This is a genomic window from Desulforhopalus singaporensis (genome assembly GCF_900104445.1).
GTDB classification, from domain to species: Bacteria; Desulfobacterota; Desulfobulbia; order Desulfobulbales; family Desulfocapsaceae; genus Desulforhopalus_A; species Desulforhopalus_A singaporensis.
The window spans coordinates 115,343-173,013 of record NZ_FNJI01000003.1; the positions used below are offsets into that span (position 1 = coordinate 115,343).

Genomic DNA, 57,671 nt, shown 5'->3' on the forward strand with positions numbered 1-57,671 from the left:
GGCGTCAAGGGTTATTTCCATTCCGGATTTCAGTACCTTCGTCGCACGTTGGGTGTTGATTATCATCGGCACCCGGAACTCTCTGGCAATTGTCGAAAGATGGCCGATCTGCGAGCCGATATCGGTAATCACGCCGTTAACCCGCTTTAAAACCCGGGCAAAATTCGGTGATGAAAAATGAGTTACAAGAATCGCCCCCTGGGGAGTCAGGTTCAGTTCTTCTTCTGAGCGGACATTGTGCACTACACCCATGCCGACTCCTTCCTGCACAATATCGCCGACCCCGTCAAACAGGATCGGATAGTTGTCGTCAACCCTTGAAAAATCACAAATAAGCTTTGGCACGTTCTGGCCGATATTGAGTGACCTGCTTTGAAGAATTACCGGATTTTTCCTCTCGTCGAGCGCGAACTCGATATCCTGGGGATGGCGGAAATATTTTTCAAGGCGCATTGCTATGTTCACCACCTCCCGGAGTTCTTCGACCCCAAGACTCGGCCGGTCGCGCAGGCGCGGGTTGAGCCTGCTGTTTATCACCCCGTCGCCCTCCTGTTTCTTCTTTACTATTTTTTTCTTGTGCACAATATCCATGCCAAGAATCTCATAGGGCGGCTTTCTGGAAACATGAAACTGATCCGCCCTCTGCTTTCCGCCGACAAGACCGGCCCCGAGTCCGAACGTCGAAGCGACCAGGAGCTGATCTTTGTCCGGCTCGAATGCATTGAGGGAATAGACGACCCCGCTGACCCTGGCATGTACCATTTCCTGCACGCCGACGGCCATGACAGCCTCCGATTCCAGGATATTTTTCTGTCGCCGGTATTCCATCGCCTGGGGCGCATAAAGACTTGAGAGAACGCGCAGGTATGCATCCGGCACGTCTTCCGGCAAGACATTGAGAATACTTTCATACTGACCGGCGAAGGAATGTTCACTGTCTTCACCTATCGCGCTTGAACGGACAACAAAGCGCATGTCTTTTTTTCTTAAGGAACGCGAAACGACAGAGGCGACCGCCTTGGTAATGCTCTTATGGATCGGCTTGGGCAGACTCAGACCGCGCACCAGCCGGACCAGTTCCCGGGACACCTCCGCGGTTTCCCGTCCCTCCTCCCACTGGTGCAGGAGGGATCTGATCTTTATCCCGCACTCCCCTTTACGCAGCAGCTGATCAAAGCAGTGGCTGGTAACGGCAAAACCGTCGGGAATCCTGACGCCCAGAAGACCGCCAAGCACCCCAAGGTTGGCGTTTTTCCCTCCGACCAGGGTCGCCAGGGTATCGTCGATATGTTCATAGCCGATGACGTATTCCCCTTCGGGAATAACCAGGTTCCCCTCCAGCTCGCTGTCAAGTTCGGCCCTTATACGGTTATACACCGAGAACAGTGAGTGAAACTTTCCAGGGACCATACAATCGAGATGATATATCATCCGGTAGACGCTTTCGGCGACCTCTGCGGTGCTTGATGAGATATAGTTTCTGTCAAACACAAACTCGCCGCTCATTTTCGCGCCCATATCGGCAATGATCTCAAGCGCTTGATTATTCTCGTTAATCAGTTTTCGAAAATGGTCAAATATAAAAGGAAAGGACAGTGCGGATTCTTTCTCCTTCAACAAAAATCTCCGAAAAAACCCGCTCAGTCCTTCTGTCGTTATCTTTCTCACGACTTTTTCACCGGAAGTCTGGTGCAGCGTTTCCAAGAAAAGCTGCGAACAATTGTTGCCGGGCGGCCTCTCAGTGGGCACTACCCCTGTCCCTGAAGAGTATTCCCATAAAAAGTCCTGCCAGAATAGCTATACCAACGGAGAGCACTCCGTACAGCAGACTGTTTTTAAATGCCATTTTGCGGATAAATTCCGGAAATCCGGTCTCCTCAAGCTCCAGTTTTCCCTTCTCGATTGCCGCTACCTGGCCGTCTTTTTTGATTCTCAGAACCCTGACCTCATAAGCGGCCACCGGTATCTTTGCCGGAATATGGATTCTGGCCTTAAACTCTTTGTTTCCTCCCGAATCACTGGTATAGCGTACCGCATCGCCGACGAGCTGATAAAGGGAATCTCTGGTTTTCAGTTTTATGAAATCATTGAAAAGAGCCTCTTTGTTTTGTGGCTCAGGTTCAATCCTCGCCTTTGCCAGCAGCGTGGAAAAGTCAAGATTCAGGCTGTTCCAGCGAGGGTCGCTGTGCAGACGCCAGTCGTCTAAGGTTTTCGGCAGGTAGAGCAGGTATACGTTCGGCGCGTTGCCAATGCGAATGTGCTCAACAGTCATCCATAACACCCCTCCGACCTTGCCTTTACGCGCAAACTCAGCCGCGGTGGAGTGGCCGACGATCTGGACAACCGCTTCCTCATCCCCTTGCACCTCCCCCGTCACAAAAACATCCTGGCCGTCGTAGGTCGCTGATATCTTAACCTGCTCCGGTGAAACATGAACAGCCATCGCCTGCCATGGCAGCAGCACCAGAGCGAGCACCAACACTCCCTTTGCCGACAACATTTTCATAACCTTGCTCATTTTCAATGACCTCCCGCGTAGGAAAGGACGACCGACGGCTCCACCAGCAGACCGAATAACATTTTTGCCATCACCACCAGTACAAGAGTCGCGAGAATGATCTTCAGCTGGTCACCCTTGAGTTTCCTGCTTATCCTCGTGCCGAACTGCGCGCCAACGGTCGACCCCAGCAGCAGCAGCAGGGCCAGGACAAAATCGACCGTATGGTTGGTGTATGCCTGCATGACAGTGACATTGATACAGGTAAAGAGTATCTGGAAAAGGCTGGTGCCGACCACAACATGCATCGGCATACGAAGCAGATAGACCATGACGGGAACCATGATAAATCCTCCGCCCACCCCCATGACGGCCGCCAAAACTCCTACAAAAATTCCCATAACAAGAGGTGTCAACGCGGACATGGTCACCCCGGACTTTACAAACTCCGTCTGAAACGGCAAATTTCCAAGCATCCTGCCGATTGGAGAAGTTCTTTTGGGAGGAGAAGATTTTGTTGGCAGCGCCGCCGTATCTTCCCGATCTTTTTTTAACGACTGAAGACTCTCGACAAACATATAGCCGCCGACTCCCCCGAGCATGACGACATACGTCACGCTGATGAGAAAATCGGCATTCCCCATTGCCCTTAAGACCTTGATAAGCTGGACGCCCAATGCCCCGCCGGCAATCCCCCCTATCAGCAGTAGGATACCCATCTTCATGTCAACATTACCGAGCCGGTAATGCGCGAGGGTGCCTGACGTTGAAGCCCCCACTATCTGGTTGGAATCAGAGGCGGCGGCCACCGTCGGCGGGATACCGAACATGATAAGCAGCGGGGTCATCAAAAAACCGCCGCCGACTCCGAATATTCCCGACAGCAGCCCCACCAGACCGCCCAATCCGAGAATTAAGGCGATGCTGACACTGTTGCCTGCAATAGGAAGATACATATGAAACATAAGATTCCCTCTTTCCCTTTTTTTCAACAACCTGAAAACCCATCCCAAAAGTCAATTTCCCTATCCGGACCGTCGCGCCACTGTTCTTTATGCGGCACCATTACAATCCGTTTCTACTTGCTTATTAGCACAAATCGTGCCAGAACCATATCATACTGTATTTACACCACATTTGATGTCGCCGTCAGACGACCAGCCGAATCAGGGCAAAGATTTGTTTCAATTTGAAACGATACCCCGTAATGGTGATGAATAAAAACGAAAGAATCCGGCCACTCTGCAGGGTGCCACGGCGGACAAAAGAGTTCCTGCTGTAGCTGAGAAGTGCGCGGGAGGCGGGAGCGAAAATTATCAGCGGGGGAAGACGGCGCCCCTCGCACCACAGGGATGAGCAGGGGCAATCTGTTCAATTTGAAACATGCAAAAACAGAACGGCCCCATTCCCGGGCAACAAAACAGCACCGTTTTCATCATTTTTCTTGATTTTCCAGCGGCAACCGGTGGTGGCCGCCGTCTTATGCACACCCCTAAGCCGCCGTATCCGGGCGCAATATGGGTGCTGCTTACAGCTTGCACCAAGGCATGTGGAGCATGCCCAGAGGACACAGACGAAAAACAGCCACCGAAATGTTTCAAAATGAAACCTTGGCTATTGAAGGCCGTCTTCGAGATTATACTGCTTGATCCTTCGCCACAACGTCGTACGCGGCAGGCCAAGAATTGTCGCGGCCATTTTTTTGTCCCCCCTGGTAAACTGCAACACCTTGGCGATATGATCTTTCTCGACTTCGGCCAGAGATTTAAGTACCTCGGGGTCAACCGGCTCAGGAGTGGACTGTTGAATATCGCGGGGCAGGTGACCGGGCTGCACGACTTCTCCGGTACAGAGCGCCATGGCCCTCTGGATGGTATTTTCAAGCTCGCGGACATTGCCGGGATAATCGTAGTCAACGAGCAGGTTCATCGCCTCCGGTGAAATGGATTTGATCGATTTGCTGAATTTTCTGTTGTACTTGGCGAGGAAATGGCTGATCAGAAGCGGCAGGTCCTGTTTTCTCCTGGTCAGCGGCGGCAACTCAAAAGAGACGACATTCAACCTGAAATAGAGGTCTTCCCGGAAGGTGCCCATACCTGCCATTTTCTTCAGGTCACGGTTGGTGGCGGCAATAATCCTGATATCAAGATCAAGAGGTACCGTCGCGCCGATCCGCAGAATCTGCTTTTCCTCCAGTACGTGGAGCAACTTCACCTGCATTGCAGGATCCATCTCCCCTATCTCATCGAGAAATACCGTTCCGCGGTTCCCCGCCTCCAGCAGCCCAATCTTGCGCGATGTGGCACCGGTATAGGCCCCTTTTTCATGACCGAACAGCTCGTTTGCCACAAGCTCTTCGGTAAAAGCTCCGCAGTTAAATACGATAAACGGCCCATTGCTGCGATTGCTCAACTGGTGAACCGCCCTGGCGGCGAGTTTTTTCCCGGTGCCGGTCTCACCCTGAATCAGGACGTTACAATCCAGGGGGGCTATTGTCCTGATGGTTCCAATCAGCTTCTCCATGGCGGGGGACTGCCCGACAATACCGCAATCTCCCTCCTGGACCTCCAGCCTCTCACGGAGCCAGTCGTTTTCACGCTTGAGTAGGACCTTGTCGCGAATTGCCTGAACCGTCAGCAGCAGGTCATGACGTTTAACAGGCTTGCGGAGGTAATTGCTGGCACCTGTCTGTATCGCATCCACCGCGGTATCGATACTGGAATGGCCGGTAATAATAACCACGTCAATTTCAGGATTCGTCCTTTTCAGGGCATCAAGAATCTTCAATCCGTCCATGTCGGGCAGCTGCAGGTCTAAAAGAACGAAATCGATGGCCCGGCGCGCCACTGTTTCAAACACCTCTTGTCCCGTATGGCATATTACGATACCGTCGACTTCTTCCTGCACGATCCGCTCAACCCGTTTGCAGAACAGGTGATCATCGTCCGCCAGAACCATGGTGAATCGACGCTCCATCCTAGGATGCACCATTTTCCACGTCCTTTTCGTTATCCGGTTCCGGCTCACGCAGAAAGGGGAAGCTCACGGCAAAGACAGTTCCATTATCCACATTTGAATTCACCTCAATAAACCCGTTATGCTTTTTAATGATGCCGTAAACCACCGACAGCCCCAGTCCGGTTCCCTGCCCGGTGCTTTTGGTTGTATAAAAAGGCACGAAGATCTTTTCGATCACTTCCGGTGACATTCCGTACCCGGTATCCTTGACCAGGATCGTCACCATATTCTCGTGGTGGAAGACGATCGACAGGGACAGCAGGCCGCCGTCGGGCATTGCCTGGATGGCGTTGAGACACAGGTTAATGAAGATCTGCTTGAGACTGTCAAGATCTCCGTTGATCCAGCACTCACCCTGGGGAAAGTCAGTCTTCAGCGTCACCCTGGCGAGCATGATCTGGTTCCTGATCAATTTCAGGGTGGTTTTCAGCATTTGAATAACATCAACCGGTTCAAACACCATCTTGCCGTGGGACCGTGAAAAATCGAGAAGATTGTTAACGACCTTGCTTGCTCTGGTTACTTCACTGAGTATGTCCAGGAGCATCTCCTCCTCATCGGCCGGGTCCATCTGCCCTCTTTCCTCGATAAGCGCTTCAGCCGTAAGAGAAATATTATTCAGCGGGTTGTTCACTTCATGGGCGATACCTGACGCGAGAATACCCACCGCAGCAAGTTTACGGGACTGGACAATTTGTTCGTGCCGGTAATCAAGTTCCTTGATCATGCGGTTGAACGCCTTGATAATCATCGGATAGGTGTGATACCCGGTTTCCGACGGACTGACCGGGCGAAAATCCCCCTGGGCGATTCGACGGGTGGTGCTTGTCACGAACTTGATCTGCTTGATTGTGGCAATTGTCAGAAACATCAAGGCGACAATCAGCCCGCCGCTGAAAAGAAACATTACTGTTGCCGGGACAATCATTATCTTGTGCAGGCCGGCACTGATGTAAATCTGGTTCTGGTCCAGCACCTTCTGGGAAAAAAGCAGCAGTTTATGGCCGCACTCACGCATGGCCCGCAAATCGGCCTCCTGCCCGTTCTGGGCAATAAGGGTGTATTGCCTGTACTCCGCCAAATCCTTTTGGAACTGGTTTATGTCGTCTTCATACTTCATTACCACCGGTGACTTACGAACACTTTCAAGCCCCGATTCAATCTTGTCGATGTAGACCAGCATTTCCTCCAGATCCGCCCGGTCGATCCGATAGACGAAATTTTTCTCATAACGCCGCAGATCGAGCACATTTTCCATGAAATTGTGTATGTTCTGGAGATTCTTGAAATCATCCTGAAACTCATTACTCTGGTAAATGTAGGCCACAAGCTGGATAACCAGCGAAATTGCGGCCAAACCACAGACCAGGACTAACTTTTTTCGTAATCCTTCCATCACCATGCCAACGTATTGTTCAACTACAGTAGAGATAACCGGGGGGTAACACATCCCAGCATACCACGACCCCCCGGCATTATCCTCAGAAAATCAGGGCAGAGGCAAAATTCCCCTATGTTTCTTAGGTGTTTTGCCTTAGTGTTGTAATCAAGCAGAGCCTTGGGCATAGTTTATTTGCTGCCCTCCTGATTTCAACCGCAACAAGCTTTATGACAGAACGGGCCAATAATCTCGTCTTCGTCACAAAACAGCAACCAGCAGGAAATAGAAATCCATGTGGTGGCCGAAAATCAGACAGAAGAAGCGCAAGACAATGGCAAGTCAGGCCAAGACCGATATCTGGCGGATCAAAGCCATTTTTAATAATTTCCGGAAAATCCTCCAGGTCAACACCGTCGTTTTCGAATCCATGGCGGACCTGGACAGGACCCTCGGCGGCGAATATATCTTCGACCGCAATTATCTTGAAGAAACGGTACGGACCATCTCATCTCACGTCCATCACGTCACCTACAGCCTCAACGCCCTTACCGGCAACGCGCACATCGCAATCTACGACAAATACCAGGAACTCAGGACCATCCTTGATGACATCCTGGTTGGCAATTACCAGGCACTGTACTGCCCCCCTGTTCTTCCCCTGCACGCTCTGAGCTGGGAGCTGGAACCGCTGGTCGGCATCAATATCATCTGTCTGGCCGAACTGCAGCACCACCATGGAATCAAGGCCGCTGGCGGCGTAGTCTTGACCAGCGGTGCTGCCAGAGCCCTCGCATCACCGGCCGAACCCAGCACCGCTGGGCCGAAAATAACCAGGGAAGCGGTGGAACAGAACCTTATCGAATTCCTGAAAAAGAATTTCGCCAAATATCCCCAGCGTAATATTATCGTCAGCTCCAGCCAGATTGACGAGGATATGGGAGAAACCAGAAACCTCGGCGAATTCGAGCTGTCGGTGTGCCCGGAGGCGAACCGGGTCGTTTTGCAGGACAAGCCTTCGGAGATCTTCACCGGCCATGAGACCCGGGAGCAGACCGTCACAACCGGCCCCCGTCCGGTGCAGGAAACAAAGATCGATGGTTCGACCATCCCGGAACAGTTTCTCAACGGGATCCGCTTCATCTCGAAAACGGCGAACGCAAGGCTTCACCGGACCGAAGACTCCCCCGATCCCGCTTTTGCCCTGTTCATAAGAACCGCGACCCCCACCACCGCATGCGGCACCGTCACCACCCGGACACCCTCGGTGGGCGTCGTACCAATCCTCAAGATAACCGCCCACCCACCAGAACAGCCTGATATAGTTGACAAATACAGGCTCAAGCGCCTCTTTCCTTTCAATATTATTTCATCGGATATAGCGCCCAAACCCGCATCGTGTCAACTTCCCGATGACCAGCATGCCGACACCAGGCTGGACAACGGCAGGTTCATGCGCGGCTCATCGCTGATCAAACCTGAAGCACTCAAATCACTGGCAGAAACGGCCATGACCCTGGAGCGGATAATGAGTGTTCCGGTCACGATTCAATGGGAACTTGGACCGGACGGTGAATTTGTCATTACGCGCCTGTTCCCTTTTCTGGAAAAAACCGAAGAACCGACCGCCGCAGAACTTTCCGAAGAGATGGACAGCGCGGTTATCCTGGCCGAAGGAGGTCAAGTGGTCCAGTCCGGCGTCGCTGCGGCTCCGGTGGTGCACGTGACGGAATTGACGAAACCCGAGGACTTTCCGGTCGGGGCAATTGCCGTTGCCCCGGTTGCAACCCCACAGCTGACGCCGATCCTGTACAGGGCGTCAGCAATTCTGACCGAGCAGGGCAACCCGGTTGGCCATCTGGCAACGGTTGCCAGGGAACTCAACCTGCCGGCGCTGTTCGGTATACCAGGAATCGTAAACGACCTCGCCCCGGGACAGGAAATCACCGTTGACAGCGGTATGCGCTGTGTTTTCCAGGGTATCGTCAAGACCCTGGTGCAACTTGGCAACAGCGAGACGGCGTTTTCCCCCGTAGACCCCGAATATCGGATTCTACGCCGACTGCTCAGGTTTATCACCCCCCTCAACCTGGTCGACCCGGAGTCCCCAGGCTTCACCCCCCGCCATTGCCGGACGTATCATGATATCATCCACTACTGTCATGAAGCGGCCGTTGACGAACTTGCCCATTTCCAGGAACGGCGACCGGAACTGCGCGGCCTGCAGACCTCCAGACTGCGACTGCCCAACACCATGGACATCAACCTGCTCGATATCGGCGGAGGTCTTCATTCTGCGGCCGAGGATACGACGATAATTGGCGATATACACTCCAAACCGTTCGCCATCTTCATCGACGGCCTGCTTCACCCCCGGGCTGGCACCGATTCACCTGGCATACTTGGGGTACGCGACATTTTCACCTCTCTTCCCAAGACCTTTACCCAGATAAACAGCCGCGCAGAGCTTCTGACAGGCAACCTGGCGATCATCGGCCACCATTACATGAACCTCAGCCTGCGGCTTGGTTACCATTTCAGCGTTATCGACGCCCATCTCTCAACCGACAGACATAGAAATTACATCTATTTCCGTTTTATCGGCGGCATGGCCGCCGAATCCAAACGGGCTCGGCGGGCGCAACTGATAGAACGTGTTCTGGCGACAATGGATTTCAAGGTAGAGCGCACCGGAGACCTGGTTGTCGGCAGAATGAAATTCGAGCAGGAAGACGCCCTGCGCTCCTCCCTGTTCGTGCTCGGGGCATTGACGACTTTCACCCGCCAGCGGGACACAATCCTGGACAACGATAACCAATCGGAACGGCTATTCGCCAATTTTGCCGACACCTTTCTGCTGTCGTATGGCGAAAAGTCTAAGTTATCAGCGCCGTTCACCCCGGTTTCCACTTCAGAAAAACCGAAAAATCAAGCTCAGCCTGTCGACAGTCCCTCAACAGTTCCAGGTCAAAGGTCATGAAACTTCCCCTTATCACCCCGTTGCTGGAAAAAGTCCAGACCCACCGGAGAAAAAAGGAAACCATCGCTCTTGAGGACCTCAAGGCCAGGTACCATGCATTTCGCATTTTTCTTGAAAACAACGGCAGCGCCCTTGAACTTCTCGCCCGCCTGGACTCCCTCCTGATCAGGGGAGAAAGCGACGAGATCCGTAAACTGGTGGAAGAACTGATCGGTTTCACCACCGAACTGGTCGACGGCCTCAACATCCTGTCGAACTACGGCCATACCCAGCTTTACGGTTTTCATGGCCGTATGACCGAGAACATTCTGGCCAGCTGTGGTTCCATCAAAGACGAAAATACCGGTGAATTCTGCGTATCCTTGAGAGATCTGCCCCGAAACGGCGAGAGGCTGGCGGGGAGAAAAGCGGCAAATCTTGCCCGGCTCAAGCGGTTGGCCCTGCCAGTCCCCGATGGTTTTATCTGTACGGTTTCCGCAACCAAGAGATTCATGAAGATGGGCAAGCTGACGGCGGACATCCAGCGCATCCTGCGAGATATTTCCCAGGGGCAGGTGGATCTCAACAGGGGGGCAAACAGGATCAAGACCAAGGTCATGGACACACCTCTGCCAAACGAACTGGCCACATCACTTGAGACCCAATACCGGCTCCTGGCCCAACAGCAGCTTGGCAACCCCGACGCCGCCATTGCAATTTCCGTGCGCAGCAGCGGCGTTGCCGAAGACAGCATAGAACACTCATTCGCCGGCCAGTTCACCTCGGTGCTCAACGTCATAGGAGTTCCAGCCCTGTTTGTCGCTTTCAAGGAAGTTCTCGCCAGCGGGTTCAGCGCCAGGGCCATTTCCTACAGGCTAAACGCCGGCCTGTCCCCTCTTGATTTTGATCTGGCGGTCCTCTGTCAGACTATGGTCGATGTGGATTGTGCCGGGGTGCTCTTCACGGTAGATCCCGCAGAGCCTGAAAACGAGAGGATGCTGATCAGTGCGGTGCCCGGTCTTGGCACTCTTGCGGTGGGTGGGGTCTCTCCCGCCGACCTGTACCGCCCTCCCCGCTCGGCAATGGAAGGGGCCCTGCCCGGCCTGGAAAATGAACTTTTCTGCCAGATAACCCCGACAACGGATGAGAATTACGCCATGCTCATGGACGATGCCCAGATAAGTCCCAGAACAGTTCGGGAAGTCCCCATGGTTAACGGCGGGACGTCCATCGAGCAGATAGCCTGCCAGGAGGGGCAGAACCCTCTTCTTGCCCCCTGGGTCATCGCCAGGCTCATGTATTTCGGCATGTTATTGGAACACCTTTGGGGAATGCCCCAGGATATCGAGTGGGGGTACTCGGAAAAACAGGGGCTGTTCCTGCTTCAGGCCCGGCCCCTCAGACTGGCCTCACAACCGGGCCGGACACCGTCTTATGAGACTGCAGAACGACTCCTGCAGGGCTCCTGCGCCTCTTCCGGCAAAGTGGTCGGCTGTATCCGCAAAGCACATTCGCTGGCCGATCTGCTCGATCTGGCGTCAGGACAGTCCGAGCTTTGCAGACAACCAACCATCCTCCTGCTTCCACAGAGTATCGTCGATGCCTCCAACCTGCTGCCGCTCTGCCGCGGCGCCATCATCGATATCGGCAACCCCACCGATCATCTTTCCTGTATCGCCCGGGAAATAGGCATGCCGATGATCACCGGTGCGCAGGAAGCCTCGACCATTCTCGAAAATGGACAGTGGATTATCCTCGACGCAGACAACGGCTCTGTTTTCGAGGCATCCGAGGTTGTTAAATCCGCCGCCATAAAAGCTTTTGACGATCAACGGCAGAACCAGGGCAGACAGCCAGCAGGACCGGACCCGCTCACCCGGTTCCGGTCGGGCACCATTGCCCCGGAACGGGAAGCTTTGCGCAGGCAGCTCCTCCCCCTCAACCTCACAGATGCTTACGGTTCGACATTTTCCATACTCGAATGCCGGTCAATCCATGACGTGATCCGGTATTCCCACGAGATGGCCGTCCTGTCCATGTTCTCAACCGGAGATTCGATAATGGATTTCGCCGGCGGTCTGCTCAGGCCCCTGGATATCGGCGTTCCCATTTCTTTTCTGCTCATAGACCTTGGCGGAGGAATCCGGCGCTCTCCGGAAAGCTTTTTAAGAAAACAGCTGGCCCTGCACAAGCCGCTGAGCCCCGACGACATTCTCTGCATCCCGCTGCAGGCCCTCTGCGAGGGGTTACTGACCCCGGGGCTCAGCTACCACTCGGCTCCCCACGCCGGAGCGCTCAGGGAAATATTTTCCCATAATTTACTGGACCGGCGCGGCAAACGCCCCGCCGGCTCCTTCAACTATGCCCTGGTTGCCCGTGACTACATCAACCTCAACCTGAGGGTCGAATATCACTTCGCCATGCTTGACGCGATTTGCGGTAGAAATAACCGGGCGAACTATATCCGCTTTCGTTTCAAAGGCGGCGGAGCCGGGCTGGAGCGCGGCCACAGGCGGGCAATCTTCCTGCAGAAAGTGCTTGAACAGAACGGATTTTTTTCAACCGTGGTCGGCGACCTGGTGACCGCTTCCCTCACGGGGGCCTCAAGACACAAGGTGCACGCCCAGCTGATCATGCTGGGCCGGCTGTTCGGCTACAGCCGGTTTCTCGACGGGATAATGAACGACGACGAATCCCCGGAACGATTCGCCAGGGCATTTCTGGAGGGGCGCTATGACGCGAGGGAGTTCGAGCAGGATTGAAACTTGTCAAGCTCCAGATCAACCATGGTAGAATCGTTTGCCGGGAAGCTCCATCGCCGTTAACATATTGCCGTAAACGGCCCCGGTATCGATACAGATCTGGTGGGGAAGGACCAGCGGCGTAAGAAATGGGGTGTGACCGAAAACGACGGTCACGTCATTGATGAAGGAACCGCGTTCCCAGAACCGCCTGCCGCACAGCAGCTGCGCCTCCTCCAGAACGTTGTGTTGTGCCAATGTGTCCCCGCCCGCATACTTTCCGATCAATTCGTCGGTGATATCGGCATGGGTAAAAATATAACCGTTCCAGTGCCACGCAAACCGCAGTGAGTGGAAAAAACGTTGGTGCCTTTCGGGAAAGCATGAGAGTTTCTGCAGCGACTGTACACGCGCCCCGTAACTTGCCGCGGTAGCCTCGATTCCCATCATCCGCAGGCTTGGCACCAGCTCCACGTCTGAGGTCTCAGCGTATTCAAGAAGCATCTGTTCGTGATTACCCTTGAGAAAGATTACCCGGTGATGGGTTTCTTCAATCTCAAGCAGCTTTTCCACCACTTTTGCCGAGTCCGGCCCCCTGTTGATGTAATCCCCGAGAAAAACAAGGGTATCCCTTGTCCTGTCCACCGGCAACAGATCAATCAATGCTGTCAATCGATCAAAGCAGCCGTGAATATCACCAATGCAAAATACTTTTTCGTCACTCTCAGCCATATCGGAAGGGTAATTGTCAACCAGGTTGCGGTTTTTTCTTTCACCTCACCACTAAACCGGTACCGCGTCAAGTCAATAGTGCAAAATGAGAGCCGTCCAGTAATTTTCATAAAAACAATCTTGAACTTCCCTCCGGATTCTCCTTCACCACAGTGGTAGGGAAACGATCTCGACACGCAGACATGACAGCCCCGCTCCTTGCGCAAACCGCATACTACATCGTAGGTATATGTTAATAAAGAAAAAACTTGACTTTGGTTTGACGATGCTGTTTTCTCTTTGGTGTTTCGGGTGCTATTACCATAGCTTTAAAAGGGAACCCGGTGTAAATCCGGGACGGGCCCGCCGCTGTAATTCCCATCATCTCCAACTGCTTGAGATGGAAACCCAGGCAACCTAGTGTGTCACTGTTTTTGACGGGAAGGCCGTTGCCAAAGGGGGAGAGTCAGAAGACCTGCCTGAATAATAGAGCTGGACTGTCTGGGCAGGACCGTTCACACACATTCTGTGGATAAACCAGGGCATCCCCGGATCAAGATTAATTGGTCCGGGGATTTTTTTTATCTCCCCGGGCAATAAAAGAGACACTTTTGGACGGAGAAGGTATATCAACCAACTCCGGCAAGCGTCGGTTACAGTAACGGGGTCTGTTATGCTCTTGCTTTCACATATGACGACAGGAAGGTCTCGGACCCTCATCTGGGTGACAGTCCTGCTCCTGCTGTCACACAACACCTTCATCTGCCTTGCTGGATCGGGGCGCCAAGAAGTTCCGCAAAAAATTGTATCTCTTGGACCGATAAACACGGAAAATGTCTACCTGCTGGGAGCGGGGGATCGTCTGGTTGGCACGACCACGTACTGTGTTCGACCGGATGCGGCAAAATCCACGGCCAAAATCGGCTCCGTCCTGCAGGTATCAGTTGAAAAAATAATCAGCCTCCAGCCGGATCTTGTTCTTGCGACCGGTCTTACCAGGGATTCCCAGATAGAACTGTTGCGCAAAGTCGGACTGAAAGTAGTCCGTTTTGACCAACCGTCCTCTTTTGCTTCGAGTTGTGAACAGTTTGAACAATTGGGGCAACTGCTAGGCCTGGAGAAAAGAGCAAAAACAATCACGTCGGAGCTGCGTAGACAGATACAAACCATAGTCAATCGTATCACGGCACTCGGTCTCCCCTCACCGAAAGTGGTTATGCAAATCGGGGCTGACCCGCTTTACCTTTCAGGCCGGGATTCATTTACAAACGATTTTATCGAGCTGATCCTTGCAAAAAACGTTAACGACACCTTATCCGGACGAATAGGCTATGAAAGGGTCATTGCTGCAGACCCGGATTTGATCCTGATTGCGATCATGGGATCGGAAACAGGTGTGGCCTCTAAAGAACAAGAAAAGTGGAACCGTATCAACGTGATCAAGGCAGTTCAAGACCAAAGAATTCATATAGTCGACCCCAATCTTGTCTGCAGCCCCTCACCCGCCACCTTCGTCCAGGCACTGCACCAGATCGTACCGCTTATCTACCCCCAGATACCAAAACCCGGTACATTCTAGATTGTCAAAATAATTTAAAAGCCTTTCCAGGAGTCTGGTGCAGTCACTTCCTATTGCGAAAAACAGACCCCTGAAAATGACAGGAATACCACCGGAGTGATTTGGGTTACACCTTTTAAACGGCCCAGATGTCGCCCACCTGAAAACCGTTTGGAAAGGGATCGGAGTGATCAAGAACCATGGTGCTGAACCCGGTTATCCACGCCTGCCCGCTGACAGTGGGAACTACCGCGGCATGGTCGCCTATGCGTGTTTCTTCAACCAGTTCTCCGGTAAAAATGTTGCCGAGAATTCCCTCGTGACGGAACTTCCGGTGCAGCTTGAGCTCGCCCTTGGCATGGAGGACAGCCATTTTCGCGCAGGTGCCGGTGCCGCAGGGACAGCGATCGATAGCACCGGTCCAGGTCGCGGGCTTCTCCCAGTCGAGGCTGCCCGATGCGACGGTGACTGCGTTTTTCCAGTCACCGTCCGGGTTATCGGTGGGACCTGAGAGCTGCGAAATGGTAATGCCGACACCGGGGTAGTCCGGATGGGATACCGGCAACTGCTCGTTGGCCGCTTCACGGATCATGGCACTGACCCTGGCGATCTCCTGACCGTGCTCCGGGGTTATCTCAAGGCCGGGAAACTGCCTTATATCGGCTATTGCATAGAACATGCCGCCCCAGCCCACATCCACCTTCACCCTGCCCAGGTGGGGAACGTCTATTTCTTTATCCAGGTGTGCGGCAAACGCGGGAACATTTTTAAAGGTTACCTTTGTCACCTTGCCGTTTTCACATTCAGCGGTAATACCGATCAGTCCGGCGGGAGCCTCAAGAATCAGCTCGGTAACCGGCTCCTGCATAGGCAGCATCCCTGTCTCCAGCAGCACCGTCGCAACCGAGATGGTGTTGCCCCCGGACATGACCGGGTACTCAGTCTGTTCCATGATAATGTAACCGGCATCGGCATCCGGATGCACCGGAGGGCAGATAAGGTTACAGCAGAGCGGCGGATAGCCCCGCGGTTCCCGGAGCATCATCAGCCGGAGCTGATCGTCATGTTCCCTGAGATGGTTCATCTTGTCCATCATGGTCCTGCCCGGAATATGCGGCACCCCGCCGGTGATAACCCGCATGGGCTCACCGATATGTGTGTCGACAGCGTGAATTGTTCTCTTGAATCCCATAACTTATTCCATCCTCTTCTGGCTTTTGTAATCTGGTCTCGGATGTCTCGCCTGTTGCCTGATCTACGCAGGCTGATCATCCAATTTCCGCACTTCAGGCTTCACAAGCTCCTCACCTTTTTTCAACCGCATGGCATCCCTGGCCAGAGCCTTGATCAGGGCCAGCCCCATGAGCACCATTATCGCAGAAAAAGGAAGCGCTCCAAGAAGCATAGCGGATTTTATCGCCCCCAGCCCTCCAGCCAGGAGCAGGACAGTAATCACTATGGTAACAGCCGATCCCCAGAAGATAATGTGCCGTTTTGCTTTCTGCCCCTCATCGCCTCCTGATAAAATGGTGTTGAGGATCAAGATGCCGGAGTCTGCCGAGGTAACAAGATAGGTCATCAGCAGGATCGCCACCATAAATGTCAGGAGTTTGAATAACCCGCTGCCAACCATTACCTTGAGGGTCGCGAAAAGCTGAGCTTCCTGACCCGCCGACAGGATGGCGCCACCGGCTTTTCCCGTCAACTCCAGGTCAATCGCCGTACCGCCGACGACGGTAAACCAGATAAAGCACATGATTGACGGCAGAATCATGGTCCCCAGCACATACTCACGAATCGTCCGGCCACGGGATATCCTGGCAAAGAACAGACCGACGAACGGGGCAAAAGCGATCCACCAGGCCCAGTAGAAGACAGTCCACCAGACTGACTGCCATTTATACAGTGTAGCCGCAGGCTCCACATTGGAGTTGGCCCAGTAGGTCATGGCCTGAACCGGAAAGTTGACGATATAATCCGCAATGCCGACAAAAAAGGACTGTATGGCGACAAACGGGGAGCCGAAAACAAGAAAAAACGCCAGCAAGGCAAAAGACAGAACCATATTAATGTTACTGAGCCATTTGATGCCTTTTCTCACCCCGGACGCTGCTGACAGAATCGATGCCGCCATAATGACACCAAGCCCCAGGAGCATGGCACTGTTGGTAGGAGCCCCTTCGCTGTTAAGCATCCAGTCGGCACCAGTGATGATGCTCAATCCGGATGCAAACTGGGTGATGCCGTAGCCGATGGTAACGGCAATGCCCAGGATAGTTGCAATAACTGCAGATATATCAACAAGATCACCGGCAACCCCTTCCATCTTCCTGCCGAAAAACGGGGTAAGTCCGGACCGGATGGTCAGGGGCAAATTTCTGTTATAGGAGAAAAAAGCAAGCGCAAGTCCGACAATGCCGTAACAACTCCAGGCCGTAAGCCCCCAGTGGAAAAAAGACCACTTGTAAACCGAGCGGAGAGTTTCAGCGGATTCAGGAGCAACCGCGCCGATAATGGTATCGGGATTGCTGGCAAAATGGTAGATCGGCTCTGCGGTGGAAAAGGTGAGCATGCCGATTCCGATACCGGCGCCAAACATCATCGAAAACCAGGAAAATCTGCTGAATTCAGGTTTTGCATCCACCCCCCCGAGCCGAACCTTGCCAATGGATGGAAACACAGCCAGCACCAGGCAGAGAAAAACAACAAAGGCCATGGCATAGATATACCAGGGACCAAAGGATTCAAAAGACCAGCCGCGGATTTTCAGAAGCAGGGCACCGGCCTGCTCCGGGAAAACGGCGGCCCACAATACCAGCCCAATGATGATGATTTTCGATCCTACGGTCGTCCCTTTGCTGAATCCCTCGTAGAACCCATCTTTACTTACCTTTATGTTGAGATCTGTTACTGGTGGTTTTAGTGCCATGAATCCCTCCTGAAAAGAATTTATCATCATCCCTGACGCAAAATTCCCATGATGGTTTTACTTTTCCCAATAAATTCAGAATGTTTTAACTCAAAAAACAAACCGTGCTTTACCGGAGCAGCCCACTACCTGAAAATATCTCTGTATCTGTTTAAATTGATCCCTCCCGAGACTTAAACGTTATCCGGCCGATCGCAGGCCACTTTTTTCCCAAAGCCCGGCACCGGCTGATCTGGTCTTGAGTCGCCTTTGGCCACCTCGTCATCTGCCGTCACCCCCAGAGGTCACCAACCGTATACCCTTCCGGAAATGGGTCGGTCGGATCAAGCACATAGGTGGAATATCCGGTAATCCATGCCTGACCGCTCACGGTAGGGATCACTGCCTCATACGGCCCCACCCTGGTCTTTCCTATAAGCTTGCCGGTAAAGCTCAGATCGAGAATCCCCTGCTGCACAAATTCCTCATTCAATCCAAGCCTGCCTTTCTCGTAGAGTTGGGCCATCCTGGCACAGGTTCCGGTTCCGCACGGCGAACGATCAAGCGCACCGTACCAGCTCTCCGGCTTTTCCCAGTCAAAAAGACCGCTTGGCACCGTTACACAATTTCTGCCATGAACACCGGGAGTTGCAGAAGAGGAGTAGAGCTGGGCGAGGCTGATGCCTTTGAAATCATGATTTTCCGGATGTACCAGGTCATGAAATTTTTCGTTTGCCGCAGCCCTGACCAGCTCACAGGTCCGGGCTATTTTACTGCCATTCTCGGGCAGAATCTCAAACCCGAACCCTGCGACATCCGCAAGAACGAAAAAGACGCCTCCCCAGACAATATCAACTGTAACTTTGCCAAGATGGGGCACATCGAGTACAACGTCCTTTGCCACTACGAAACATGGAACATTGGTAAATGTTACCCTGGTTACTTTGCCATTTTTGCACCGGGCCGAGAGTTTTATCAGTCCTGCAGGGGCCTCAAGCGTGAGCTCCGTGACCGGCTCTTTCATCGGCAACATCCCTGTTTCCAGCAGCACGGTCGCTACCGCAATTGCATTACCGCCGGACATCCCCGGATACTCATGCTGCTCCATGATGATAAAACCGGCGTCCGCCTCCGGGTGCGAAGACGGCACGACAAGGTTGCAGCACAATGGCGGATACCCCCGCGGTTCACGCATCATCATCCGCCTGAGCTGATCGTCCTCTTTTTGCAGCCACTTCATTTTTTCGAAAACAGTGTTGCCGGGCACATCAATAACTCCGCCGGTAATAACGCGCATTGGTTCCCCGGCGTGAGTGTCAACTGCGGTGATGGTTCTCTTAAAACCCATTTGCTGCTCTCCTTTACACCATGAGGTTTTATATTGCAGGGCTGTCCCCATCCGAAAACATCGCCTGAACATGTTGCATATCGGTTTTTCTGACACCGCTTTCCCGGAGAAAGGACTTGATAGTATCGTGCACAGACTGCTCCAGAAAAGGAACTTCATACGCCCCAAGCATTTTTTTAAGCTTTGTGTTGATCTTCGCAGAAAATTGCTCACAAGGCGAAACAGCGTCGGTTAAAGTTCCCGAAGTTGCGATATCGGAGATCCACGACTCTTTCCGGCAATTATTCATGGTATGGCGGTGGGTCAGGAACTGACCTCTGCCTACGACCTCTTCAATCACGTCGCGCGCCAGGCTGTCTTCGTTGATCGTGATATCGCGGAAATACCTTTCGGCAAGACCTATCACTTCCAGATCGGTAATGAATTTCTCATACGACATCGCCGAGTAACCATCCAGGATACCCGCGCTATGGATAATCAGGTCGACCTCCTGATCAAGGGTAACAAACATATTGAGCATACTCTCATAACCGCTCTGAGCCGTAACACCGTTTGCGTTAGAACTGGCCCCGCCGCACCGTATCGGCACACCGTACATCCGCGCCAGGCCAACACAATATTTCAAAGCGATCGCCTGAAGCGGCGACCCCACGTTGACACCGCCTGTCCGCATATCAACAGGCGTGGCATTAATGCCCATGACCACCGGGGTCTCCGCACGGATCATCTGGGCAATTGCCATACCGACAAGGGCTTCGGCATTGGCCTGAGCTATGCTGCCGGCAAGGGTTGCGGGGCTTGTCGTTCCCGTCATCACTCCCGATGAAATAACAAGCGGCTGGCCGTGGCTGGCATACAGCGAGATTGTATCGAGGCTGTTCCGATCAATCTGCATAGGACTCAGAGTATTAACAAGGGCGATAATGCGCGGTTTATCGATCAGCTCACTCTTTTCTCCGAACAAAATATTGAGAAATGCCATCACCTCGGCCACCTCTTCAGCTGTACCGGGCTGTCCCATGATACACTTGTCGGAAAAAGCGGCCGTTGCATAAGTCATCAGGAGGTTGGCCTTATCGACCGAGATATCCGATGGCTGGACCAGAATTCCTCCGTTGAGATGAAATCCCGGAAACACATGAACCAGTTTTAACAAGTTCACGTAATCGGCCATAAGACCGTTGCGGCGAGTTCCGTCTCCGTTGATAATCGAAGGACATCCGTACCCGGCCGAATATTCAGTGCTTCCATTGCCGATAACCATATCGTACTTGGAATTTCTACCAAAGATCCTGAATTGGGCCGGTATCTTTTCAACCTCCGCCATCAACTGTTTCCTGGTGAAAAACACCACGTCACCGACCACTTTCACCGAACTGTTCCGCACCAGTTCGACAATTTCCCGATGATGCAGCCGGACACCGACGTTTTCAATAAGCGACATTGACGTTTGGTGAATTTTATCCAGGCTGTCCCGCATACCAAGCTCCCATTTACCGCTATCTGACGTTTTTACGCCTGACTCACGCACCGAAACAAAGCACACCACACCCGGGATATCCGGCGCGCCAGGCGCCACTACTCCGGACATAAAGTACAGAGCACAGACACAATTGATATGATCTATTGCCATAGATATACTTTAGACATAGGATCACGTCAACGTTTAATATGGAAAGATGGCAACATTCCCCTCGCAAGTTCATATCTATATTGCTGAACATGAGAATTGTTTACAGGAATAACGGGCAATTGTGGATGAAGAGAGGCATGATGTCCAGGCGGGATCGAGGTGTTTCCTTTACTCCGAACATGGGGCAGGGCGCTATCGGTTGGTGAAAAAGCGGTTACTGTGGTGGCAGGTCACCTGGGCAACTGCTGCCATGGATTTACGGGGATACGGTCAACGCCCGCGGAGTTATTACGCATAAACCGCAAAAGGCAATATCGGTTTGCCGGCGCAACATGCTGGAAGGATAGCTCAATGGATACATTGTGCCGACACTTGATCACCAAAGTGTCGGTTGTCTTGAATGCCCGTCGGTCTATTGCTCTGAAGACGACTACGATTGATCCTCACCAAGAATTCGTTCGATCGAATGTAAGTGTTTGGACATTTTCTTTTTTGCCAGTTCGGAATTACGACTCTTCACCGCTTCGAAAATTTCATTATGATCGCTGAGATACTTTTCGCGCGCGGCCTGATCTTGCGAAACTTCCAGGCGTGTTTTGCTCAATATATCGTTGATCCGGACGGTGACACTGTAAAAGATGCTATTGCCTGTCGATTTTGCCAGGGCAAGATGGAAATCCTCCCCTAGCTCGTTCAGGCGGGCTACATCCCATGTGAGTCGTTGCCGATCCAATATCGCTTCCAGATTCTTGATATCTTCTGCTGAAGCGTTGGCGCCGGCCAGGTAGGCTATGTGTGGCTCGAGAAAGTGCCTGAATTCAAAAACATCTTTTATCTTCCCCTTCTCGCTCTCAATGGCCAGAGCAAGCAGTTCCGCCACCGATGGTTCTTTACCATAAACCACATAGGTCCCGCTGCCCAGTCTGCTTTTCAGGACCCCTTGCTCTTGAAGACTGTGGATTGCTTCACGCACGGAATAACGGGAAACCTTGAAAATTTTGGCCAGTTCGCGTTCGGGTGGAAGCTGATCCCCGTTTTTTAACTTGCCGTCCTCTATAAGCCCCTTGATTTGTGCACTTATCTCTTCGTACACCTTCGGACGGTTTATCGCCTTGAGTTTTTTCCCCGAGGGATAGAGGTCGAGAGTGTTTTTCTTTTCTGCCATTGTTTGAACATAGTTATTGTTTCCGGATATCATACCAGAAAACGAGCCAACCTGAAAAACTGTTTCACCCTTTGGCAATTCGACCTATCACGGCTATTGCCCTGCTGATATCCTGATCGTTTACGTCTAAATGGGTTACGGCCCTTATACCCGAGAATCCGCAACTCTTCAATAGCACCCCGGATTCCATCGCCTGTTGGACAAAAGTTTCCACCGCAATATTCAGGGGGGATATATCAAAAGTAACGATATTGGTGTCAATCAACGCCGGATCGATCTCTATGCCGGGGATTCCAGACAACCCCTCAGCCAATCGATTTGCCCTGGCATGATCTTCGGCAAGCCTTGCCCGGTTGTGCTCCAGCGCAAAGATGCCGGCAGCCGCCAGGGACCCGGCCTGGCGCATGGTCCCTCCAAGCATCTTGCGAAGCCTGATGGCTTTATCAATATTGTCACGGGAGGAGACTATCATTGAACCGACCGGGGCACCCAGCCCCTTGGAGAGGCAAAAGACCACTGTATCGCAGCAGCGTGCCGCTTGTGCCGGTGAATAACCTCCTGCCTGGCACCCATTGAAAAGACGGGCGCCATCTATATGGACCGCCAGATTCAGGCGTCGGGCCTCCTGCCATATTGCCTCAAGCTCAGCCAGGCGATAAAAGGCTCCGGAGCCTTTGACAGTCGTGTTTTCAAGAGCTATCACCTTGACATTCGGATGATTTATTTTTTTAGAAGGCAGTGCGCTGACTATTTGCTCGACGCTCAGGATTCCCCGCGGGGTGGAAAGCGGTAAAAAAGAAATGCCCCAGAGAGCCGAAGCGGCAGCGCATTCTTTACGATAAATATGTGCTTGACTGTCACATACCACCTCATCTCCCTGGGACGCCAACAACCGCAGACAGATTTGATTTGACATGGTTCCACTGGGCACGAACAGAGCGGCCTCCTTGTCAAACATCGCCGCCACCTTGTTCTGCAACATTTTCACGGTGGGGTCGTCGCCATACCCGTCGTCACCGACTTCGGCGCGGTACATCGCCTTTTTCATTTCCTCGCAGGGGCGGGTTACGGTATCACTTCGTAAATCAATCTGGCTCATATCGAGAGTTTTTTGCTGTCCGAGAGTTGCAAACATCATAATAACGGGAAAGAAACGGTGGCCTCCTCAGCTCACCCCAAGGGCCAGGGGAGATTGACCAATTTCTGTATGAGTCCTTCAGGCCAGGAAACATTGAGCATTTTCGCGACAAAAGCGATAAACCCCAGCGCCGCCATCCCGGCTATGCACGAGTTGATAAGTTTTGCGCGGGCAATAAAGCGATAGACGAGAACAACAAAGATGCTCATTGCAAGAGGATAGCCTATCAACCAAATGCCACCATAAAGCGCTATGACAACACCGATCAGGAGTCCGGCCTTAAGCCACACTTCGGAGTGAGCAATGTCCCAGTCCGTCTCCAGATCCGAGAGCCCCATGCCGGAATCGGAGGCGATATTGCGGCGCAATCGCCAAATATCCTCGAACAGGTTGACAAGCGCCAGGACAAGGGCAAACACCCCTACTGCAAGCGGAAACATCCGGGCCAGATATACATATCCCAGGGCGGAATATGAAACGTAGGAAAACAGCGCGACGAAAAAAAGAGAAAATAGGATCGATCCATTCATTGTTTAGCCTCTGATTTTTGTGCGGCTTTGTCTATAGCTGCAGTCTTCCTCAGGCCCAATATCAAGGAAATTACGATGATGGCTCCTATGACCAGTACCCCCGGGCGCCATAGCCAGGTCCAGCCGAACCGCTGAGCGCTTATAAATAGATATGTCTCCAGATTGGCTGCCAGGACGTACCCGATAAGTGCCGCAGGACGGGGCCATCCGAACTGTTTCATGATCCAGCCAAGTATGCCCATGACCAGAAGCGCGATAAGGTCACCCCAGGTTTGTGTCGCCTGATAACAGGCAAGGGTTATGATGAGGATCATGAAAGGAGCGATATAGGCATACCGGACCTTGGTCAGCTGGGCGATGGGCCGAGCCAAGATCACGCAGAGTGCCGCACCGACTATATTTGCCAGGGCGAGGCTCCAGACAGAGGTATAAACCAGATCAAGGTGTTCGGTAACCATCGACGGCCCCGGCTGAATACCAAGAATCAACATACCTCCCAGAAACACGGCCATTGAGCCGGAGCCCGGGATGCCAAAGAGCAGCGTCGGGATCAGCCCTCCACCTTCCTTGGCGTTATTGGCGCTTTCCGGTGCGATCACTCCTCGGATATCGCCTTTACCGAATTGCGGTTTATCTTTGGTAATCTGTACAACATGGCCGTAAGCGATCCAGTCGACCACAGATCCGCCCAACCCCGGCAGAAATCCGATGATCACACCAATAAAGCTGCAACGAAGGACAAGCAACTTGTGGGCCAGGGCGTCTTTGACTCCTTTTACCCAGCCCCTGCCTATTGTTGTCTTTTCCGAGATGGCTTTTCCTTTAATCAGCAGATCAATTATCTCAGGGAATGCAAAAAGCCCCAGCCCGACAACCACCAGCGGAATACCGTCCATCATATACTCGGTCCCGAAGGTAAAGCGATATTCGGCAGCGGCCGGGGCGGCGCCGATGGCCCCGATAACAAGCCCCAGGCATGCGGCCAGAAGACCGCGAATCGGTCTTTTTCCGGCGAGAATTCCGACCATGGAGAGCCCGAGAACCGTGAGCATAAATAGTTCGGGTGAGCCGAAAGCGAGGATCAGCGGCTTGGCAATGGGGATGACCAGAGATAATGTTACCGCACCAACCAATCCCCCCATTAAAGATGCAGTAAAAGCCGCACTGAGCGCTCGGGTGGCTTCCCCTCGCTTTGCCATGGGATATCCGTCCATGATCGTTGCCTGGGAGGCCGCCGACCCCGGAATACCCATCAGCACCGAAGGAAAAGTATCCGAAGTAGGAATGACCGCCACCATTCCCACAAGCAGTGCAAAAGCGATATCAGGTTCCATTCCATAAATTACCGGCAATAAGATCGACATGCCGACAATACCGCCAAGCCCTGGCAATACACCTATGGACAACCCGGCAAGAACACCTGTAACCAACCAAACAATATGGGAAAATGTAAAAATCGTGACAAATGACTGACTGAGAGCTTCCAGCATTGTTGAACCCCAATTGGAGCTGGCCTCTGCTGCGACACGCAGAGGCCAGCTCTCCAGATATTAGTCGATGACTACTTCATAACGGTCCTTGAGCCAGTTGATCAACCACTGTTTATCCGTCTCCGGAACATTCAGGACTGCATTGAATGCTTTTTCAGCGGAGACGCCCACCATCTGCCGGGCTCCGCCAAGAGTGGTCTGCAATGATTTTTCGAACTCGGGATCTGCGAGGGTGTCCTGTGCCGCTTTCCTGAATGCCGCAACTACATCCTCAGGCGTCCCCTTTGGCAGCCACATACACTTTTGAATACCAAAAGCCGCGGTGAAAAAGGCTTTCCATGCCTCCCACGCAGGACCAGAAGGTTTCTTGCCATGTACCATCTCGTACGCTTCCGGGAAACTTGGCAACTCAGGAGCGATCGGGTCACGGACAATATTGCCCTGTTCATCGAACACACCGTAGCTGAACAGAGGCACAGCCTTGCCCTGCTCGACCAGAGGCAGTACATTCTTCACATATGCGGGCACACTCTGCAGGTCAATGCTGGCCTCGCCCTGTTCATATGCTACCCGACCCGCACCACGACCCTTGTAGCCAAAGACTGCCTTCACCTTCATACCCAGCATCTCATAGGCCAGAAGAGCGACCAAATCGTCCGAGGTGGCGCCCTGGGAAGCGTATACCAACTCTTCCGTTAATCCCTTGACATCAGCGACGCTCTTGACCCCAAATTTAGGATCGATGTACGTAATGCCGTCCACCGGAGACCCGAAGACGATGTTGTAGTCCTTGAATTCATAGGCCACCTCTTTCTTGCCCAGCAGATAGTGGAGAATTGTCGAACCTGAGCTTCCGACTGCAGTCAATCCGTCCGGCTTTGCCTTGCGATGAAAATAGTTAACCCCTGTGATACTGGCCGCCCCAGGCATGTTCTTCACAACTACGGTAGGCTCGCCGGGAAGATATTTGGACAGGTAGGGAGAATAAACCCGAGACCAGACATCACTCCCGCCACCAACCCGGTACGGAATGATCCACGTTACTGTTTCCCCGGAAAAATCCACGGCTTTAGCCATTCCTGACAAACTTCCGCCCGCGACAACCAGCAGCGTTAACAAGAAAACCAGTTTTTTTGCCATCTTGCCCTCCTTTTGAACAATATTTTTATACTTGTTTCATCAACAACATCCAAAACAGTGAACAGAGCAGTCTGTTTTGACATGTTAACAGCCTCCCTCCCGTCACCATTAAACCAAGAGGTCCAACACTGAACCAATTTGTAATATAGGACCAATAGAACCAATTCCCGGACCAATGTCAAGAGAAGAAGATCGTGAACCCCGATCATAAAACAGGGCTTTACAGGGAAATTTTACCCAGGATGGTGACAGCTACCGATATTTTGGGTACCCCGTTTCAATACCATATAGAAGAACCAGGCAACAGCCCTGGAGTTATGCTTCAACTGCTTCTCTGTAGCAGGCATCAAATAGGCGATTTGCGCAAATACGTCTTGATAAGTCGTTATGATTTCAAAACGATGATACGCGAGCAGAAATACCCTCTAGGGGGGGCTGAAATGAAGAAAGGAATGGCAACGACGGCACTGACGCTTTCACTGATTGCCAACGCCGGGCAGATTACATCGGCGGCTGACCTGGATCCAACACTGAGCCAGTGTTAGTACCTTAATGTACAATGCCACGTATAATTCCGTATATTATGATTCCTCGGCAAGCATTGAATCGGCGACGGATTTTGACAATGCGACGGCTGCCACAGAAACAGGATTCTACGGCACCGCTGACGGATCCGGTTGACGCCGACGATAATGCTGCTATCTTGCTGATAATCGATGAAGATATCGTGAACCCAGGCGGCAGTGAAACCAATTTTGATGCCTTTTGCGGCAACGAACCCTGTGCCAAGCTAGCTCTTGGCGAGCTTAATGCGAGCGTGGCCGATGACAGCCAGGTAGTTGTCGGCAATCCTCAGGATATGACAGGACTCAACGCGGCGATGTATGATAGAGCCTATAACGCGGCACTTGGTGTCACAACCGGCACTGATATAGTCACCATTGATGATACCACTACGTATAATTATGTTATTGGCGCAAAAGCTGTATATCTTAACAATGTTCTGGAAAGCCTCAACGCTCCCGTCCCCACCGTTACTGCTTATAGCAACGGCCGCTTCGGCATCGGCGTCAATATTTCGGAGCTGGTTGACCTGCAGGCCGTCGTGAAAAATGAAGATTTCAGATAGTGAACCGCCGCGGGATGATTGACCCCGCTCAAGTTTGTCCCTGCTCCGGTTTCTTGACCAAATCCACAGTGGTGGAAAGTCTACTGTAATGTCGATTCCTAGAATCTATAACGGGCAAAACTCCTTTTATCGTAAAGGAATTTAACAGTTTGCCTGTTGTACAAAACATCTTACACACACCCAATGACCATATTGTCTTCGCTATTTTTCATTTTGCTTCACTGATCACCTTGTTCTGACCTGATGATACCAAGGTTCCGCTCCACCTCCTCTTTTACCAGCCGATGGGAGAGATGGTAGAAAAATACGGCCACAATCTCGGTATAAATTTCACTCAATTCATGAATCTGCTCCGGCGGGACCTTGTCTTTGGTACCGTACGCGAAATCCTTACCCACCTTGGCAGCAATATCATGAAGCATATCCCGTATTTCTTTTATGGCATCCCGCCGAAACCCTCGCTCATAAGAGATACCGAGCCTTCTCATCTCCCCGATAACCCGACCGATAGTCAAATCGTGATGTGAATACACTTTTTGATCACCAACGAGTTTGGGAGTGATAATCTCCCATTTCTCAAAGTCTTCAAGACGCTCGGGGCTTATGCCGGTAAGTTCGAGAAACGTAGTCTCACTGTGAACATCCTGGGCCAGGAGCTGGTCGAGCGGCCTTAAGAACTCGATCTTGGTCTTCAGGACCGAGCTGTTGCCGGCACTATTTTCCTGTTCTTCCAGCACTTTTTTGATAGTTTCAAGCGGAAAACAGAGTTGCTCGTGCAACTGTCGGATAATTTTTATCCGCTCTACGTGTGCTTCGCTGTATTCAGCCTGGTTGGGACTGGTTTTCTTGGGGCGCTGCAACAACCCCTCTCTGGTGTAAAAATGAATGGTCTGTCTACTTACCCCAGTTATTTCTATCAGTTCTTTTATTCTCACTCTGTCCCTGCTTTGATGTGATTGTTCGCCTTATTATTACTTTTGCCTGAATCAAACAGCAACGCCTTGATTAGTCAATGAAAATTTAGGGACAAAATGTGACCACCACATTATTTGTGTACCAGCCTGAAAGTGAGTGTTTTGCATGTCTTTAAGCTGCCTCACAACCACCTGCTCTTTTTTAAAAAGTGGTGGAAAAAGAGGCAAGTTTTCAACAGACAACGAAGATGAAATAGCATTGTTGTGCGTAACATGCCCCTTAGGTGAAACCAGCCCTACTCTCGTCACTGATACAGTGCGGTACAAGGTTGACGGGCCTGCCGGTCAACTCAGCAAGCGATTGACAGTGTCCTGCAAAATTAAAAAACCGTTCTGGGTCAACAGTGATTCCGGATGAAACTGGTAGCCGATAAAAGATGGTCCCCGGATTCCCACCAGCTCATTGGATTCGACAAGGGTTGCGAACTCCATGCCAACCATATCCCCCGGGGTCTGGGGGGCAAAGGTGTTGTAGAAACCGACCAGCTCATTCTGGCCAAAGAGGTCGATTCGCATTTGTGTTCCCTGCAGTGGACGTTCCTTGCGCCGGACCTCGATACCAAGAGTTCGACAGAGAATCTGGTGGCCGAGGCAAATGAACAGCGACGGTTTTTTCCTCGTTACCAGTTCTTCTGCTATCCGCAGGTTGATGGAGATTTTCTGCACCTCGTCCTCATTTGGGTTTCCAGGGCCGGGGCCGAGCAGCGTCAGGTCGCTGTCGTCATGGTCCATGTCATATTCGTCAAACCGTATCACCGTTACAGAGATATCCATGCAGCTGAACATATGGGCCAACATATAGACGAAATCATCCTCGTTGTGGATTATGGTTATCCGTATCTTTTCCTTCCTGGTCCGGATGTTCCTTGCGTCCTGCCTGAAGAACCAGAAGTTTGAGAGATTCTGGTTGCGCTGCACCAGCGTCTCAATTATTTCATCATCGTTATAGAGTCGGGTGAGTTCCGGCGGTCTGGCCGGGACAAAGCTGTTAGGAACGATGGTGGAGAGCAGGGCAGCCCCCTTGGCCTTGGTCTCAGCAACCTCCTCTTCCGGTACGGAGTTCTTTACCAGGGTTGCTCCAACGCTGAACTGCAGAAGGCCGTCACCGTCGATCTCGATGGTCCGTATGGTGATGGGGGCATCGAGAAAATCCTGGCCGTCTTCCTCCCTGCCGACCAGCATCATGGCGCTGCCGTAATACCTGCGAGAGGCAGTGGAATATTTTTTTATTATGTTGCATGCATTCTCCACCGGACTGCCGACCACAGTGGCAGCAAACATCGAATCTTTGAAGAGTTCAAAGATATCTTTATCGCTCTCGCCAGACAACAGGTATTCGGAATGTATAACCCTCGACATTTCCTTGATCAGGGGTCCTATAATGGCTCCGCCCCGATCACACATCCGTGCCATCATTTTCAGCTCTTCGTCAACCACCATGAAAAGTTCGTCGATCTCCTTTTCGTCCTGCAAAAACTTCAACAAGTCCGCCTTAAAAGCCTTACGGCTCCTCCAGTCCCGATCCTTCCGGAAGGTACCGCTGATCGGATTCATCTTGACCCGACAGCCGGAAACCGACAGATGACGTTCCGGTGTTGAACCGATAAAAGTACGATGGGTATCGTAAAAGAGAAATTTCCAGTAAGTGCCGTAGTCGTTTTCCACCAGTGACTTGAAAATCGCCAATGCCTTTCGCACCGAAAAATCTGCTATTTTCCCTCGACCGTTGCGGGGAATCACAAAATTTGCCCCTTCGCCGTTACCGATCTCATTTTCCACGATCTCTTTAATTATCCGTCCATATTCTTCTTCCGTAGTGTCGTAACTGATATCTCTGGACAGTCGGATATCTTCATCGACAAGAGCACCAAGTAACGTTTGAGCATCGAGCTCCTCCTGTCGATCAATACGGATAGTCAGGATTTCTTCCCCGCCGTCATGGGCTTTGTAACCGCGTTCACTTATCTGGCGGAACGGAACAACACTTATCGTATCGTAGCTTCGACCGCCGCTGGTCGACCCGACACGGCGGGGGATGTCCTGAATGGCACGACAACACCCATTCTCTCCTGAAAGAAAGAGGATATCTTCACTGTCCTGCTTCTGGATAAGGCAGAACGGGGTGGCGCCGGTGGTGATAGTGTCAATGAGTTGTTGCATGATTGCTCTCCTGTTACAGTTTCAATGATGACCACTCCGGATGCGGGCCTCTGCAAAACAGAAAAGCGTAAAAAAAAGGCCCCTGCAAACCGGGTTCGGTCTGCAAGGGCCTTTTTTTACTTCTAAAGTAAGAATCTACACCATGCCGTCACCGACTCCCCGTCGCCATATTGCGCCAGCTCCGCCAATTACGCCAACTGGTGGTGTTTGCATGGACTGCAGTATTGGGGAGAGTAACTTTCACGGTGTCCTTTTTGATTAGGTATTTTTTCACAAAACGATGCACTGACAATGATCAAAATCATACAGCTTGTCAACAAAATTTCAGACAGCGGCCGCAGGTGGGGCGAATAGCGGTACTATTGAAATAAGCATCCCAGCTCTGTATTCTTTCTGTAAACATTGATGCAGTTGGTCCAGGTGACATTTGTCCGTTTGCATTGAAACCTACCGGTTGTTCCTGTCAGGTCGAGTGCGGAATCATACACTTTCATGGTTGCCAGGCTAGCCCTATGATCAAATATCAAAACGGCTTCCTGTCCGCAGGTCCTGAAGCCGGTCACCCATGACAGACTTTAAAATGCTGAATGCCTTTTTGCCGGTGCAATGCCCTGTAAATGTAACCTCAACGGGATAATCCAAAACTGATTTACCCAATTTCTCAATATCCTTCCTTGTTCCCGCCATAAAATGAAACGGAGGCGAGGCCACAAGATGAAATCCGCCGACAACCGCCTTTATGGGGACGCCCTCAAATTCTCTTGCAACAGTGTCGATCATGTTGAGAATACCGTTGTGGGAACAACCGGTGAAAATTACCAGCTTTTCATTCTCTTTGATGGCCATGACAATTTCATGGGAGAATTCATCAGGCGACAGCCTTCCTTCCGTTTTCAAGTAAAGATGTTTGTTTCCAAGGGGTTTGGGATACGTGTCGACTATTTGGGGGAAAATAAAGACATCGGGAAGAATTTCAGTGGGTCCGCCGACGAACTCAAAGCGTTGCCGGTGATGATCCATGATGTCCCGGTCCAGGCCGATATATTTTTTCAAAAATCCCATAATCTTGATAAAACACTCACCATCAGGTGCATCCGCAAGAAACACCTTGGCGCTGGAATTAAGCTCAAAAAACCGTTTAAGACCACCGCCATGATCAAAATGATGGTGCGACAGAACCGCCGCGTCGAAGGAATCGACCTGTATTGACAAATGTTTCGCGTTATCGACAAATGCACCTGAGGCCCCGGTATCAAAAAGAATCGAGTGATTATTAACCTCAATGCATAAAGATAAGCCCCACTCTGAAGAAAGCCCCGGTTCGGTGATGCTCTCCCGGTTTTCAATCAAGGTTGTTATTTTCATGTGCCGATCCCCTTTTATGCCAAAACTATTTCAGGCTCAATGCTGCAGATCACTTAAAAAAAACACAACATTTCAACAAGAAAGAAGACACATATTTCCCTAACACATACAGTAACAATCGTCAACAATACAAATTTTCCAGAGCGCGTTTCCAGACAATCAGAAGCCCCGGCAGCGGGGAAAAAACAGATCCTGCAAGGGCACGCAGATCAAGGTGGGATATTTCCAATCGAGGTTACCGTTTCCGGTTGGCAGTACGGATTGATATCCGCACTATTGTCAGTCAGGCTTGTCAGAACCTTTATGGCGGTGAAGTCTACATGATAGAGCAAGAAATCGATCCGGTCATCCCGCCGGATTACGATGCGCCACCATTGATATCTTGAGCCGAACAATTCTCATTTAATCTTCGCCGGTGATATATTTGTCGCGGTTCGTTTTAGTCGCAACAGCTCTTCGGGGCAGGTTCAGGTGGTTGCGCATACACCTGACCGCATGAAATTCCTCGCCCTCGATGATATGCTCAAGGACCTCCTCGACGCTGTCCGTCGCATCTTTTCGGTATTGCGATGTCTGAGAATACACTGCGAGATCAAGGTTTTTATGCATCATTTCATGAAGCATCCTGATCATGGCTCCGGCAGCCCTGAATCCGACGGTGTTGCCGATTGCCACATGGAATTCCAGGTCCGCGTCTATATACTCTTTTTTTTCATCGACGCCGGCGCGCATTTTTTCAACTATCTGTTTCAGACGCCTGATCCCCTTGCTGTCGATCTGCTGGCAGGCGATCTTTACCATATGACACTCTATGAGCTCTCTCAGCTCAAAGAGTTCATAGGGGGATGCGTTGGCTAAATCATCCTCCATGGTTGATATTATAGTCTGGTTCAAAGGCAGTTCCTCGCGAACAAACATGCCTCTGCCGTGAGCCACCTCGACATATCCCATTATCTGCAGAGCGTTGATCGCTTCCCGTACCGAGGAGGTACCGACACCGAACACTTTGGCCAGTTCATTCTGCGGAGGTAGTTTCTGGCCGGGAATCAATTCTTCCGATTCAATTTGCGCGATTATCTTATTGGCGACAATTTCAGGAGTAGACTGCCCCTTCCTGTCCCCTTTTTTATAGTTTATCCCATTGGAATTTTTCATTTTTTTCAGACTATATTATTCCCTGTTCAAGTGATTTTCCCTGTTGCCGGAACAACCTGAGCAACCAGGTAAATATACTGTTGGATCAACAGGCTGTCCAGTCTGCATTTGGCAACGGTCCAAAGTAGAGAGGCCGCTCACCCCAGCAACAACCTCACCGACAGTTTCGACGCTGAAAGGCTGGGACTATCCACCAGGAGTTCCGGAAAACACTTCAATACAGCCTGTTGATAGCCGAAGCTTTCATAACAGCCACCACCTCGGCCCCTGGCCTGATGTCGAGTTCATGTACCGATTGCGGCACAATCTCGGCAATAAGGCTGTTGCCCCGGCAATCGAGTTCAACTCCCACCAGCCATTCGGTTGTATAGGTGTTGCGAACAGTGCATGCAAGCATGTTCCTGGCGCTGGCCGCCTCCGGATGTTTTTTAAAAAGGAGAATATCACGGCTGCTCAGGCTGAACCTGCCGCCTTCGGGGGCGGCGTGGCTCTTCACCACCATCAGCTCGACCTCTCCCCAGCGGTAACTCAGCAGGTCTCCATGATCCCTGTCGACGTCGAGCTCAAGCAGGTTGATGTACCCCCCGCCAGTTGTGCAGGCCTCTGCCCGGGCCAGCTCTTCGGTAGTGAGCTGCCTGGCCACCGCCCCCTCATGCATAACCAGAACATCGTCCGTCATCATCCTCATTTCATGCAGACTGTGGCTGATAAACAGTATAGGGATGGAAAATTCATTGAACACCCGCTGCAGATGCGGGATAATCTGGTATTTCAGCTGCCCGTCAAGGCCGGTCAGCGGCTCATCCATCAAGATCAGGTCGGGGCATGCGAGGATGGTCCGGCCAAGCGCCACCCGCTGCTTTTCCCCGCCGGACAATCTCGTCACCCTGCGATCCAGCAGCCTCTCCAGCTGCAGCACGGCGATGAGCTGTCCGGGATCGATATCCCCCCCGCCGGACCTCCTTCTTTTCATGCCATAGTAGAGATTTTTCCGCACATTCATGTGGGGAAACAGGTGGGCATGCTGAAAAACTACTCCTACTTTTCGTTTTTCCGGGGGCAGGTTAATTTTACGGTCGCTGTCAAAAAGGGTCTTGCCGTTGAGCCTGATAAATCCCCTGTCGGGGTCGACCAGTCCGGCCAGCATATTCATAAGCGTTGACTTACCGCTGCCGGACGGACCGAAGACACCGCACCTGGAACTTGTCAGGGTAAACTTCACCCGGCTGCCGAACCCCGGAAATCTCTTTTCTAAATCGACTTCAAGAAGCACGGCTGACTCCCATCGCCCGGTTAGCGGCTTCGCTGATCAGCAGTACCGTAAACGACAGCCCAATGGAGACCATGCACAGATTGAGGGCCATAGCATCTCCGCCCGGCGTACTGGTATATTGATAGATCGCCAGCGGAATGGTCTGGGTGACGCCTGGTATATTGCCGGCAAGAATAATGGTTGCCCCGAACTCGCCGAGACTGCGGGCGAACATAAGCGTCATCCCGGCGAGGGTCGCCTTGTACGACAGCGGGATGGTTATGCTGAACAGGGTATCCCACCATCCGGCGCCAAGAGTTCTCGAGGCGGTCATATAGTGGCGGTCTATACTCTCCATACCGATCCGGATGGAGCGGACCAGAAGGGGAAAACCGACCACCGCGGACGCGATTACCGCCCCCTTGAGGGTAAAGATAACATTGATGCCAATGCGCCCCAGTATTGCCCCGAGCCAGCCGTTTTTGCCAAATGACAGCAGCAGCAGATAGCCGATGACCACCGGCGGCAAAACAAGAGGCAGGTTTATCAGACCTTCCAGCAGCGCCTTGCCCCGCATGTTGCTGAAAGCCAACACATAGGCCGCACCATATCCCAGCGGCAGGGCCAGCAGCGTCGCACTGGTCGCCACCTGCAGGGATAACTTTATGGCGGTGATATCATCGAAAGTAAGGGAAAACATTTTCACATGTGGTTGTTTTGCTTATATTCTCACCGGGCGGGTTCGAAACCGTATTTACTTAGAATTTGTGATACCTGCGGCGAACCGATAAATTCATAGAACGATACCGCCAAAGCTTTTTTGGAGCCGCTGACCGTCAGCGCCAGCGGGTAGGACACCCTGTCGTACAACTCATCGGGGACGGTAAAGAGCACTGCAGCGTTTTGGGCAAGCAGCGCGTCGGTTCTGTACACAAAGGCACCGTCGACCTCCCCCCGGTCCGCATACAGTAACGCCTGCCGGACATCTTTGGCCATAACCAGCTTCCTGTCCCGCTTGAGGGGTTGGTAGATTCCGGCACCCTCCATCGCCTGTTTGGCGTACTGGCCAGCGGGTACGCTCTGCGGGGTACCGATGGCGATTTTTTCAAGGGATGTCAGCTGTGCCAGTTGCGACACCCCGCCCCCCGAGCGGCCTACAAATACCAGCTTGTTGAATGCGAAAATCCGACGGGTTGCTTCATCGATCATATGGTTGTCCGCAAGAAACCGCATCCACTTGGGGTTGGCCGACACGTACAGGTCGGCCGGCGCCCCCTGGGCAATCTGCTTGGCGAGGGATCCGGAAGAAGCGAAATTGGGCAGGATCCTGTCGTCGGGATCGTCCCCGGGGTATGCGCTGATAATTTCTTTGAAAGCATCGGTCATGCTTGCGGCAACCGAAACATAAAGCGATTCCCCGTAGGCAAACCCATGGCACCAAAGGGACAAAGCCAATATACAGAGCAGGATTTTGATTTTCTTCACATTTCCCTCGTACAGATAAAGAGTTTGCAATTCACACCAATCAGCCGGTCAAAACCGGAAAACCTAGACAATGGCCAGCAGCACATCGGTCGCCTTGATAACGGCCGTGAGAGGATCTCCCACTTTCAACCCGAGACGCCTGACGCTTGAGGACGTGATAATGGACGTTACCGCGCTCCCCCCCGGCAGATCAATGGTCACCTCGTCGTTGACGACGCCGGGAACAATATTCCCGACCGTGCCGACAAGAATGTTCCTTGCGGAAATCTTGGCCGGGTCAGTATCTTTGCCAAGCAGAACGCAGGAGGCCTTGACTATCACCATCACCTCGCTGTCCGGCGCCAGCTCCAACCGCCTGACCGAGTTGTCGGTTATCACGGAGCTGATCCTGTCCCCCCCCTTGAGCTGGATGTTCACCACGCAGTTGACAGCACCCTGCTCTATTTCCACAACCTTTCCTGCCCACACATTACGGGCGCTTATCTTCATTTCCAGCCTCCTGAGAGTCTTCAGGGTATCGAGGGCATCCTCCGGGTCGCCCGAAAAAAACTCCATAAACCGGGCGAATTCCTTTTCCAGCAGCCGGACATGGCGAAGCAGCTCTCGGCCCTCCCTGGTCAAGACAGTACCGCCCCCGCCGCTTCCCCCCGTCTGTTTGCTGACGAGCGGATAGGGAACTATATTGTTGAGCTGCTCCAGTTTCTGCCAGGCCGACTTGTAACTCAGCCCCACCGCCTTGGCGGCACTGTTGATGGAGCCCGTCTGGTCGAGCCTGCGCAGTAATTCAACAGCGGTGATGGAAGAGATCTCCCACCCCATTATCTTTCGCATCTCATCCGTTCCCGGCACGCTTTTTCCGTCCATCATCTGTCCGCTGGTTAGGTGATTACCCACTGTTTTCATTTTTTTGTTATACGTTGTTCCTTTTTGGAATAACGTATAACAAAAAAAAGCTGCATGTTAAAGAAAATTTATTCCCGGAAACGATTTCCAATGCCAAAAGAAAGGAACCGGCCTTGATTGCTGCACGGTGGCAGGAGCTGCCGTAAATAGAGTCCGATGCTAGCAAACAACCGGAATACAGCTACGGATCGGGGTTGTCAGAAGGTGCCCATCAGGCGGGATATTTCACCGGCGCTATCTTGCAGCGGCGGAAGCAGACGTTGTTCATACTCCTCTTTGTTGAAGAGGTGAACCGGGCCGACTATGGCAACAGCCGCCTGGACATTTTTTTCAAAATCAAATATCGGTGCGGCTATGGCAGCAACTCCCTCTTCCCGGCCTTCCATGTTGAAAGCGAAGCCTCTTTTCCTGATTTCAATCAGCTCCTGCCGGATCGTATCAACGGAAACTATGGTCTTTTCAGTGAACTTTTTATACTCGGCCTGTTCCAGCACTTTTTCGACAAAGCTTTCATCGGCATAGGCGAGCAGCACTCTTCCGGCGGCGGTGGGGGTAAGCTCCATATACTCCCCTTCGTTTATCGCATACACCAGCCTGGTGGTGCCCACCTCACGCGCCATACAGATACATTTCATCCCGTCGAGAACGAAAAGGGCGCTGGAAAGACCGGTGGAAAGACTTAGCTGCCTCATCAGCGGCTCGGCGATGGACTTGAGGGAATTGGTCTTTTCGTATGCTTTTCCAAGCACCATCAGTTTGGGGCCGAGGCGATAGTTCGAACGCGAAGTTTTTACCAGGTACCCGGTAGCTATCAGGGTTCCGCAGAGCCGATGGATACGGCTTTTGTACATGCCTGTCTGCTCACACAGCTGATTGAGCGAAAACTCTGTCTCCTGGAGACTGAAACAGTCCATAATCTCCATAGCCCGAACTACGGCATCGACAAGTTGCTTACTGTTGCTCTGTTTATCTTCCTTAGCAGCCATTTTGTTTTCCTGAAGCAAGAACCATACTCATTCTGCCGGGCAGACGCCTGGTGAGAATTTTTTCCAATGCTGCCACTGTAGTGCAAATAGCCTCTATGTCAATCCCTGTATCCAGGCCCAGCAAAGAAAACATGTTCACCGCATCTTCGGTCGGAACATTGCCGGCAGCGCCCTTGACAAAGGGGCAGCCGCCCAGCCCTCCGGCACAGACATCAAACGTCCTGACGCCGGCAAGATACCCCGCATACATGTTTGCCAGCCCGAGTCCCCTGGTATCGTGGAGATGAAGGGATATCGACACCTCCGGAAATCTTGTCGATATTCTCGCAACCAGATCGGCGACACCGGCTGGACTTGCCATGCCGGTGGTGTCAGCCAGATTAATTTCCCTCGCGCCCGCATCAACAAACCGCCTGGCCGCCTCCTCCACCGACTGCACAGCTATCTTCCCCTCATATACGCAGCCGAAAGCACATTGAATACCCGCTCTTACCTCCATGCCCCTGTCAATCGCCCCGGTAATCAGAGAGGTCATTGCGCCAAGCGCTTCTTCCGCCGATTTGCCGGCATTTTTCCGGCTGTGGGTGTCGCTTACGGAAACCGACATGCTCAAATGTCCGATACCGCAGTCAAGGGCACGCTCAAGCCCCCTGGCGTTGAGGATCAGCGCAGAGAGCTCGGTTTCGCTTCCACCCCCCCGGGCAGTTATCTCCCTGATCAGTTGATCAGTGTTGGCCATCTGGGGAACCAGACGCGGATGGACAAAGGAGCCGACCTGAATTCTTTTCACCCCGGCAGCAGCCAGGCTCCGGTATAATTCAAGTTTTTCCTCCAGCGAAAAAACTCTCTTTTCAACCTGCAGCCCGTCCCGTAATGTTTCGTCTTCCAATACAATAGCGTCCGGATCATTCATCTTTGCCAACCCTGTTCTTCCTGTTTTTTTCTACGATCGTTCAACGTTAACGGTTTTCAATCCGCACCAGGGTCTTGATGCGATTGGGCTGGTAAAAGTTGTGCAGATTTTCCGCAAGTCCCTCAAGATCGATGGTATCGCTGATAAGGGGGGCGGTCGCGATCCTGCCATTTGCCAGCAGCTCGATCACCGTCGGAAATTCATCGACATAGATAATCGACCCCAAAATTCTGATTTCCTTTCGAACAATAACGTCGCTTCTGATTTCATGGCCTGCCGCCGGCAGCCCGAACAGTACGATCGTGCCTCCCGGTGCCACCAGATCGATCGCCTGGCTGAGCGCTGCCGGTGAACCGCTGGTCTCGAAGACGATTTCAAATCCGGCCTGGCAATCGTCTGACAACCTTTCACACCCCTTGACGCTTCTGGCACCGCTCTGGGTTGCCAGTTCGAGCCGGCTGTCGGACAGGTCGCAGGCCACTATGTTTCTGGTAGTAAGCAAGGCAAGCTGCAGTACCAGTTGCCCAATCACCCCCGCCCCGAAAACGAGAACCCGGTCGTTTTTTTTGGGCACGGCAAAATCGAGGCCGTGCCTGGCAACGGCAAGAGGTTCGGCAAAGACAGCTACTTCGTCGGGCAGACCGTCCGGAATGTTCCATACATACGACTGGGGAACCGTAACATACTCGGCAAAAACACCGTTTCGATCTATTCCAAGCCTGACTTTGCTGCGACACACATTTTTGAGCCCCTTCAAACACATAGTACAGGTGCCGCAGGCAAGGTTGGGCTGGATGACAACTCGCTGTCCAACAACAAATCTTGACCCCGGAGCGTTGATTTCCTCAACTACCCCTACACATTCATGTCCCGGGATTACCGGAAACGGAACGTTGCACTTGCCCCTGAACAACGAACTGTCGGAACCGCAGATTCCTGCAAGTTTCACCCGTATCAGTAATTCGCCTGCGGCGGGAACCGGTTTTGCGACCTCTGCCACACTCAATGTTTCTATATCAGTTAAAAGTGCCGCTTTCACTGCTCCTCCTTTCGTACCAACTCCGGTGATACCACCCGACAGTCCAATGTTTATAAAGAGATTAATTTCATCATCTCAAGCAACAGACCTCTCAACTTCGGGCATTTTCCCCTCTGTTGCTTTTTAAAACCAACCGATCACCAGGGCGGCCCACCGCTGATATCGACAAGATAGAAACGAAATCGGCAGTAATATCTCCATCGTCACCGCCAGGCCGGAAATTTTACCCTATCGGACAAACACCAAAAGTCCTATTGTACAGAATACTGTATTCACAGACAGGATATCATCTATCCTGTCATTGTCAACTGTTTTTTAGCGTATTTTTCCGCTAACGCGCTGCGATTTGGTATTTTTGGCTCCAAGCTCACCCTCACCACAACATCCTTCCTGAAAGAACACCATCCTCTTGTAAAGAATTTTACTATTGACATTCTATGTCTCTTTTTATATCCTTTTCAAAAGAACATAATTCCACCCAACAGGACACGATGTGAAATTCCAATCACGACAACCAGAAGACACCCAGTCGGGGAGATAAAGCAAATGACACACGAATTTTCTCTTGCCCACCTCACAACTCTCAGCTGCACCCCTCCGGAACTGGTCGATATCGCCGCCAGGGCCGGATACGACTACGTGAGTATACGAATGACCCCGGTTACCGCCGAGGAAGAGCACTACCAGCTGGTAACAGACAGAAAACTGATGAAAGAAACCAAGGCGCGCCTGGCAGATACCGGAATTTTAGTTCTCGACGTCGAACTCATCAGACTCGATCCACTCACCGAACCCGAATCCTGTCTCGGGTTCCTCGAAGCGGGAGCGGAGTTGGGAGCTAAAGGGGTTATCGCCCAGCTCCCGGATCCTGACCGGAAAAGGGCCACCGACAGGTTCGCAAGACTCTGCGATCTCGCCGCACCCTTCAACCTCACGATCAATCTTGAATTTCCTTCGTGGACACAAACGCCCGACCTGAAAGCTGCCGTCGATGTTCTCAGGGCTGTCGATAAAGACAACGCGGGAGTGCTGGTGGACACCCTCCATTTCGACCGCTCACGCTCAAGCCTTGAACTGCTCCGGCAACTGCCCGGAAGCTGGTTCAACTTCATCCACCTCTGCGATGCTCCGGCGAAGCATCCAGACAGTGTCGAAGGGGTGATTCATACTGCCCGTGCAGACCGCTATTATCCCGGCGAAGGTGGAATTGATATCAAACAGATACTCGACTCTGTTCCGACTGTGCCTTTCTCCCTTGAGATTCCCAACGACAGGCGGATAAAGCGGTACGGCCGTCTCGAATACGCCAGAAGAGCACTCGAGGCGAGCAGGAGATTTTTCGCTGACCGGGACAACTGCCACAACGATCAGAAAAGCAGGATTCTCATGGCGGTCAACCAGTAGCCATTATTGCAAAAGCAGAACAACCAACACACTGCAACCTGAGCACCGCGGCACAGCCGACAGCGTCAGGCCCACCCCCGCAGAACAGTCGCCCCCCGTCCATAAACCCGCCTGATTCGACAACACGATGTTGATACGGAAGACAAACAATGTTATGTACCTCTTACAGCGTGAAGTACACGACATTTTTACAGCCCCGGGCGTCTGCCCGGGAAAACGCAACCCATGTTTTCCAAGAACCCTGTACTTTGATGCTGCTGCCGGATATATATCACGGTAAACAGCCGCATCCTTTCTAGATACCGGCAATCTATTTCCAACCGCAGGGCAACATAAACCGAACAACAAAACAGAATCATGCAGAAAAACGACAAACAGAACATAGTACTGACTGGGTTCATGGGCACTGGTAAAACCTCTGTCGGCAAGCGGCTGGCATCGGAGCTGAACCGAAAATTTGTGGATACCGACGAACTTATACAGGAGCGGCAGGGCATCAGCATACCGGAAATTTTTCGTCAGCATGGAGAGGCCGCATTCAGGAAAATGGAGTCCGATATCGCCAGGGAGCTGGGACAGCAGGAAGGGCTGGTCATTTCCACCGGGGGCCGACTTATGCTCGATCCCGCCAATGCCGCCGCCCTGAGCCAGAAAGGGCGGGTGTTCTGTCTGGTGGCGACCCCGCAGGAGATTCTGTCAAGGATCAAGAAAGACAAGGAACACACGAGGCCTCTGCTCGAAGTCCCCAACCCGAGCGAGCACATAGTCGAACTATTAAAAGAACGTCAGCAGGGCTACAACCGTTTCCAGAAAATTATCACCGATGACAAGGACCCGGCCGAAGTCACCAGCCACCTGCTTGACATGTTCAGGGAACATCCCAAACGGATTTCCATAGACCACCCGGCCCACCCATACGATTATGTGGTGGGAAGCGGCATACTGCCATTCGTCAGGCAGCTTGCCGAGGTGCCGGGCCCCCTGGTTGTAATAACCGACACCACCGTAAACGAACTCTACGGCCAGAGCTGCGGCGAGGTCGATCATATCATCACCATTCCGGTCGGCAACCAGCACAAAACCCTTGCCACCGTCCAGGATATTTACGACCAGCTGCTCGATATCGGGTTTGACCGTTCAGGGACAATAATGGCACTGGGCGGCAGCGTGGTGGGCGACATAGCCGGGTTTGTCGCCGCCACCTATATGCGGGGGGTAAACCTGATCCAGTGTCCCACCAGCCTGCTGGCAATGGCCGACACCTGCATCGGCGGCAAAACAAGTATCGATCTGGCCCGGGGGAAAAACCTGATCGGCGCATTCAAGCAGCCGTCGGTTGTCATCGCGGACATCGCCCTGCTGCAGTCCTTGCCTCACCGGGAATTTATTTCCGGCATGGCCGAGGTGATCAAACACGGACTTATCGCCGACTCCGACCTGTTGGAAAAGGTGATAAACGGCGACTGGCACACCGAGGCGGCCACCCTCCACACGTCTCTGTTTGAACTGCAGGCCCTGGTCGCCCAGGCTATCCAGGTAAAGGTTTCCATCGTCCGGGAAGACCCCATGGACCGGGGCATCAGGTTCTCGTTAAACCTCGGTCACACCTTCGCCCATGCCATCGAGCAGGTGAGCGGCTACACCATCCGCCACGGTGAAGCGGTGGCCATGGGGCTTGTCGCCTCGGTCAATCTCTCCGCCCGGCTGGGTCACTGCGGTGCCGACCTGCAGCAGCGTCTGGAAACCGTCCTTGCAGGGGTCGGCCTGCCGGTACGCATTCCCGGTCTGTCCACCGAAGAGCTGCTCAAGGCCATGGAAAACGACAAGAAAAGAGTCGGGAAAATCAACAGATTCGTACTGCTGGGAAAAATCGGCCAGCCGTTCACCGCCGACAACGTCGACACCAGGGCGGTCATCGACACCCTCAAGGAGATCACCACGTCTTCCGATTGATCTCTTGTGTACCGGTGCCTGCGCGGTTAAATGGTGTGAACCTTTTTCATGCCATTACCGCCAGTTCCGGATGAATAATCGATAAAAATCGCCCAGCTCCAGCCGCCCGGCGCAGGCGGGCCTGTCTCTTTACCGGCAAAAGACAATCCTGCCGTCAAAAACGGTAATGTCAACCGTTGCCTCAGACAACGCCGATAAAGAGCCGGAGAGGATGTTCCGGTTCAACACCACCAGGTCGGCGCGGCGGCCGGGCTCGATCACCCCCAGGCAGGGAGCGTTGTGCACATCTGCGGGCACCGCGCTATAGCAGCGCAGCGCCGTTTCCACCGCCACCCTGGCCTGAGGATACCAACCGCCTGCGGGAGTTCCGTCGCTGCGCTGCCTGAAAACCGCAGCCCGTATCCCGGCAAGAGGGTCGGGGTCGCAGACAGGACAGTCGGAGCTGAACATGACCGGCAAGCCGGTGTCGACCAGCTGTCGGATACAATAGGCCCACGCCCCTCTCTCGCCAAGCGCCTTCTCTATAAGATTTATATCGAGTACCAGATTAGCCGGGGTCACGTTCAGTGCCAGGGGCAGACGCCGCAGCCGCGCTATATCCCGCGGCTGAATCACCTGGACATGTTCTATCCGGTGACGAACACCGGGCAACCCGTAACGGTCAAGCCTGCGCCTGTCTTCGAGATTTTCAAAGATCGAAATGACTTCCCGGTTGGCACGGTCGCCTATGGCATGGACCATTACCGCAAGGCCGTTGCGGTCGGCCTTACCGATCTCCTGTGCCAGTACCTCCATATCCGCCAGGGGCATGCCGCACTCCGCATCACGATAGGGATCGACCATCCAGGCGGTTCGAGCCCCCACCCCGCCGTCGGCAAAATATTTGACATGTCCCAGCCGCAGCCGGTCACTACCGAAACCGGTCCGCAGCCCGAGCTCAATGCACTCATCCAGCCGTTCGCCGGGCAGACCAACCCAGCAGCGAAGGTCAAGACTGTTTTCCTCCTCAAGCTGCCTGAAAACCTGCAGGGCGGTACCGCCATCCCTGTCGGCCATCAGCCGGACGTCGTGGATGGAGGTAATGCCCCTTCGGTGCAACTGCGCCATCGCCTCCAGGAAGGCACCCTTTATTTCATCCGGGCCAGGCGGGGGCACAACCTCCCGCACCAGATTTATAGCCAGTTCGCGCAGGACTCCCGTGGGCCGGCCTGAAGTATCCCGCTCAATCCTCCCCTCCGCCGGGTCCGCGCTGCCGCCATCGATTCCCGCCAACTTCAGGGCCATACTGTTGGCTACCGCAAGATGAAGGTCGCACCGCCACAGCAAAACGGGATTTTTCGGAGCGATCCTGTCAAGGTCGTCCCTGGAGATCGTGGAGGGACTGTCCCACTCCGTCTCGTTCCATCCCTGGCCGACAATCCAAGTTCCGGGCTCTCTTCTAGCGACCGCTTTTTTCAAACGCCCAAGCAGCTCTTCAAGACTTGCAAGCCGATCAAGCTGCAACCCGCTCCTGTTGTTGGCCCATTCATAAAAATGGATATGGGTATCGATAAATCCGGGCACCACAAGACGGCCGTCCAGGTCAATTTTTTCCGTTTCAAAACCGGCAAGAGACAGCACCTCCTCGTCGCCGCCAACCCTCAAGATCGTACCGTTCCCGACCGCAACCCCAGTTGCAGAAGAGCCGCCGGGTAAAAAGACCGTTCCGTTGAAAAAAACAATATCGGCAGCAGACGGCCGCGATAACATATTCACACTATAAACCTCTCGGAAAAGGATCGCCGCAGTTGACGCAAAGCTTTATTTGAGGGTGATACCTGCATGGCCAGAGTTTCAATCCAAAAGGAATACCACCCTCTGTAACCATGTCAATATCTCTTCTCCACTACTGTAAACGAACCACACCACCATATCAACAGCCGCCACCACGGCTCTGCCCGCGTAGAAACACTCTGCATGTTTCTTCGTGACCGGAGAAGTTGCCAGGCAAAGCAAAACATCATCCTGTCAACATATATGATCGTCGGTTGATTTCCATGAATTTTCTGCTAAACCCACAATGCATTAACGCTAAGAATCAACACCGTAAGAAAGGGGATCCTCGGGCGACAGCAGCCAAAACTTACCGAAATCTTACCATATTTGACACATCATGCGGTTGCCGGACCTCTTTTTCGTTGTTACTGTGTAAGCGGAAAAGGGATCGCCTAGGCGACACCCGCAACGAAACTCATCATCCCAGAACAACGAGGATATAATGAACATCATTTCCTGGATTTTTCTCGGAATTATTGCCGGAGCACTGGCTAAACTGCTTATGCCCGGCAAAGACGGCGGCGGCATTTTCTTAACTATAGGCCTGGGAATCGGTGGTGCTTTTGTCGGCGGATGGGCCGGGTCGTTTGTCGGACTGGGCACCACCGGAGGACTCAGCCTGCCGAGCATTGCGACCGCAACGGCCGGCGCCTTCATCATCTTGCTTGTCTATAGGTTAATAAAGAAATAGGCTCCGGTGCAGGAGGCACCCATCCGGGCCCAGCCCGGGAATATGGCGGCTTTCAAAGCAGGGAGCGGAAAAGCTGTGATCAGCTGCCTTGTGACTGGATATATTTCCTGACCGTCCGCCGATCAAGATCCATTATCCTGGCAACTTCCTCATAGGTTCCGTGCTGCCGGTAGAGATAGGCGGAATATTGCGCCAGCAACTGCTGGGCGGTCAGCTTGTTATTCAGCGTCACCCCGGCACGGTTGTCAGCCGGATGGGCCTGCTGCCAGTCATAGCTGTTTTTCAGAAGAAACCTTCGCACACACTGCTCAAGCTCCCGGATATTACCCGTCCACTGGTAATTTTCCGGCTGATGGCGAAGGATATAATCATAGGTCTTTTCGATGAGCTCATCCGACTCCTCCCCGGTAATGCGGCGCACTACCACATCGAGAAGCTCCCGGAGCTCCTCCGGGTTCTCGGCCAGCCTCTGCCTGAGCGGCGGAACCTCTATGACGTCGGAGCAGAGCCGATAATAAAAATCCTCCCGAAACTCACCGGTTTTCAGCAAAGTTTCCAAATTCTTGTTGGTGGCCGCAATAACCCTGCCGGAAAATTTCTCCTGCCGGTGACTACCGACCGGGGAAAAGCTCCGCTCCTGAAGAACCTGCAGCAGCTTTATCTGGACCGGCACCGCGACATCGCCGATCTCATCGATAAATATTGCGCCGCAGGGGCTGCACCTGGCGAAGATGCCGTGATGGTTTTCCACCGCGCCGGTGAAAGCACCTTTTTTGTGACCGAACAGCTCGGACTCTATCAACTGCTCAGGAAACTGGGAAAGGTTGATCGAGACAAATGTTTTGGCAAAACTCTCGCTGAAAGTGTGGGTTTTATCGTTGTAGGGAATATAACCGGACCGGCCAATCGCCGCAGCCGCCATTCCTTTGCCGGTACCGGTTTCCCCCAGGATCATGGTCGAGAAATCTTCCATCCGGTCCCAGAGATACCTGTCGTAGAGGCGAATGTCCCCCGTGAACACATTGTTCCACAAGGTTCTTCGCAGCTCCATGACGCAATCGCTCTTTCCGGCGATCCTGCTGATAAAGTAATAGGCACGCCGCATCTGAAAAAAAAGCGACACGAACCGGACAATGTCGACCTCGGGTATCCCGGAGTTGTGGAGCATCGACATGACGTCCCGGCCAAAGTTGAGCCGGCAGCACTCTTCCCCACTCTTTATCTGGGTCCGGATATGCTCGTCGTACCGGTCGCAGAACAGGTGGAAGATGTAAAACAGCTTACCGAATTTCAACAACTCAAGATCATCCCGGCCAAGAGCTCGCCCCCCGTCCCGCTGCTCCACGGCAGCAATCGTCCCGCCCACCTTTGCCACCAGGCGATCGAGAATTTCAGCCAGCGCCGCATTTTCCGGCATTCTTGCCGCACTACGGTCAAGCTCTACCCTTTTTGGGCCAAACGGGTTGGCAAAGATCGCCTCACGTACAGTTGTAAAAAATTCCCTCTCAGACGGCTTCATCGCTGCTCCCTGTGTTCATATTTTGTACAAGACATACTACATAAAATGAACATGACCAGGCAATAAAATATGAGCCCACTCCGCCACATTTTTTATTTTCACATTATTTTAAAACGTTATCAGACATTAACTCCCTGGCACAATTCGTGCTGTAACCATGACAACCACCAACCATTTTCAAGGAGGATGTTATGGACAAGAGAAACCACCGATGTTCAATTTTCAGCGCAGCGGCCACCGCCATAGCAATTCTGGTCATCCTGATCCTGTTTGGCCAATCCGCCCGTGGAGCAGGACTGTTGAAACCGAAAAACGGGAAGGATTCTGACATTTCCATCAAGTCGCACAAGGTGTCGGTAATCATCAACAACGGTTTCGCCAAAACGGAAGTCGACCAGGTCTTCGTCAACACCAGGGACAAAGATCTTGAAGCTTTCTATACCTTTCCGGTGCCAAGACAAGCCAGCCTGTCGGAGTTGAGCCTGTGGATCGACGGGAAAGAGGTTATCGGCGAGGTACTGGCCAGGGAAAAGGCGAAACAGGTCTATGAAAAAGAAAAGGAACAGGGGCACCAGACCGCACTATCAGAAAAAGACCAGTACATGAGCTTCAAGGTATCGGTCTATCCGGTAAAGGCCATGGCTGAAACCAGGGTCCGCCTGGTCTACTACCAACCCCTGACCATCGACCTCAATGTCGGGAGATATGTCTATCCTCTTGGTGAAGGTGGCGTGGACGACGAGAGGATCGCGTTCTGGTCCGTCGACTCCGCCGTCCTTGAGGAATTCTCCTTCGACCTGCTCCTGAAGTCGGCCCAGCCTGTCAAGGACATCAGGCTGCCAGGCTACTCGCAACTGGCAACCATTGAAAAACTGCAAAACGAAAAAGAACAGGCGGGCGAGCAATACCGGGCCGCTTTTACCAACAAAAACGGCGCGACCCTGGAGCAGGATGTTGTCTTCTACTATCGGCTGGACGATTCCGTACCGGCCCGGCTCGAGCTTGTTCCCTACCGGGAGAACAACAAACAGCCGGGAACCTTCATGCTGACCGTCACCCCCGGTGCATCTCTTCAGGAAATCACCGAAGGCACCGACTGGGTTTTTATCCTCGATATCTCAGGCTCGATGGCGGGCGACAAGATCGACACACTTGTAAGAGGCATTTCCAAGGCCTTGAGCAAGATGGCCGCAGCCGACCGTTTCCGTATCATCACTTTCAACAACTCCGCAACCGATTTGACCGGGGGGTTTGTCGACGCAACGCCGGACAACATCAGCCGGATAACCGGCCGCCTCAACAGTGTCAGTGCCGGAGGCGGGACCAACCTGCACCTGGGACTCCGCCAGGGGCTGGCCCGAAGCGACAGGGAGCGGACCACATCGGTGGTCCTGGTTACCGACGGGGTGGCCAATGTCGGGAAAACCGACCACCAGAGTTTTCTCTCGCTCATAAAGGAAAAAGACCTGAGGCTTTTTACCTTTATCATCGGCAACAGCGCCAACACCGGGCTGCTCGACAAACTGACCAGGGCTTCGGGAGGATTCACCATGGATATTTCCCCCCGCGACGATATCTACGGTCGTATCCTGCAGGCAAAGAACAAACTGTTTTACCAGGCCCTGCACCAGGCTGAGATATCGTTTTCCGGAGGGGGAGTCAAGGAGGTTACGCCCAGGGTCATCGGCTCTCTTTACCGCGGCCAACAGCTGGTGCTGTTTGGCAAGTACACCAGGCCGGGACCGGTAACGATTAATTTCAGCGCCAAAATATCGGGGTCGCCAAAAACGTGGCTATGCAGGACCGTTCTGCCCGAGATCGCAACGGAAAACCCGGAACTCGAACGTCTGTGGGCCCTGTCGGCCATCGACCAGATCAAGGACGAAATCGACACCTTCGGCGAGACGACAGACCGCAGGCAGAACATGGAAAACCTCGGGGTCGAATACTCCCTGGTAACCGACTACACCTCAATGGTGGTGGCCCACGACCTCACCACGGATGGCGAGACACCCCTGCAATCCAACAGGCAGAGGGTCGCACGCGAGAGGACGGCCCAACAGCACAAGGCGTTGCACGGTGTTAACAACTATCGGGCGGACAAGACCGAAAACGGCGAGATGTTCTCCGGCAGCCCTTCTCCAGGTGTCGGTTCAGGACCCGTCTCCCCGCTGATGTTCCTGGTGGCCTGCGCCGGTATCATCTTTTGCACAGCCAGGAAAAAATAACCCGCAACCAGAGACCGGTGCCATGAGACGATACCTGAAAACAGTGCAGAACCACTGGATCTATCTTGCTGGAGCACTCCTTTTGGCAGGCTGCAACCTGCACCTGTTCAGGGGAGTGGCCCCTTCGGCCCTGATCTACAGCCATGACGCGGTGATGGCCGGACAGTGGTACCGCATCCTCACCCATTCACTGGTCCACGTGAGCTGGTACCACCTGCTGCTTGACGGCAGCTGTACAGTGGTACTGCTCAGAACAATGGACATACCGGCACCCGTAAAAATTGGCGCCGCACTTTTCTGCCAGCTCTCAAGTCTCCTGTTTTCAGTCCTCTTTTCACCGCTTATTCGCCTGACAGGCTTCTGCGGACTTTCCGGAATCGGACACGGGTTGATGTTCATGGCCGGCATATTGTGGCTTTTTCCGAAAAAACAGGAACAGCCGGGTGGCCGGGGAGCCAGGATCTTCGGAGGATTGTTCTGCCTGCTCAGCCTGGCCAAAAGTTTCGCTGAGCTCTATACCGGCGATCTATTCTTGCTGTCGTCGCACCAGGGCTATCTCGGCACGCCGATTATCCATGCCCATGCGGGAGGGGTTATCGGCGGCGGCGCGGCAGCCCTGGTCATGAGATGGATGGACCGCAAGAAAACCGCAATCCCTGTCGACAAGTTGCGGAGTCAACCATATTGAAGGGAACGCCTAATCGATTTTCCCTGCCGACACCGGAAGCCGCACATTGCATGTACACCACAAAACACAAAATGTACACCGGCTGTGCCTTTAGCTATTAAAACAACCGCATGTTTATTTTTTTACCGCACGATTTCAACAACTTAAGAAATACATTCTGTTGGCACGGATCATGCTTTTCACAACCCAGTCAACCATTTCATGAAAAACACATTTTCCCACAGGAGAAAGACAATGGCCGGGACAAACAGAATTGAAAATCGACCTTCCTTTATCGCCATGGCTGCAACCTACTGCCTCGGCGTTTTTAACGACAACTACTTCAAGCAGGCGGCGATGCTTCTCGCCGTTGCTGCAAGCCTTAACCACCTCCAGGGCTGGGCCGCAATGCTTTTTTCGCTGCCTTTTATTATCTTTTCTGCGCACGGTGGATGGTGCGCCGACAGGTTTTCGAAAAAGAGGATGATTATCCTGTCCAAAGCTGTTGAACTCGGTGCCATGCTCATAGGAGCCGCCGGCCTTATCACCGGCAACTGGCCGTGCATCCTGGCAATGGTCTTTCTCATGGGACTGCAGTCCACTTTTTTCAGCCCAGCCCTCAACGGCTCCATCCCCGAGATTTTTTCCACAAAATCGGTACCAAGAGTCAATGCCGTGCTCAAACTTGCAACCACCGTTGCCATTTTAGCCGGAATAGCGCTTGCCGGATTTTCCCTGGACCTGAAATACAACACATTCGCCCCCTCACCGGGAATCCTGGTCATTGCGGCGGTGACCGTAGCGGTGTCCCTGGCAGGGCTTGCCGCAAGCCTGTTCATCGCCCACCGCCAGAAAGCGTCCGGGCAAAAGCCTTTTCCCTGGCTCGGTCCCTACAATTCCATAAAAGACCTGGTTGAGATCAGCAAAGACAGGGAGCTCTTGCTCGCAATTTCAGCCGACGCCTGGTTCTACTTTATCGCCTCCATTACCATCCTGGTCATCAACAGCCTCGGCATTGAACAGTTCCGGTTCAGCCAGACCGAGACCAGTCTTCTCAGCGTATGCCTGATGCTGGGCATATGCGCCGGCTCTCTTGCCGCCGCAAAAATTGTCGATCTTGACCGCTGGTCGAGATCGCTGCAACTCTCGGGGCTTGTCATGGCGCTGGGCCTGATTCTGGCCGGCTGCAGTCTATTTGTGGCCGACAGCTTCAAGTTGAGATGGCTGGCCCTGGCCCTGACACTGGCAGGTACCGGCGGAGGCCTGTTTCTTATTCCGGTCACCTCGTTTCTCCAGGTTCGCCCCGAATCCAAAGAAAAAGGCAGGGTGCTCGCCGCTTCAGGCTTCAGCTCCTTTACCGCAATCCTGCTCTCCGGTTTTCTGTTCAACGTCGGCGCACAACACCTGCAGCCGACATCGTTCATGGTCCTACTCAGCGCGGCAGCATTTGGTGCCGCCCTGCTGTTCGGCCTGTTTGGCTCGAACTTCGTCGATCTGAACCGGCTACTGGCGACCCGGCTTCTCAGGGCGGTCCTGGCGCTGCGCTACCGGGTCGAGGTGAAAGGCCTTGACACAATAGACACCGACGATAACCGCGGCATCCTGTTCCTGCCCAACCACCCGGCCCTCATCGATCCGGTCATCGTCATGTCGGTCCTGATACCCGGTTTCTCCCCCCGTCCGCTGTCCGACGAGAACCAGGTGGACAAGCCAATACTCCGCACCCTGCTCAAGCCCGTAAAACCGATCACCATTCCCGATCTTGCCAAAAACGTTAAATCGGGAAGAAAGCGGGTAAAAGAAGGACTGGACAAAGTCGTTGCCTGCCTCAATGAAGGAAACAACATCCTCTTCTACCCCTCCGGTCGTCTGTTACGGACCGGCCGGGAAGACCTCGGGGCCAACTCGGGGGTGGAATATATCCTCGACAATGCGCCGGGGATAAGGATCGCCCTGGTACGGACCACCGGACTCTGGGGGAGCAGCTTCAGTCACGGGTCGGGGAGTCCTCCGTCTTTAACCGGAAATATCGTCAACCATCTTAAATCAATAGTGGCAAACGGATTTTTCTTTGCCCCGAAACGGCGAGTCACCGTCGAAGTCTGTGAAGATCACCGGCTTGCCGGCTGCACCGGAAAAACCCAGATCAACCGCTGTCTCGAAGACTACTACAACGAGAGAACCGCACCCAGCATCCAGGTACCCTATTACTGGTGGCAGAAGAGCAGGCCCGGGGTTGTTGCTGAAAACGTGTCGCCAAAACGCGTTGCAGTACCCGGGAACATCGCGCCCTCCATACAGCATCTGGTCACTGCAAAAATAGAAGAGCTTGCCGGCATCAAAGCGGAAGGCTCATTCCGGCTGGCGCAGGATCTCGGTCTCGACTCTCTTTCCACCATGGAGCTTAGCAGCTGGATCGAAAACGAATATGGGGCGACTATTGACAACCCGGGTGCGCTCGAAACCGTCAACGACTGCATTCTCGCCGCAGCTGGCAGGCTGCAGCACAACAGCGAGGCCGGGAATACTCAGATTCCACCAGAATGGTTTAATGACAACAAAGAAAGCCTCACCTGTTGCCACGGCTTAACCATAGCCGAAGTTTTTTACAGGAAAGCGGTTACAGCCCCGGACCGGCCAATCATCGCCGACCGGATTGCCGGAGTCAAAACCTACCGCGACGTCCTGACCGGAATCTTCGCCCTGCGTCCGCTGCTGCAAAATCTGCCGGGCAAATCTATAGGCATCATGCTCCCTGCGACAACGGCTTCTGCCATCGTCTACCTGGCCGCACTTTTCAGCGGCAAAACCCCGGTGCTGTTCAACTGGACGGTCGGGTTGAAAAACCTGGCCCACGGCATCGAACAGACCAGGGTCAGCCACATCATCTCCTCGGCCCAGCTCTGTGAGCGGATCGAGGAACAGCAGGAGATAGATCTCTGTTCGCTGGGGATTACCTGGCTTCACCTGGAAAAGATAAAAGATGATATCGGTCTCGCTGAAAAAGCCGGCGCGTGGTTGCGGGCACGGTTTTATCCGCAAGGCCTTCTGCGCCAGCCTGTGGGCGATACCGCTGCCGTGCTTTTCACCAGCGGCTCCGAATCGATGCCCAAAGCGGTCCCGCTCACCCATGCAAACATTCTCGCCAACATGAACGATTTCAGCAAGATGGTAAAACTTGACAACAGTCACAGGCTGGCAGGAATGCTCCCGCCGTTCCATTCCCTCGGCCTGGTCGGAACGATCATCCTCCCGCTGTGTCTGGGACTGAAGACCGTTTACCATCCGAATCCGACGGAGCCGGTTATCCTGGCCAACATTATCGACAGCTATAAGGCATCTATGCTCATCACCACTCCCACGTTTTTAAGCAACATCCTGCAGGCCGGGACCACAGAACAGCTGTCATCGATAAACCTGGTTTTCACCGGTGCCGAGAAATGTCCTTCCCGCACCAGAAAGGCGCTTTGCGCAGTCAACCCCGACGCCAGACTCTGTGAAGGATACGGCATCACGGAATGTTCTCCGCTGGTCAGCATCAACGTACCGGAAGATCCCCGCGAGGGCACCATCGGTGCACTACTGCCGTCCATCGAGTACGTCCTGGTCGACGACGACTGCACCCGGGAGGTGGAAGAAGGCGGGCGGGGGCTGCTGCTGGTAAGGGGGCCCAGTGTCTTCAACGGCTACCTGAACCAGGACAAGGGCAACGGATTCCGCCGATTCAACGACAAGACCTGGTACCAGACCGGCGACTACGTCCGCATCGAAGACGGCCACCTGGTCTTCTGCGGGCGCAGGAAGCGGTTCATTAAGATTGGCGGAGAAATGATCTCCCTGCCCGCCATTGAAGACGCGCTTCTTAATGAAATGGGGATACGCCACGAGGCGGGGCCCGAACTTGCGGTGGAGGCCACCGGTGATGAAAGCCATCCGGAGATAGTTCTGTTTTCCACCCGTAAGCTTAATCGGTACGAAATCAACGACAGGCTGCGCCGGGCAGGGTTTTCCGCCCTGCACAACATCCGCAGAACGATCACGGTAACAGAAATCCCCGTGCTCGGCACCGGCAAGACCGATTACAAACTGCTCAAGCAATTGCTTGCGTGACCACCGCGTCCGAAATTGTCCGTACCCGGACGGTGCCTTGTAAACTAAGAGCTCCGTCCGGACAACCATCAATCACGGTTCGATGGTCGAACCGAGAACTTCAAGAAACTTACGCATCCACTCCGGATGACCGGGCCATGCCGCCGCTGTGACGAGATTGTTGTCGACAAAGGCATTGGAGAAAGTCTCGTTCACCTCGCCCCAGATGGCACCGGCCGCCACAATATCAGGTTTGACGGCGGGATAGGCGGTACACAGCTTTCCCTTGAGGACGCCTGCCGCAACCAGGATCTGCTGACCGTGACAGATGGAGGCAATCGGTTTGCCGGTATCGGCGAATTCCCTGACAATATCGAGAAGTCGCTGATCGAGCCGCAGATATTCGGGCGCGCGGCCTCCCGGCAGCACCAGCCCATCGTAATCGCCGGGACTAACCGTTGAAAAGTCTGTATTTACGCCAAAATTATGGCCGGGCTTCTCGCTGTAGGTCTGGTCTCCCTCAAAATCATGGATCGCCGTTTTCACCGAGTCACCGGCCTCTTTGCCGGGACACACGGTATGCACCGTATGGCCGACCATGGTCAGAATCTGAAACGGCACCATCGCCTCATAGTCCTCGACATAGTCACCCACGATCATCAGGATCTTTTTTTGAGCCATCATCTCCTCCTTTATCGAAAACAGATACATAAAACAGATAGGCACGAGAATGTATTGTGCCATATTTTCACAGACAAAAACAACAACAATCGGTCCTCTCCCGCGGCCGAGAACATTGCCGTCCCGTAAGACCGGAGAGGAGCGCTGGCTGGAAAAACAGATCGAATTTTATCGCCGATACCGACCGGAACAGGCCGCAACTGCTCGGCCACTAATCTCGGCAGCACCTCAGGAACGTCCACCCTTGCCCTTGAACAGCAGCAGCAGCGGAATTGCCGCGACGGTAATCCACATGATCAACCTGAAATCGTTGAGGTAACTGATGGTGAGCGCCTGTCGGCTCACTTCTGCGTTGAGGGCCGCGGCACCGGTGGCCGTCGTCCAGTCCCACACCGAGGGCAGACTCCCGGGGGTCATGACCGGACGAAACGGGTTGATGAATTCGGCAAGATCGGCGTGGTTAACCTGGGCATTGCGGGCCAGCATGGTGACGACCACTGAAATGCCGATGCTGCTGCCGATATTTCGAATAAGGCTGTACATTGCCGTTCCTTCCGTGCGGAAACGGGCCGCCAGGGTTGAAAAGGTGTTCGTGCTGAGCGGTACGAACACAAATCCGAACCCGAACCCCTGGATCACGCTGGTCAGGACAATCGCCGATTCGGGCACCTCGGTGGTAAACCGCGTCATCATGAAAAGTGCGACAATAGTCAGGCTAAGTCCGGCCAGTATGAGCAGACGTGCGTCGATTTTGTCGACGAGCCGGCCGACCAGCACCATCGCCAGCATGGTTCCCATGCCCCGCGGCGCCAGAAGATAGCCCGTGGTAACCACCGGAAATCCCATCAACTGCTGCATAAAAGGCGGCAGCAGCGCCAGGGTGGCAAGCAGCGTTACTCCTATCACAAACATCAGGATGAGCCCGCCGATAAAATTGCGGTCACGGAACATCGCAGGCGGAATAAAAGGGTCGTCCGCCGTCAGGGTATGCACCACAAACATGTAGAGACAGAGAATTGCGGTCACGGTTTCAACAACAATCTCGCTGCTGGAAAACCAGTCCAGAGACTGGCCCCGATCAAGAAGAAGCTGCAGGGAACCAATGGCGATACTGAGCAGGAAAAAACCGAAATAATCAAAGCGCTGGCTGTCGCTCACCCGGGTCTCCCTGACCGATGCCAGGATTCCGCCGAAGGCGAGGAGTCCCACCGGCAGGTTGATATAAAATATCCAGCGCCAGTTGTAAAATTCGGTGATATACCCCCCCAGCGACGGACCGATGATGGGACCGACCATAACCCCGAGCCCCCATATGGCCATAGCCGAACCATGCTGCTCCCGGGGGTATGTATCGAGCAGCACCGCCTGGGACAGGGGAACCAGTCCGGCCCCGAAAACCCCCTGCAGCAGACGGAACAAAACGATCTGGAACAGCGTTTGCGAGGTCCCGCACAGCACCGAGGAAAGGGTAAACCCGGCAACGGAGATGAGGAAAATCCTTTTTCGTCCGAGCTGCGCGGCAAGCACCCCGGTCACCGGAGTCATAATTGCCGCTGCCACAATATAGGAGGTCAGCACCCAGGAGATCTGATCCTGGGTAGCCGACATCGCCCCCTGCATGTTTGGCAGGGCGACATTGGCGATGGTGGTATCTATTGCCTGCATCACCGTTGCAAGCATGATGGAGATGGTAATCAGCCCCCTTGAAGAGGCGGACTCGACAACCTGGCCGGTGGACGCTGACATGTTGTTTACTGTTTGCCCGAAGATGCCAGGGTGCCTGCCAAAACGCCGGTTTCGGTCAACCTCCTGCTTATCCAGCCGGGCAGCGGCCGGTGATATTCAGTGTCTATTGTCACCGTGGTGCTCATTCCAGAACGGAGAACCCGGTTGCCGGAATAATTGTCGACAACGATCCGGACCGGAATCCGCTGCACCACCTTTACCCAGTTTCCGGTAGCGTTCTGCGCCGGAATTATGGAAAATTCACTGCCGGTTCCGGGGCTGATGCTCTGTACCGTGCCGGTAAACTCGAAATCGGGATAAGTATCGACTTCAATGGACACTTTCTGGTCAGCTCTCACATGGGTTAGCTCCGTCTCCTTCAGGTTGGCTTCAATCCAGAAACCGCTGTCGGCGACAAGGGCCATGATCGGCATCCCGGGGGCCACATGTTTTCCCACCCTGGGAAGTTTGGTCACCCGACCGTCAAAAGGCGCAACCACAGTTGTCTTTTCAAGATTCAGAGCAGCCTCTTCCACCGTCGCCCTGGCGAGCCGGTAACTGGGCAATCGATCAATAGGGATCTCGGGGTCGCCTTTGAGTTTTGCCAGGATCTGTTCCATCTCGGTGTCGATGATCTTGAACCGGTGCCGGCTGAGCGCAAGGTTATGCTCGGCGTCATCGAGCTGCGCCTTGGCGACAGCCTGGTTGGAGTCAAGGTTCGACAACCGGCCAAACTCCTTTTTCGCGTAGGCGATATTACTTTCGGCGAGCCTGAGCTCGTTGACCTTCTGGCTGTACTCGGCCTTGAGCTTGGTGATTTCTGCCTCCGCCTCCTGAAGGCTGGCGCGAGCCTGTTCAAGCGCGATAGTGTAGGAGCGGTCATCGATTTTCAGAAGAGGCGTACCTTTTTTTATGGAGGCGTTCTCCGCAACCATCACCTCTACTATGGTCCCGGAGACCTCGGCACTGACGGCTACCTTGTCGGCCTGGACATATGCATTGTCGGTTTCCACGAACCTGCCGCCGGTCAGATAGAAAAACAAGGAGACCGCAACGACCACAAGGGGGCCGAGAACAAGGAAAAAAAGCCGGATAGATTTCTTTTTCCCCGGCGATGGGCCTGACCGGGGACGGGGGCTGGTATCCGGTTCTTGCCGCGTATCAGTCATGAGCCGTCCTTTGCTTGCTTGAGGTTTTGCTGTCAGGGGAAAAAAGACAGGCTGCAGCCTCCCGTTTTACACCCGTGACAGATTTGTTTTTATTTTTTTCAGGGCGGCGGCCAGAATGGTGAACTCTTCGTCGCTGACCCCCCGCAGAGCCTTCG

The 57,671-nt window shown here is 53.2% G+C and carries 43 protein-coding genes and 1 riboswitch (2 of these 44 running past the window's edge); of the genes, 11 read left to right on the forward strand and 32 right to left on the reverse strand.

The genetic code is table 11. The features are described from left to right. The 5 genes from BLQ17_RS02620 to BLQ17_RS02640 all read right to left on the reverse strand — a co-directional run. Positions 1-1,617 carry the 5' portion of a PEP/pyruvate-binding domain-containing protein gene (locus tag BLQ17_RS02620; RefSeq protein ID WP_143005418.1) on the reverse strand. Its footprint begins 936 nt before the window's first position, so 1,617 of the gene's 2,553 nt are visible here — the first part of the coding sequence; its start codon is at positions 1,615-1,617; its stop codon lies beyond the left edge, outside the window. Positions 1,618-1,738: 121 nt separating this feature from the next. Next, positions 1,739-2,518, reverse strand: coding sequence for a TIGR02186 family protein (locus BLQ17_RS02625; protein WP_092219509.1), 780 nt, complete (start codon positions 2,516-2,518; stop codon positions 1,739-1,741). Positions 2,519-2,520: 2 nt separating this feature from the next. Continuing rightward, complete coding sequence (locus BLQ17_RS02630; RefSeq protein WP_092219511.1) at positions 2,521-3,462, reverse strand: sulfite exporter TauE/SafE family protein; 942 nt, start codon at positions 3,460-3,462, stop codon at positions 2,521-2,523. 649 nt (positions 3,463-4,111) lie between these two features. Then, the gene (locus tag BLQ17_RS02635; protein ID WP_218121700.1) at positions 4,112-5,488 is read right to left on the reverse strand and encodes a sigma-54-dependent transcriptional regulator; all 1,377 of its coding nucleotides are present in this window, start codon (positions 5,486-5,488) and stop codon (positions 4,112-4,114) included. Beyond that, the gene (locus BLQ17_RS02640) at positions 5,475-6,965 is read right to left on the reverse strand and encodes a sensor histidine kinase (protein ID WP_092219512.1); all 1,491 of its coding nucleotides are present in this window, start codon (positions 6,963-6,965) and stop codon (positions 5,475-5,477) included. The genes BLQ17_RS02635 and BLQ17_RS02640 overlap by 14 nt, the downstream gene beginning before the upstream one ends. Before the next feature lie 223 nt (positions 6,966-7,188). On the opposite strand from BLQ17_RS02640, the gene BLQ17_RS02645 reads away from it, so the two are divergent. Together BLQ17_RS02645 and BLQ17_RS02650 are read left to right on the forward strand one after the other, a co-directional pair. Further along, positions 7,189-9,873 carry a PEP-utilizing enzyme gene (locus tag BLQ17_RS02645; protein WP_092219514.1) on the forward strand — a complete coding sequence of 895 codons (2,685 nt, stop codon included), beginning with the start codon at positions 7,189-7,191 and terminating at the stop codon, positions 9,871-9,873. Next, a complete protein-coding gene (locus tag BLQ17_RS02650) occupies positions 9,870-12,614 on the forward strand; it encodes a PEP/pyruvate-binding domain-containing protein (protein WP_092219516.1) in 2,745 nt (914 codons plus the stop codon). The genes BLQ17_RS02645 and BLQ17_RS02650 overlap by 4 nt, the downstream gene beginning before the upstream one ends. Before the next feature lie 18 nt (positions 12,615-12,632). Here the strand turns inward: BLQ17_RS02650 and BLQ17_RS02655 are convergent, their stop codons facing one another. Next, positions 12,633-13,325: a metallophosphoesterase gene (locus BLQ17_RS02655; RefSeq protein WP_092219518.1), complete on the reverse strand. Its 693-nt coding sequence runs from the start codon at positions 13,323-13,325 to the stop codon at positions 12,633-12,635. 272 nt (positions 13,326-13,597) lie between these two features. Continuing rightward, positions 13,598-13,801: riboswitch (cobalamin riboswitch) on the forward strand. Between the two features lie 176 nt (positions 13,802-13,977). Here BLQ17_RS02655 and BLQ17_RS02660 point away from each other — a divergent pair. Continuing rightward, complete coding sequence (locus BLQ17_RS02660) at positions 13,978-14,883, forward strand: ABC transporter substrate-binding protein (RefSeq protein WP_092219520.1); 906 nt, start codon at positions 13,978-13,980, stop codon at positions 14,881-14,883. A gap of 115 nt (positions 14,884-14,998) precedes the next feature. On the opposite strand, the gene BLQ17_RS02665 is transcribed toward BLQ17_RS02660, so the two are convergent. The 9 genes from BLQ17_RS02665 to BLQ17_RS02700 form a co-directional block, all read right to left on the reverse strand. Next, positions 14,999-16,054, reverse strand: coding sequence for a proline racemase family protein (locus BLQ17_RS02665; RefSeq protein ID WP_092219522.1), 1,056 nt, complete (start codon positions 16,052-16,054; stop codon positions 14,999-15,001). Positions 16,055-16,117: 63 nt separating this feature from the next. Next, a complete protein-coding gene (locus BLQ17_RS02670; RefSeq protein WP_092219524.1) occupies positions 16,118-17,791 on the reverse strand; it encodes a BCCT family transporter in 1,674 nt (557 codons plus the stop codon). Positions 17,792-18,062: 271 nt separating this feature from the next. Further along, positions 18,063-19,118 (reverse strand): proline racemase family protein, encoded by a 1,056-nt coding sequence (locus BLQ17_RS02675; RefSeq protein WP_092219526.1) that lies wholly within the window; start codon positions 19,116-19,118, stop codon positions 18,063-18,065. Between the two features lie 28 nt (positions 19,119-19,146). Beyond that, entirely contained in the window at positions 19,147-20,751 is a 1,605-nt protein-coding gene (locus tag BLQ17_RS02680; RefSeq protein WP_092219529.1) for a trimethylamine methyltransferase family protein, read from the reverse strand. 430 nt (positions 20,752-21,181) lie between these two features. Next, on the reverse strand, positions 21,182-21,916 hold the full coding sequence (locus BLQ17_RS02685) for a FadR/GntR family transcriptional regulator (RefSeq protein ID WP_176761052.1): 735 nt from the start codon (positions 21,914-21,916) through the stop codon (positions 21,182-21,184). A gap of 64 nt (positions 21,917-21,980) precedes the next feature. Beyond that, positions 21,981-23,015: a threonine aldolase family protein gene (locus BLQ17_RS02690; protein ID WP_092219693.1), complete on the reverse strand. Its 1,035-nt coding sequence runs from the start codon at positions 23,013-23,015 to the stop codon at positions 21,981-21,983. Between the two features lie 71 nt (positions 23,016-23,086). Continuing rightward, a complete protein-coding gene (locus BLQ17_RS22830) occupies positions 23,087-23,584 on the reverse strand; it encodes a hypothetical protein (RefSeq protein ID WP_218121701.1) in 498 nt (165 codons plus the stop codon). After that, entirely contained in the window at positions 23,581-25,074 is a 1,494-nt protein-coding gene (locus BLQ17_RS02695; protein ID WP_218121702.1) for a tripartite tricarboxylate transporter permease, read from the reverse strand. Before BLQ17_RS02695 ends, BLQ17_RS22830 begins: the two co-directional genes overlap by 4 nt. A gap of 60 nt (positions 25,075-25,134) precedes the next feature. Beyond that, a complete protein-coding gene (locus BLQ17_RS02700; RefSeq protein WP_092219533.1) occupies positions 25,135-26,214 on the reverse strand; it encodes a tripartite tricarboxylate transporter substrate-binding protein in 1,080 nt (359 codons plus the stop codon). Between the two features lie 194 nt (positions 26,215-26,408). Here BLQ17_RS02700 and BLQ17_RS02705 point away from each other — a divergent pair, with 194 nt between their 5' ends. Both BLQ17_RS02705 and BLQ17_RS02710 read left to right on the forward strand, forming a co-directional pair. After that, complete coding sequence (locus BLQ17_RS02705) at positions 26,409-26,759, forward strand: hypothetical protein (RefSeq protein WP_092219535.1); 351 nt, start codon at positions 26,409-26,411, stop codon at positions 26,757-26,759. Between the two features lie 80 nt (positions 26,760-26,839). After that, the gene (locus BLQ17_RS02710; RefSeq protein WP_092219537.1) at positions 26,840-27,343 is read left to right on the forward strand and encodes a hypothetical protein; all 504 of its coding nucleotides are present in this window, start codon (positions 26,840-26,842) and stop codon (positions 27,341-27,343) included. A gap of 218 nt (positions 27,344-27,561) precedes the next feature. On the opposite strand, the gene BLQ17_RS02715 is transcribed toward BLQ17_RS02710, so the two are convergent. The 11 genes from BLQ17_RS02715 to BLQ17_RS02765 all read right to left on the reverse strand — a co-directional run bounded on the left by BLQ17_RS02715 (position 27,562) and on the right by BLQ17_RS02765 (position 39,575). Next, the gene (locus tag BLQ17_RS02715; RefSeq protein ID WP_092219539.1) at positions 27,562-28,278 is read right to left on the reverse strand and encodes a MerR family transcriptional regulator; all 717 of its coding nucleotides are present in this window, start codon (positions 28,276-28,278) and stop codon (positions 27,562-27,564) included. Between the two features lie 324 nt (positions 28,279-28,602). Beyond that, positions 28,603-30,477, reverse strand: a complete 1,875-nt coding sequence (locus tag BLQ17_RS02720) for an anthranilate synthase family protein (RefSeq protein WP_092219541.1) — start codon at positions 30,475-30,477, stop codon at positions 28,603-28,605. A gap of 516 nt (positions 30,478-30,993) precedes the next feature. Beyond that, positions 30,994-31,842 carry an MBL fold metallo-hydrolase gene (locus BLQ17_RS02725; RefSeq protein ID WP_092219543.1) on the reverse strand — a complete coding sequence of 283 codons (849 nt, stop codon included), beginning with the start codon at positions 31,840-31,842 and terminating at the stop codon, positions 30,994-30,996. Between the two features lie 402 nt (positions 31,843-32,244). Beyond that, on the reverse strand, positions 32,245-32,997 hold the full coding sequence (locus tag BLQ17_RS02730) for a FadR/GntR family transcriptional regulator (protein ID WP_092219545.1): 753 nt from the start codon (positions 32,995-32,997) through the stop codon (positions 32,245-32,247). Between the two features lie 214 nt (positions 32,998-33,211). Then, positions 33,212-34,270, reverse strand: coding sequence for a molybdenum ABC transporter ATP-binding protein (gene modC / locus BLQ17_RS02735; RefSeq protein WP_092219547.1), 1,059 nt, complete (start codon positions 34,268-34,270; stop codon positions 33,212-33,214). Beyond that, on the reverse strand, positions 34,260-34,949 hold the full coding sequence (gene modB / locus BLQ17_RS02740; RefSeq protein WP_092219549.1) for a molybdate ABC transporter permease subunit: 690 nt from the start codon (positions 34,947-34,949) through the stop codon (positions 34,260-34,262). The genes modC and modB overlap by 11 nt, the downstream gene beginning before the upstream one ends. Before the next feature lie 29 nt (positions 34,950-34,978). After that, positions 34,979-35,734 carry a molybdate ABC transporter substrate-binding protein gene (gene modA, locus BLQ17_RS02745; protein ID WP_092219551.1) on the reverse strand — a complete coding sequence of 252 codons (756 nt, stop codon included), beginning with the start codon at positions 35,732-35,734 and terminating at the stop codon, positions 34,979-34,981. Between the two features lie 63 nt (positions 35,735-35,797). Further along, positions 35,798-36,601 carry a TOBE domain-containing protein gene (locus BLQ17_RS02750; RefSeq protein WP_245694948.1) on the reverse strand — a complete coding sequence of 268 codons (804 nt, stop codon included), beginning with the start codon at positions 36,599-36,601 and terminating at the stop codon, positions 35,798-35,800. A 233-nt stretch (positions 36,602-36,834) separates the two neighbouring features. Next, entirely contained in the window at positions 36,835-37,623 is a 789-nt protein-coding gene (locus BLQ17_RS02755; RefSeq protein ID WP_092219553.1) for an IclR family transcriptional regulator, read from the reverse strand. After that, positions 37,613-38,536, reverse strand: coding sequence for a hydroxymethylglutaryl-CoA lyase (locus tag BLQ17_RS02760; RefSeq protein ID WP_092219555.1), 924 nt, complete (start codon positions 38,534-38,536; stop codon positions 37,613-37,615). Before BLQ17_RS02760 ends, BLQ17_RS02755 begins: the two co-directional genes overlap by 11 nt. Positions 38,537-38,582: 46 nt before the next feature. Beyond that, a complete protein-coding gene (locus BLQ17_RS02765) occupies positions 38,583-39,575 on the reverse strand; it encodes a zinc-dependent alcohol dehydrogenase (RefSeq protein ID WP_092219557.1) in 993 nt (330 codons plus the stop codon). 546 nt (positions 39,576-40,121) lie between these two features. Here BLQ17_RS02765 and BLQ17_RS02770 point away from each other — a divergent pair. Continuing rightward, a complete protein-coding gene (locus BLQ17_RS02770) occupies positions 40,122-40,979 on the forward strand; it encodes a sugar phosphate isomerase/epimerase family protein (RefSeq protein WP_092219559.1) in 858 nt (285 codons plus the stop codon). Positions 40,980-41,336: 357 nt separating this feature from the next. Continuing rightward, positions 41,337-42,932, forward strand: a complete 1,596-nt coding sequence (gene aroB / locus BLQ17_RS02775; RefSeq protein WP_092219560.1) for a 3-dehydroquinate synthase — start codon at positions 41,337-41,339, stop codon at positions 42,930-42,932. Between the two features lie 129 nt (positions 42,933-43,061). Here the strand turns inward: aroB and BLQ17_RS02780 are convergent, their stop codons facing one another. After that, positions 43,062-44,681, reverse strand: a complete 1,620-nt coding sequence (locus BLQ17_RS02780) for an amidohydrolase (RefSeq protein ID WP_092219562.1) — start codon at positions 44,679-44,681, stop codon at positions 43,062-43,064. A gap of 508 nt (positions 44,682-45,189) precedes the next feature. Between BLQ17_RS02780 and BLQ17_RS02785 the strand changes: the two genes are divergently transcribed. Then, positions 45,190-45,438 (forward strand): GlsB/YeaQ/YmgE family stress response membrane protein, encoded by a 249-nt coding sequence (locus BLQ17_RS02785; protein WP_092219564.1) that lies wholly within the window; start codon positions 45,190-45,192, stop codon positions 45,436-45,438. Positions 45,439-45,517: 79 nt separating this feature from the next. On the opposite strand, the gene BLQ17_RS02790 is transcribed toward BLQ17_RS02785, so the two are convergent. Further along, the gene (locus tag BLQ17_RS02790; protein ID WP_092219566.1) at positions 45,518-46,957 is read right to left on the reverse strand and encodes a sigma-54-dependent transcriptional regulator; all 1,440 of its coding nucleotides are present in this window, start codon (positions 46,955-46,957) and stop codon (positions 45,518-45,520) included. Between the two features lie 191 nt (positions 46,958-47,148). Here BLQ17_RS02790 and BLQ17_RS02795 point away from each other — a divergent pair, with 191 nt between their 5' ends. The 3 genes from BLQ17_RS02795 to BLQ17_RS02805 all read left to right on the forward strand — a co-directional run bounded on the left by BLQ17_RS02795 (position 47,149) and on the right by BLQ17_RS02805 (position 53,962). Next, on the forward strand, positions 47,149-49,185 hold the full coding sequence (locus tag BLQ17_RS02795) for a VIT domain-containing protein (RefSeq protein WP_092219568.1): 2,037 nt from the start codon (positions 47,149-47,151) through the stop codon (positions 49,183-49,185). 22 nt (positions 49,186-49,207) lie between these two features. Further along, positions 49,208-49,873, forward strand: a complete 666-nt coding sequence (locus BLQ17_RS02800) for a rhomboid family protein (protein ID WP_092219570.1) — start codon at positions 49,208-49,210, stop codon at positions 49,871-49,873. Between the two features lie 234 nt (positions 49,874-50,107). After that, positions 50,108-53,962 (forward strand): MFS transporter, encoded by a 3,855-nt coding sequence (locus BLQ17_RS02805; RefSeq protein ID WP_176761053.1) that lies wholly within the window; start codon positions 50,108-50,110, stop codon positions 53,960-53,962. A gap of 72 nt (positions 53,963-54,034) precedes the next feature. Here BLQ17_RS02805 and BLQ17_RS02810 read toward each other — a convergent pair whose 3' ends face one another. The 4 genes from BLQ17_RS02810 to BLQ17_RS02825 all read right to left on the reverse strand — a co-directional run. After that, on the reverse strand, positions 54,035-54,622 hold the full coding sequence (locus BLQ17_RS02810; protein WP_092219697.1) for a DJ-1/PfpI family protein: 588 nt from the start codon (positions 54,620-54,622) through the stop codon (positions 54,035-54,037). 228 nt (positions 54,623-54,850) lie between these two features. Continuing rightward, positions 54,851-56,368 (reverse strand): DHA2 family efflux MFS transporter permease subunit, encoded by a 1,518-nt coding sequence (locus tag BLQ17_RS02815; RefSeq protein ID WP_218121703.1) that lies wholly within the window; start codon positions 56,366-56,368, stop codon positions 54,851-54,853. Positions 56,369-56,373: 5 nt separating this feature from the next. Then, positions 56,374-57,516, reverse strand: a complete 1,143-nt coding sequence (locus BLQ17_RS02820) for an HlyD family secretion protein (RefSeq protein WP_092219575.1) — start codon at positions 57,514-57,516, stop codon at positions 56,374-56,376. Between the two features lie 66 nt (positions 57,517-57,582). Then, positions 57,583-57,671 carry the 3' end of a MarR family winged helix-turn-helix transcriptional regulator gene (locus BLQ17_RS02825; RefSeq protein ID WP_092219577.1) on the reverse strand. It continues 346 nt past the right edge of the window, so 89 of the gene's 435 nt are visible here — the last part of the coding sequence; its start codon lies off the right edge, out of view — the gene reads right to left on this strand; the stop codon is at positions 57,583-57,585.

Coding starts and splice junctions, on each gene's coding strand:
- BLQ17_RS02625 (WP_092219509.1), bottom strand. CDS start 2,518: ATGAGCAAGGTTATGAAAATGTTGTCGGCAAAGGGAGTGTTGGTGCTC.
- BLQ17_RS02630 (WP_092219511.1), bottom strand. CDS start 3,462: ATGTTTCATATGTATCTTCCTATTGCAGGCAACAGTGTCAGCATCGCC.
- BLQ17_RS02635 (WP_218121700.1), bottom strand. CDS start 5,488: ATGGTGCATCCTAGGATGGAGCGTCGATTCACCATGGTTCTGGCGGAC.
- BLQ17_RS02640 (WP_092219512.1), bottom strand. CDS start 6,965: ATGTGTTACCCCCCGGTTATCTCTACTGTAGTTGAACAATACGTTGGC.
- BLQ17_RS02645 (WP_092219514.1), top strand. CDS start 7,189: ATGTGGTGGCCGAAAATCAGACAGAAGAAGCGCAAGACAATGGCAAGT.
- BLQ17_RS02650 (WP_092219516.1), top strand. CDS start 9,870: ATGAAACTTCCCCTTATCACCCCGTTGCTGGAAAAAGTCCAGACCCAC.
- BLQ17_RS02655 (WP_092219518.1), bottom strand. CDS start 13,325: ATGGCTGAGAGTGACGAAAAAGTATTTTGCATTGGTGATATTCACGGC.
- BLQ17_RS02660 (WP_092219520.1), top strand. CDS start 13,978: ATGCTCTTGCTTTCACATATGACGACAGGAAGGTCTCGGACCCTCATC.
- BLQ17_RS02665 (WP_092219522.1), bottom strand. CDS start 16,054: ATGGGATTCAAGAGAACAATTCACGCTGTCGACACACATATCGGTGAG.
- BLQ17_RS02670 (WP_092219524.1), bottom strand. CDS start 17,791: ATGGCACTAAAACCACCAGTAACAGATCTCAACATAAAGGTAAGTAAA.
- BLQ17_RS02675 (WP_092219526.1), bottom strand. CDS start 19,118: ATGGGTTTTAAGAGAACCATCACCGCAGTTGACACTCACGCCGGGGAA.
- BLQ17_RS02680 (WP_092219529.1), bottom strand. CDS start 20,751: ATGGCAATAGATCATATCAATTGTGTCTGTGCTCTGTACTTTATGTCC.
- BLQ17_RS02685 (WP_176761052.1), bottom strand. CDS start 21,916: ATGGCAGAAAAGAAAAACACTCTCGACCTCTATCCCTCGGGGAAAAAA.
- BLQ17_RS02690 (WP_092219693.1), bottom strand. CDS start 23,015: ATGAGCCAGATTGATTTACGAAGTGATACCGTAACCCGCCCCTGCGAG.
- BLQ17_RS22830 (WP_218121701.1), bottom strand. CDS start 23,584: ATGAATGGATCGATCCTATTTTCTCTTTTTTTCGTCGCGCTGTTTTCC.
- BLQ17_RS02695 (WP_218121702.1), bottom strand. CDS start 25,074: ATGCTGGAAGCTCTCAGTCAGTCATTTGTCACGATTTTTACATTTTCC.
- BLQ17_RS02700 (WP_092219533.1), bottom strand. CDS start 26,214: ATGGCAAAAAAACTGGTTTTCTTGTTAACGCTGCTGGTTGTCGCGGGC.
- BLQ17_RS02710 (WP_092219537.1), top strand. CDS start 26,840: ATGCGACGGCTGCCACAGAAACAGGATTCTACGGCACCGCTGACGGAT.
- BLQ17_RS02720 (WP_092219541.1), bottom strand. CDS start 30,477: ATGCAACAACTCATTGACACTATCACCACCGGCGCCACCCCGTTCTGC.
- BLQ17_RS02725 (WP_092219543.1), bottom strand. CDS start 31,842: ATGAAAATAACAACCTTGATTGAAAACCGGGAGAGCATCACCGAACCG.
- BLQ17_RS02730 (WP_092219545.1), bottom strand. CDS start 32,997: ATGAAAAATTCCAATGGGATAAACTATAAAAAAGGGGACAGGAAGGGG.
- modB (WP_092219549.1), bottom strand. CDS start 34,949: ATGTTTTCCCTTACTTTCGATGATATCACCGCCATAAAGTTATCCCTG.
- BLQ17_RS02750 (WP_245694948.1), bottom strand. CDS start 36,601: ATGATGGACGGAAAAAGCGTGCCGGGAACGGATGAGATGCGAAAGATA.
- BLQ17_RS02755 (WP_092219553.1), bottom strand. CDS start 37,623: ATGGCTGCTAAGGAAGATAAACAGAGCAACAGTAAGCAACTTGTCGAT.
- BLQ17_RS02760 (WP_092219555.1), bottom strand. CDS start 38,536: ATGAATGATCCGGACGCTATTGTATTGGAAGACGAAACATTACGGGAC.
- BLQ17_RS02770 (WP_092219559.1), top strand. CDS start 40,122: ATGACACACGAATTTTCTCTTGCCCACCTCACAACTCTCAGCTGCACC.
- aroB (WP_092219560.1), top strand. CDS start 41,337: ATGCAGAAAAACGACAAACAGAACATAGTACTGACTGGGTTCATGGGC.
- BLQ17_RS02780 (WP_092219562.1), bottom strand. CDS start 44,681: ATGTTATCGCGGCCGTCTGCTGCCGATATTGTTTTTTTCAACGGAACG.
- BLQ17_RS02785 (WP_092219564.1), top strand. CDS start 45,190: ATGAACATCATTTCCTGGATTTTTCTCGGAATTATTGCCGGAGCACTG.
- BLQ17_RS02790 (WP_092219566.1), bottom strand. CDS start 46,957: ATGAAGCCGTCTGAGAGGGAATTTTTTACAACTGTACGTGAGGCGATC.
- BLQ17_RS02795 (WP_092219568.1), top strand. CDS start 47,149: ATGGACAAGAGAAACCACCGATGTTCAATTTTCAGCGCAGCGGCCACC.
- BLQ17_RS02800 (WP_092219570.1), top strand. CDS start 49,208: ATGAGACGATACCTGAAAACAGTGCAGAACCACTGGATCTATCTTGCT.
- BLQ17_RS02805 (WP_176761053.1), top strand. CDS start 50,108: ATGGCCGGGACAAACAGAATTGAAAATCGACCTTCCTTTATCGCCATG.
- BLQ17_RS02810 (WP_092219697.1), bottom strand. CDS start 54,622: ATGGCTCAAAAAAAGATCCTGATGATCGTGGGTGACTATGTCGAGGAC.
- BLQ17_RS02815 (WP_218121703.1), bottom strand. CDS start 56,368: ATGTCAGCGTCCACCGGCCAGGTTGTCGAGTCCGCCTCTTCAAGGGGG.
- BLQ17_RS02820 (WP_092219575.1), bottom strand. CDS start 57,516: ATGACTGATACGCGGCAAGAACCGGATACCAGCCCCCGTCCCCGGTCA.